Genomic DNA, 57,171 nt, shown 5'->3' on the forward strand with positions numbered 1-57,171 from the left:
TCACGCCCACGGGCGTGAAGCGGCCCGACCAGGTGACCCGCGCGCCCGCGCTGCCGGCAAGTGGTTCCACTTGCAGGGTCGACAGGTAGTCGGTGGCGGGAAATGGCGCCTGCAGGATGGAATAGCTGTAGCTGCGCGCCGTGTTGTCGTACGCTTCCAGTTGCTCGACGATGACGTCGCCGGCCGGATTGGCCAGGTGGCGGATGCGGCCCCCTGCGCTCAAGGTGCTGCTGGGAATATAGGGCAGCCAGTCGGGCAGGGCATTGAAGCCGCCGATCAGTTGCCATACTTGCGCCGGCGTGGCGGCGATGTCGATCGAGGTGGTGGTGTGTGCCATATGCTTTCCTTATCTATTAGTTGGCGCCAGTTGGCAGCGGGGCGAATGGCGACACGAGTTGCTCGGCGCGCATGTCGTGCCAGAAGGCGGCGGGGATGACGCTGTGCAATGCCTGCTGGTCTTCGGCCAGGCGTTCCGGACGGCTGGCGCCGGGGATCACGGCAGCCACGGCCGGATTGGCCAAGGAAAATTGCAGGGCGGCAGCCTTGACGCTGACGCCGTGGCGCGCGGCAATCGCCTTGATGCGTTCTACTTTGGCAATGATTTCGGGCGAAGCCTTCTGGTATTCGAAGTGCGCGCCGCCGGCCAGGATGCCCGAGCTGTAGGGGCCGCCCACGACGATGTCGACGTTCTGTTTTGCCGCGCCCGGCATCAGGCGCTGCAGCGCCCGTTCATGGTCGAGCAGGGTGTAGCGGCCGGCCAGCAAGAAGGCGTCCGGCTGGGCTTCCGCCAGGTCCAGGGTCAGTTCCAGCGGTTCCACCTTGTTTACGCCCACGCCCCAGGCCTTGATGACGCCTTCTTCGCGCAAGCGGGTCAGCACGCGGAAGGCGCCCGTGCGGGCAATCTCGAATTGCGCCAGCCAGTTGTCGCCGTGGAAATCCTGGGCGATGTCGTGCACCCAGACGATATCGAGGCGGTCCGTATCCAGACGTTTCAGACTGTCTTCGATCGAACGCAGGGTGGCGTCGGCCGAGTAGTCATCGACGATCTTGTTCTTGCGGCCAAATTCGAACAAGCCCCCTTTTTCGCCCAGTTCGCGGGCGGCGGGGTCTTCCAGTTCGTCGAGGATGAGCCGGCCGACCTTGGTGCTCAGCACGTAATCGTCGCGGCGGCGCTGCTTCAGGGCGGCGCCCAGGCGCAGCTCGGCCAGGCCGGCGCCGTAGAACGGGGCCGTGTCGAAGTAGCGGATGCCCGATTCCCAGGCCGCGTCGACGGTCGCCAGCGCTTCCTGTTCCGGAATGTTGCGGAACATATTGCCCAGCGGCGCCGTGCCGAAACCCAGTTTGCCTGTCAGTAAGTGTTTGATTGTCATGGTGTTTTCCTTCAATGAGTGAGTCAGTGCAGACAGAATAGCTGGACAAGTTAAGCCTGTCCAAGACATAATTGGCGCAACTTGAGTCCTGAAAGGTCTGATATGCTGGACATACGCCAATTGCAATACTTCATCGCCGTTGCCGAGGAAGAACACGTGGGGCGGGCCGCCGAGCGCCTGCATATTTCCCAGTCGCCGCTGAGCCGGCAGATCGCCCAACTCGAAGACCGGCTGGGCCTGACCCTGTTCGAGCGCAGCGCCCAGCGCATCCGCCTGACGCGCGACGGCCACACCTTCCTGGCCGAAGCGCGCGCGTTCATTACCCACGGGAACCGCCTGGAAGCGCTGGCGAAACGCCTGGGGCGCGGCGACGAGGGCGGCCTGTGCATAGGCTACATCGAAAACGCCATGCATGCGGGCGTCTTGCCGGAGGGGCTGCGCGCCTTGCGCGCCACGCGGCCGCAAGTGCACGTGGCCCTGTACAACCTGCATTCGGCCGAGCAGATCGAGGGCTTGCGCCAGCGCAGCCTCGATATCGCGCTGCTGTGCGAGCCGCCGCTGCCGAATGATCCAGACCTCGATTGCGCGCAAGTGCTGAGCGACCCCATGCTGCTGGCCTTGCCCGCGACGCATCCGCTGGCGGACAAGGCCCAGCTGACCCCGGACGACCTGGCGGGCCAGGAGTGGATTGCCGTGCTGCACAAGGAAAGCGTGCTGAAGCACGATAACTTCATCGCCGCCTGCGCGCGCGCCGGTTTTACGCCCGACATCCGCATGGAAGCAACAGAGCCGCTGACGGCGCTGGGCCTGGTGGCGGCCGGGCTGGGCATGGCCATGATCCAGCACAGCTTGCGCCAGCACGCGCCGGCCGGCGTCGTCGTGAGGGAATTGCCGTGGTTCAGCTACCGCACGCCCCTGTGGCTGGCCTGGCACAAGGTCAATCTGCGTCCGCTGGTGGGCATCTTCCGGGAAACCTTGCTGCAGCAGGCGGGCGCAGCCGCTTAGCAACACCTAACAAAACCGTAGCGAGCGGGATGAGTTGTGGCTGAGAAGCGGAGCTGTGCTTGAGCACAGTGAGCATCGGAGGCCGCAAATCGCGACGCGCAGCAGGTTTGGTTAGGTGTTCTAGATTTTCCTGGCGCGCTTCAGGTGCAGGGGCAGCCACCACCACATGCAGACGATGAGCGAGCCCATCAGTACGCAGGCGACGATGCCGGCGACGTGGCCGAACACTTCCGACATCACCAGATTGGTGCCGAGGATGAACGCCAGCGCCAGCGAAAAGGCGCCGCACATCATGATGCGGTCGGCCACGCGCTTGAAACGTTCGCGGTCTTGCAGGGGGCGCATCACGCGGTGCTGGATGGCTGGCGCGCTGAGCAGCACCAGGCTGGTCATGGACAGGAAGAATGTCAGCAGGAAGACGATTTTTTCCGCCTGCACGATCTTCGAGAAGCCGCCGTTGAAGGGCAGGATGATGAGGAAGGCCGTCAGCATCTGCGCGCCCGGCAAGAGGATGCGCAATTCGCTGAGCAGGTCGGACAAGTCGCCTTCCTCGCCTGCTTGATTATTGTCGTCATGTGGCGGGGTGTGCGGCATGGCGCTATTCCTGTTGGTGGCGATGGGGCCAGTCTACGCACAGGCGGGCAGGCCGACTGTGGGCGGGCGCACCTTCGGAAGCATTGCGTCAGAACCAGTGCGGGTAGCGTTGGCGCAGCCGCCACAAGGGCGTCGAGACGATGGCCGTGGCGCTGTGCGAGGCGTCGTGGCCGCAATGGCCGCAACTGTGGCGCCGGTGCGGCGCCAGGGCGAAGTCGCCCAGGTCCAGGTGCGGGTGGCCGCAGCGGGCGCAGTCGCTGCAGCCCAGCGGCGCGCCAGCCTGCAAGGCGGCGGCGAACGTCTGCGCGGCGGGCGGTGTGATATTCAGTTGCACTATGTCGGGAGGAAACAGGCCGGGCAGGGCGCGGCAGTCGATGGTCAGGGCTGGCAGGTCGCGGCTGAACAGGGCGCCGCCGTCATTGGCCCGGGCGCGCAGTTGCAGCAGGCCATCATTGCCCAGGCGCAGGGTGCTGGTGTGGAATTGCGTGGGGTCGAACAATTCCGGATACAGCACATAGCCCATGGGGCTGGCGTGCTGGCGGCATTGCATGGGTTGCGCGGATGGGCAGGCGGCCAGGTCGGCTTGCGTGCCCCAGTAGCACTGGTGCGTGCGGCACCAGTGTCGCGCCGCGCCATTGCGAAATTTTCCAGCGGGCAGCAGATCGCACACGATGACGGCGTCCAGTCCCGCACCGGCGCGAAAGTGGCCCGTGATGTGGGACGTGGTGACGGCAAGACGGCCCGTGCTCGCGTGCAGGGGCCAGCAAATGCCCGGCAGGGTCAGCGGCGTGGCCAATGGCGCCTCCGCGCGGCTATCGGCTTGCCAGCCGCTCGCTGGCCTGAAGCAAAAAACCCGCCGGTTGGGGCGGGCTGTGCTGACGGGGATGCCTGAGGCATGGCCCGGTCTATTCTTCCGTATCGGCCAGGGTGACGATGGCGCGCGCCCACTTCGAGTATTTCAGGTTTGCCAGGTCGCGCACGGTCTTGATATTGAATGCCTGCTTGAGCAGCTCCGCATCCTTCTCGCTCACGCCTTGCAACGCATCGACGGGTGCATCAGCGATTTCCTTGAACGTCTTTTTTTCGTAAGCCTTGTCTACCGCTTTATTGATGTTCATGTGTTGATACTCCTCAGTAAGTGGGAAAATTAATTCTACACGTTTTTGAGAACCGTCAATTTACGCTTGCAAGTTGTGCCGAACTAAATATGATGGAGGTGGGCGCCTCGACAGTGAGGCCGTCTGTGCGTTCGCCTTGAGATTGTAATTATGTCACTGTTATTATTCATAGTATAATGATTTCCATGGCGGAGAATGGTCTGCGCCATGCCGGACACCGCGGTCACGCGGCACCAATCGATAGCGTTCAGGAGAATACGATGAGTTTGCTAGATCAACTTGCAGGACAGGCGATGAGCGCTTTGGGCAATAAAAGTGCTGACGGGGAAGCCCCATCGGGATTGATGGCCAGCGTGATGGACCTGGTCAACCAGCATGGCGGCTTGCCCGGCCTGCTGCAGAAATTCCAGGAAAGCGGCCTGGGCGACCAGGTGGCCAGCTGGATCGGCACGGGCGCCAATGCGCCCGTCTCCGGCGAACAGATCAAGGATGCGCTGGGCAGCGACACGATCACCCAGATCGCTGAAAAAGCGGGCGTCGCCCCGGACGCGGCCTCGGGCGGCCTGGCAGCCTTGCTGCCCCAGCTGATCGACAAGCTGACCCCGGACGGTCAGGTGCCGGAAGGCAACGACCTTGTCAGCCAGGGCTTGAATATGCTCAAGGGCAAGATCTTCGGTTGATTCCCTGGTCTTGCAAGTGAAAAACCTCGCAGCGATGCGAGGTTTTTTTATGTGCAAGGTTTCTGGGGGATCAGAGTTAACGTCGGAAAAACGCCTGTGGCTAGGCGCCGCCCCGAAGACAGTACGCGGGTACGGCGAAGGACAAGAGTAACCCCCGCAACAACGCCACGGGCGTTTTTCAGGCGGCGGCCATTATTCCCAGGCGCTGCGCCATATACGCCGGTTCGCTGGTCAGTCTGGCCGTACTCCCTTCCACCAGATACGAGCAATACCGTCTCCGCTCGGCGCTGCCGCCGCGCCGTTCCATCAGCTCGCCCAGCATGGCGACGGCATCGGCGGCCATCTTTTGCACGGGCTGGCGCAGGGTGGTGATGTCGTAGCTCAGCCAACCGGACGCTTCCAGCGCGTCGAAGCCGGCCACCGACATTTGCAGCGGCACCTGGATGCCCATCTGGTGGCGCGCCGTGTCCAGGCAGCCGATGGCCATGATGTCGTTGCCGCAAATGACGGCGTCCGGCACGCGGCCCAGGCGGTCGATGACCTTGCGCAAGCCCCGTCCGCCGCTGGCGTAGTCGTAGTTGCCGCTGACGACGATGGGCGCGGGCAAGCCCAGGGTCAGCAAGCGATCCAGCATGCCGGCCTTACGCTCCTGCGCGACGGCCGAATCGCCGGGGCCGTCGATGATGGCGAACTGGCGGTGGCCCGCTTCGGCCAGGCGCGAGACGAGCAGGCGCGCCGCTTCGCCCTGGTCGCACAGCACGGCATGCACGGCGTGTTCGCGCGGGCTGCGGTTGAACAGCACCAGGGGCACGTCGCGCCGGCCGAATTCGGCCATCTGCTCGTCCGACAGGCAGGCGGCCACGACGGCGCCGTCGACCTGGTATTGCCACACATCGCTGAGGACCTTGCCGATGTCCGCTTCGCGCTCCAGGGTAAACAATAGCAGGCGCTTGCCCTGGCGGGCGATGTGCTGGCTCAGGTCGGACAATACTTGCGGATAGTACAGATTGGCCAGGTTGGAAATGATGACGGCCACCAGGTTCGAGCGGCGCGTGATCAGGCTGCGCGCGGCCGCGTTGGGGATGTAGTCGAGGCTGATGGCCGCCTGCATGACCTTGGCGTGGGTGGCTTGCGAGATGCTGGCGCCGGGCTTGAAGCAGCGCGACACGGCCGATTGCGACACGCCGGCCAGCAAGGCCACGTCATACGAGGTCACGCGCCGTCCGGCGCCGGGTACGGCGCGGCTGGCGGTGCTGGGTGTCCGGGCTACAGTATTCTTTTTTCGCATATTGGTCTGGCAAGCAACCTGTCTCAAAGTATTCCTGCAGGCCCGGCCGCTTGTGGCGGCCTGGGCGGGCAGAATGAGCATAGCGTAAAAGATTGCCGCATGGCAAGACTGTTTTCTTGTTCATGTTGCAAAAAATATGACTGAATGGCAAGTGGTATGCTTGCTCCTCAATCGGCGCTGTCGCAGGGCCCGCTGCCATAGGGGCTGAGGCGTCCCGGCGGGTCCACGCGGCGCGCGCTGAAATCGCTGGCCAGCGTGGGTAATGGCCATTCCGCCGTGGCGCTCGCTTCCGTGCCGCTGACGGTGCCGCGCACGGTCAGGGCCACGTGCACCCAGGAACCATAATTGCGCGGATAGCTGACGGTGACGGTGGCCATGCCCAGCGCGTCGCTCTGGCCGCTGGCGCTGACGGTCAGGGGGATGCCCGGATCGAGCACGCCATTGCCGTTGCGGTCGTAGGCGGCGTCAAAGATGCCGTTGCGCAAGACGTCTTCATTGGCGCAGCTGTAGAGGGGCAGGGCCGGGCGCCAGACGCCCGTGTCGGGGAACTCGGGCTTGTCCGCCTGCCATACATAAGATCCCTTGGCATAGCGGCTGGGCCAGGCGGCGGCCGTGATGGCGACGCCCTGCACGGCATTGCCGGCGCTGTCGGACACGAACACGGCAAAGTCCTTCTGCAGCACGCTGGGTGAATATTCGCGCAGCAGGCTGCCCGTGCCCAGCTTGATCGACAGCGCTTGCCGCGCCACCGTCAGGCGCACGAGGGCCGTGGCCGCCGCTTGTGGCGCGCCTTCGATGCGGGCCTGGATCAGCACGCCGTCGCGGCCGCTGTCGGCCGGCCCCGCCACATACACGGCGCGCGCTAGGCCATCGCTGCCCGTCAGCACCCGGCCCGCCTGCCGCAGGTAGCCGCCGCTGGGGTCGCTCAAGATGGAAAACAGCACGGGCGCGTTCTTGATCAGGTTGTTGGCCGCGCCATCGCGCACCACGGCGCTGATTGTGCTGATACTTGTGCTGACGTTGTCGGCCGATGCCGCCGAAGTGGTCGTATTCGCGCGCAGCACTGCCGGGTCCGCTTGCACGGCCAGCTTGCTGGCGCCGCTCAGGGGCGCGACGAATTCCAGCCGCGTCTGCGCCGAGGGGCCGCCCGCCACGGCGGCCGTGAGGGTGGCCACGCCCGCGTTGGCCGATTGCACATAGCTGCGCGGCAAGTTGCCATTGCTAAAAATCAAACTGGCAGGCAAGGCCTGGCTGCAGGCGCTGTCGCTGAACAGGCTGCCGCGCGAGGTCGACAGGCTGGCGCTGCCCGCTTGCGGCACGCCCGCCTTGTCATAGCGCGCGTCGATGGGCTGGCACGCCAGGGTCGCCACTTCCGGCAGCACGTCCGCGCCGCTGGCGTCCTGGCCCACGGCCGGACTCAGGCGCAGGTCGCTGCCGGCCACGGCATACGCTTGCGTGGCGGCGGCGCCCAGCGCGCTGACGGACACGGCATCCTTGCCCAGGCTGCCAGCGGTCAGGCGCAGCACCAGCTGGCCTTGCGCATTGCTGAGCGCCGCGCCCCCATCCTTGACGCGCACGCCGTTGCCGGCGCCCGTGCTGTAGGCGATGGCGGCGCCGGCCACGGGTTTGCGCGCCGAGTCGCGCACGGTGACGGTGAGGTCGGCGCCCTGGCCCAGCATCAGGGCGGCCGGCCCCAGCACTTCCACGCTGCTGCCCGTCACGGCCACCGTGCCCTTGCCGCTGCGCGCGCCGACAGTCGCCGTCACGGTGATGCTGCGGTTGCTGTTGGCGCCGCCGGTCCCCAGCAGGGCGCGCGCCTGGCCGTTCTTGTCCGTCACGGCGTCGACGCTGCCGAGGATGCCGGAATCGGCGGCAAAGGAAATCTTTGCGTTTGGCAAGGCGAGGTTGGCGCCATCCTTGACGAGGGCGGTGACGGCCACTTCGCTGCCGGCCAATCCCGCCGAGGCCAGTTCCGTGCTGGAAAAGACCAGGTTGACGGCGCTGGCCAGGCTGGCCGGCTCGGGCGGCGTGACGGGAGGAATCACGGGGGGCGTCACGGGCGGGGTGACCGGCGGCTTCACGGGCGGCACGGTGGGCGGCGGGCTGCCGCCGCAGCCTGCCGTGCTGTGCAGCGAGCAGCCGGCGCCGGCCTGGGCATCGGCGGAACCGCCGCCGCAGCCGGCCAGGGAAACGAGGAAGGTCGCCAGCACGGTAGCAGGCAGCAAAGCGGCGGGCAGGTGGCGCGGGTGGCGCAGGCGGGCGAGGGGCACGATGGGTCTCCGGGAGCTGGCCGAGTTGCTCGGCATTCATTTCCCAAGAGTAGCTTTTGCGCGCGGCCGCTACTTGATGCAAAGCAAGTTTATGCTGTTGACCCCGTCGAATGGGTTTTTCTGGTGCAATAGCCTGCCTTCTGATAACATAACGCCCCTTTATTCAGGGAAGGGTCGACATGGCCAATGCTTGCGGCGTCGATTTCGGCACGTCAAATTCCACGGTAGGCTGGGCACGTCCCGGGCAGAGCACCATGCTCGGCCTGGAAGATGGCAAGACGACCTTACCGTCCGTCGTCTTCTTCAATGCGGAAGACGAGGAAGTCAGTTTTGGCCGCGCGGCGCTGGCCGGCTATCTGGCCGGTTACGAGGGGCGCTTGATGCGCTCGCTGAAAAGCTTGCTGGGCACGAGCCTCATCGATGGCCAGACGGAAGTGGGTGGCCGCGCCTTGCCATTTCGCATGTTGCTGGCACAATTCATTGGCGAAGTGAAACGTCGCGCCGAGCAGTCCGCCGGCCGCGAATTCTCGTCCGCCGTGTTCGGCCGTCCCGTCTTCTTTATCGATGACAATGCACAAGCCGACCAGCTGGCGCAAGACACGCTGGCCGAAGTGGCGCGCTCCGTCGGTTTCAAGGACGTCGCGTTCCAGTTCGAGCCGATTGCCGCCGCGTTCGACTACGAGTCGCAGATCGACAAGGAAGAACTGGTACTGATCGCCGATATCGGCGGCGGTACGTCCGACTTTTCGCTGGTGCGCCTGTCGCCGGAACGGGCGAAGAAAACCGAGCGGCGCGACGACATCCTCGCCACCGGCGGCGTGCACATCGGCGGCACGGATTTCGATAAATACCTGAGCCTGTCGTCCGTCATGCCTCTGCTGGGCTATGGCAGCCGCCTGCATAACAATAGCGAAGTGCCGTCCAGCTATTATTTCAACCTGGCGACCTGGCACACGATCAACCTGGCCTACACGAAGAAGATCTGGGTGCAACTGGCCGACGTGTGCCGCGATGCACGTGAGCAAGACAAGATGGGGCGCCTGCAAAAGCTGATCGACGAGCGCGCCGGCCACTGGCTGGCCATGAAAGTTGAAGAAGGCAAGATTGCCCTGTCCGATGCGGCCGAAGTGCAGCTGGAACTGGACCGCTTGTCGCCCGCGCAAAGTCTGTTGCTCAAACGCACGCAGTTCGACGAGGCCATCGGCCACTTGTGCGGTTCCGTGGAAGAAACCGTGCTGCGTCTGCTGCGCGACGCGGGCGTGGCGCCGGAAGCCGTCGACACCGTGTTCTTCACGGGCGGTTCGAGCGGTGTGCGCTTGCTGCGCGAAAAGATCGCAGCCCTGGTGCCGGCCGCGCGCAAGGTCGAAGGCGATCTGTTCGGCAGTATCGGTGCGGGTTTGGCGCTGGACGCCGTGCGTAAATTTGGTTGATAAAATGTGCATGGCGGCGTTGCCGCGTCTTGCCGTACTGGTGTACTGTCTGCGACGCGGCGCCTTGCCCTGCGCATTTTATCGATACCCCCACTGTTGCACCCACGAAAGAGCGCCCCATGAATGTGTTTGACAAACCGATCGTCATGATCGACTTCGAGACGACCGGTTTATCTCCCGACATGGGCGACCGCATCACGGAAGTGGCGGCGCTGCGCATCGAGGGCGGGCAGATCACGGACCGTTATGTGACCCTGATCAACTGCAATGCGCGCATCCCCTCGTTCATCACGGGCTTGACGGGCATCACGCAAGCGATGGTGGACAAGGCGCCGCCCGTGGCCGAGGTGGTGCCGCAGCTGCTCGACTTCATCGGCAGCGATGCCTTGTCGGCGCACAATGCCAGCTTCGATGAAAAATTCCTGCGCGCGGAAAGCGCCAGGCTGAACCTGACACCTGCGCACCAGTCGCTCGTGTGTTCATTGAAACTGTCGCGCCGCGTGTTTCCCGGCATGGCCAGCTACAAGCTGGGCTTGCTGTCCAGCCAGCTGGGCATCGCCTTCAAGAGCGCAGCCCACAGGGCCGAGTCCGATGCGGAAGTGGCGGCGCAGGTGCTGATCCATATCGGCCGCCATTTGCGCAGCAGCTATGGCATCGCCGACGTCGACGCGGACTTGCTCGTGTCGCTGAACAAGCTGGCCGCCGCCAAGGTGCCGCAATTCCTGCAAAAACACCCATCACGCCGCTGAGCGCCATGCCTGCCTAAGCGGGCTCATCAAAACGATATAATTTTGTTATTTCGTTTGAGCCTGCTCAAGTCCTTCCCCCGCATCGAATTTAAAATTTAAGCAACACATGATTTCGCCGCCCTGGGCCGCCGTTTTGCGCGTGCTGCCAGCAAGCGCAATGTGGATGGGGGCGCACATGGACAAGCACCATACTGCCAGAGATAGCCACGAGGCGTATATCTGGTTCCGCACGGCTGCCGAGCAGGGCAATGCCTACGCCCAGTTCAATCTGGGATTGATGTACAAGAAGGGCGAAGGTGTGGCGCAGGACGATGCGCGCGCCTTTGTCTGGCTACGGCTGGCCGCGCTGCAAGGGCTGGCGTTCGCGCAAAACCACCTGGGCGCCCTGTATTACCACGGCCGCGGCGTGGCGCAGAGCGACGAGGACGCCGTGCTGTGGTTCCGCCGCGCGGCCGCGCAGGGCGACGCCTCGGCCCAGCAAAACCTGGGACAGATGTACCGCAAGGGGCGGGGCGTGCTGCAGAGCGACGAACTGGCCCTGGCGTGGTTTTACCGTGCCTCCGAACAGGGCGTGGCCAGCGCGCAATCCTTGCTGGGCGAGGCGTATGCGCAAGGGCTGGGCGCGAAAAAGAACGATGCGCTGGCCCTGGCGTGGTTCCGCAAGGCAGCCTTGCAGGGCGATGCGCAGGCACAGCTGAACCTGGGGCTCGTCTACAAGCGGGGCCAGGGCGTGGCGCAAAGCGATACGCAGGCGCTGGCCTGGTTCCGCCAGGCCGCTGCCCAGGGCTTGGCTGTGGCGCAGCGGCAACTTGGCGTGGCGTATGCGGAAGGCCTGGGCGTGGCGCCCGATCAGCTGCGCGCCTACGCCTGGCTGCAGCGGGCGGCCGAGCAGGATGACGCCGACGCCCAGTTCAACCTGGGCCTGATGCTGGCGCGGGGGCAGGGCGTGGACAAGGACGAGGCGCGCGCCGTCGTCTGGTACCGGCGTGCCGCCCTGCAAGGTCACTGCATGGCGCAATACAATCTGGGCGGAATGTTTGCGGGCGGGCGGGGCGTCGCGCACGACCTGCGCCAGGCGCTGGACTGGTATGCCAGGGCGGCGGCCCAGGGCGCGTCGAATGCGCAGTTCAACCTGGGCGTGATGTATGCCAATGGCCAGGGCGTGGAGCGCGACGAGGTGTGCGCCGTGCGCTGGTACCGCACGGCGGCCGAGCAGGGCGATGCCAGCGCGCAAAACAACCTGGGCGTCATGTATGCAAGCGGTCACGGCGTGCCGCAAGACGATGGCCTGGCCGTGCAATGGTATGCGCGCGCGGCCGGCCAGGGCCATGCGCTGGCGCAGTACAACCTGGGCGGCATGTACAACAGCGGGCGCGGCGTAGAGAAGGATCCCGTTTGCGGCTATATGTGGCTGGCGCTGGCGGCCGAGGGCGGCGATAGCGGAGCGGCCAGGGCGCGGGAAGCGGCTGCCGCCAGGCTGGAGCCGGCACAGCTGCAAGAGGCGCAGCAGCGCATGCGGCAATGGCACCAGGTGCGTTCCCCGCCACGGCCGCCACGCCCACAGCGCGACTGAAGCGTGGGCGCGGACGCGGGCTGCGTGCGATAATTGCCGGCAGGAATGTCGCGAAGGCGGCGTGGTTTTTGGCACAGCGAAAGGCGGAACATGGTAAGGCAGGCAGGCGAGGATGCATCCGAACAAAAAGTCATCGACGACATCGCCACGCATGGCTGGCATGGCGTGCATATCAGTGCCGATGAAGAGGGGCCCGGCTACGCCTTCACGATAGGCGCTTGCCACAGCTTTGGCCAGCCTGAATTTCTCATCATGGGCTTGCCGCGGGCCGTGGCCCACCAGATACTCGACGTGGCGCTGGACGCCGCGCGCAGCGGCGCCATCACGGATTTCACGGCCACCACGGACGTCTTGCTGAAGGGCCATCAGTGCGCCTTCGTGCGCGTGCCCGTCGAGCAATACCGCAACTATGTCGGCTATGCGCGCTGGTATTACCAGGGCGACGAGTTTACCGTGTACCAGATCGTCTGGCCGTCGCGCGATGGCCATTTTCCATGGCAGGCGCAAGCCAGTGCGCAGTACGTGGAAAGCCAGCCGCTGCTGGGACCGGCGCCGCTGGCGGCATGACGAGAATCGTGACCGGCACGGCCACCCTGTGCGTGTTCGACCCGGCCCTCTTGCGCCACAAGCTGGAAGATGACTGCGATTGGTGGAGTATTCCCAGTGCGGAACTGGCGGCCGTGAACGCGGGGCAGGTAGCGTTTTTCAACGTCGGCGGCGACGGCGCGTATGACATCGCCTTGCACGCCGAACTTGCCGAGCCGCATGTGGTCGTGCATCTGGCCGTGGTCTCCGGCCGCGTCTTCATCGGCGCCGGGGAGGACGTCACCGGCGGCGGCCTGGAACCGGACACGGCATATGGCGGCCTGTTCGTCGACGTGCCTGCGGGCAGTTACCGCCTGCAGGCGCGCCGCGATGAGGCATGCATCAGCCTGGCATTCGTGCCCGATGCCCGCAGCGGCAATGCGTTTGTCGACCTCGTGCGTATTTGAGCGTGCCTGGCCTGTCCCTGTCCAGCTTTTGACTATTGCCCCTGGTTACGCATCCATGCGTGCCGCGCCCGCGCCTTGCCGCCGGTCCAGGAACAGGCTGTTGCCGTGGATTTTCTTGGCCTGCTTCTTCGCTTCCGCCGCCTGCGTGGCAATCTGGTGGTGCGTGTAATACTGGTGCGCTTCCACCTTGATGACGCCCAAGGATAGGCTGATCAGGGAATAAAACACTTTCTTGCCTTGCCGGTCTTCGCTGATGTAGCCGCCCCGTTCGCAATCGCTGGTGCTGTAATAGGCGAGGATGGCGGCCGCGAAGTCGTCCAGCATGGCCTGGCAGCGCGCTTCCCAGTCTTCGCTCTGGAACAGGATCATGAAATCGTCGCCGCCGATGTGGCCGATGAAGTCGCGGTTCGGGTCGCAATGGCTGCTGAGGATTTCTCCCGTCAGCTGGATCACGTCGTCGCCCTTGCGGTAGCCGTACACGTCGTTGAAGGGCTTGAAGTGGTCGAGGTCGCAATAGCAGACCCAGAAGCGGCTGCCGCTGTGCAGCAGGCGGTCGATATGCTCGTTGATGGGCACGTTGCCGGGCAGTTGCGTCAGCGGGTTGGCATAGCGGGCCGCGTTGATCTGCATCTGCGTGATTTCGCGCATCAGGTCGTGTCCCGTGCCCATGCCCAGGTAGCGGCCGTGTTCGGTAATGATGAAACCGTTGAACAGATGGTGGGCGCTCGATTGCACCATGGTGTAGCTGAGTTCCTGCAAGCTCGTCTCGTGGTCGGCGATCAGGGGCGTGGCATCCATGAACAGGCTGCATGATTTCTTGCCATACAGTTCGCGCTGGTAGGGACGGGCGAAGTGGTCGATCATCTCGAAGCGGCTGATCAGGCCCAGCGGCACGCCGTCATCGACGACGGGAATGATCATCAGTTTCGGGTCTTTCAGGAAAATATCGTACACCTCGTTATTGTTTTTCTCGGGCGAAACGGCCGCCACGCGGTGCAGCAGCTTGCGGATGCTGGCGCCGTTCTTTTCCAGGCTGCTGCGCTGCGGATACACGGCCACGCCGTTGCGTCCCAGCGCCTGCACCACTTCGGCCGGCAGGGCGCGCGCCGGCACCGCGTTGGGCCGGCCCAGGTGATAGCCTTGTCCGAACGCCACGCCCAGGTCGCGCAAGACGAGCAATTCCGTTTGCGCCTCGATGCCTTCGGCAATCACCAGGGTGCCCGATTTTTCCGCGATTTCCTGGATCGAGCGCACGAACTGCAGTTTCACGGGGTCATTATTGATGCCCTGGATGAAATGCATGTCGATTTTCACGTATTCCGGGCGCAGTTCCGACCACAGGCGCAGGCTGGAAAAGCCCTCGCCCAGGTCGTCGATGGCGATCTGGAAACCCATGTTGCGGTAATGCAGCACCGCTTCGCGCATCAGCTCGTAGTCATACGTGGGCTGGTTTTCCGTCAGCTCGATGATGACGCGGTCCGGATTGATGCCGATGTGCTCGATGTATTCCAGGGTCTCGCCATGGCGGGCATTGCGCAGCAACAGGCATTCGGGGCTGACATTGAGAAACAGCTTGCCCGGCAGTTGCAGTTCGGCGAAGCGTTCGAGCACCACTTGCCGGCACAGGTGCTCCACTTCCAGGGTCAGGTCATGCGCGCGCGCCACCTTGAACAGATTCATCGGCGCGTGCAATGGGCTGTCGGACGGCCCCCGTATCAAGCCTTCGTAGCCGATGATGTCGCCGCTGTGCATGTGGATGATGGGCTGGAACAGCGCGCTGAGCTTGCGGCCCGCAATGATCTCGTGCAAGGCATCCGTCCCTTCGATGCTCATGGATACCGATGGCGGCTTCAGGTAAGCCACATTCGATGGCACCGCGCCGGGCGGCGCGGCGGTGGCGGTGGGGAGGGCGAGAGTGTGCATAGGCGGATGTGGCGGCACGGCCTCTGGACGGGCCATGAACATGTTGCCGATAGTAAAGAAGATTTATGACGGCTTGATGAAACGACTTTGTTTTTGATAATGTTTCTTGCATGAACGTCAGTTTGCCGATTCCGGCGAAAGCGAGATTTATCATGGTCATTCACGTAAATTCCCCAAACAAAAGATGGTAAATCCACTGGATAACTGTGCTTTAAAAGTGGCAATCCGCGCTATGATTTCTCTTGGCGAAAGTCAACATGGGCAGCCGCCGCGTATGCCGGCGGCCTGCTTTCCTCGACATCCAACAATGAGACAACAACCCATGCAATTACGTAGTGCAACCCTCATATTCAGCTTGATGGCCGCCTTCGGTGGCAATGCCCTGGCGCAAAGCGCCGCGATGCCATCGTGCCCGGCCGGCGATGGCGCACCCGTGACGTATCCGGTCAGCAAAAAAGTCGACCAGCAAGACAGCTATTTCGGCACCACCATCGCCGACCCGTACCGCTGGCTGGAAGATGCCAACAGCGCCGAGACAGGCGAATGGGTTGCGGCGCAAAACAAGCTGACGCAATCGTACCTGGGCACCATCCCGGAGCGCGCCGCGATCAAGCAGCGCCTGACCAAGCTGTGGAACTATGAGCGTTTCTCTACGCCAACGAAGCAGGGCGGCCGTTACTTCTACAGCCGCAACGACGGCTTGCAGAACCAGGCCGTGCTGTACACGGTGAAAAAACTGACGGACGAGCCGCGCCTGCTGCTGGACCCGAACACCCTGTCCACGGATGGCACGGTGGCGCTGGCCGGCACTTCGATCAGCCCGAACGGCAAGTACCTGGCGTATGCCACGTCCGCTTCCGGTTCCGACTGGAACGAGTGGAAGGTGCGCGACATCGAATCGGGCAAGGATTTGACGGACCACATCAAGTGGGCCAAGTTCTCCGGCGCTTCCTGGACCAAGGACAACACCGGTTTCTTCTACAGCCGCTATGATGCGCCGAACGAAGCGACCAAGCTGGCCGATATCAATTACTTCCAGAAATTGTATTTCCATAAGATCGGCACGCCGCAAAGCGACGACGTGCTCGTCTTCGACCGTCCCGACCAGAAGGAATGGGCGTTTGGCGGCAGCACCGTCAGCGACGACGGCAATTACCTGATCATCACGGCCACGCAAGGCACGGAACGCAAGAACCGCATTTTCTACAAGGACTTGCGCCAAAAGAACGCCAAGGTGGTGGGCTTGCTGGAAGCATTCGATGCGTCGTACTCGTTCATCGACAATGACGGCCCCGTGTTCTTCTTCAAGACGGATAACAAGGCGCCGAAATCGCGCGTGATCGCCATCGATACGCGTAAACCGCTGCCCTCCGACTGGAAGGAAATCGTGCCGCAAAGCGCGGAAACCCTCGTTGCCGTCAACCTGATCAACAACCAGTTGGTGCTCGATTACTTGAAAGATGCGCAAACGCAAATCAAGATCGTCGACCTGAACGGCAAGCTGGTGCGCGAAGTGGCCTTGCCGGGCATCGGTTCGGCCGGCGGCTTTGCCGGCAAGCGTGGCGACACGGAAACGTTCTACTCGTTTACCAGTTTCACGACGCCGGCGACCATCTACCGCTACGACATGAAATCGGGCAAGAGCAGCGTGTACCGCCAGCCGAAGGTCGATTTCGACCCGAACGCCTTTGAAACGCGCCAGCAATTCTTCACCAGCCGCGACGGCACCAAGGTGCCGATGTTCATCGTCTCGAAAAAAGGCATGAAGCTCGACGGTTCCAACCCGACTTATCTGTACGGCTATGGCGGCTTCAATATTTCGCTGACACCGAGCTTCTCCGTGGCAAATCTTGCCTGGGTGGAAATGGGCGGCGTCTACGTGATGGCCAACCTGCGCGGCGGCGGCGAATACGGCGAAGCCTGGCACCAGGCTGGCACCAAGCTGAACAAGCAAAACGTGTTCGACGACTTTATTGGCGCGGCGCAATGGCTGGTCGACAACAAGGTCACTTCGCCATCGAAGCTGGCCATCGGCGGCGGCAGCAATGGCGGCCTGCTGGTGGGCGCGGCCATGACGCAGCGTCCCGACCTGTTCGCCGCGGCGATCCCGCAAGTGGGCGTGCTCGACATGTTGCGTTTCCACAAGTTCACCGTGGGCTGGGGCTGGGTGCCCGACTACGGTTCGTCGGACGATGCCGAACAGTTCAAGGCGCTGGTGAAGTACTCGCCGCTGCATAACCTGAAGGCGGGCGGCTGCTATCCAGCCACCATGATCACGACGGCCGACCACGACGACCGCGTCGTGCCTGCCCACAGCTTCAAGTTCGCCGCCGCTGCCCAGGCAGCGCAAGGCGGCGCGGCGCCCGTGCTGATCCGCATCGACAGCAAGGCCGGCCATGGCGCCGGCAAGCCGACGACGAAGCAGATCGAAGAAGTGGCCGACCGCTGGGGCTTCCTCAGCCGTTCGCTGAAGATGACGCCAGTAGTGGCGGAGCCGGCCAAGGTGGCGGCGCAGTAATCAGGTAGTGTTCAGGTAAAAAGCGCGGGTGCCGTTGGCCCGCGCTTTTTTACGTCCGGTGCAAAGGCGCGATGCGCGCCAGCACGCCGTTGCCAAACGTGGACTGGAACGGCAAATCCTTGCGCTGCGCATAGCCGATATAGCAATCGCACTTGAAGCGGGGGCAGGATTTCTCTTGCAGCATGTCCGCCAGGTCGTCCGTGTACAGGTTGCCCAGGCGCTCGGGCACGAAATGGCAGCGCGCCAGTTCGCCGTCGCCATCGACGGACAGCGACGCCTCGCCCGCCAGGCACGGTTTATTGCGCGAGGGCGAAGGGCGCCGGTTTTGCGCGAACCACGGGTCGACGGCGTCCAGCCAGGCCAGGTCTTCCACCGCGTAGTAGCCGGGACCACGCCGGTCATAGGCGTTCAGCCACAGGTAGACATGCGCGGGCAGGGCCGCGCGCAGGGCGCGGATGGCGTCCAGGTGTTCATTCATCGCCACGACGCCGACGGAATAGCGCACGCCCATGGCGTCCAGGCGCGCGCAGCGTTCGAGAAAGCGGGCCAATGTCGTCTGATCCGGGTGGTAGGTGCACCACAGGCCGATCTTTTCCAGTCCATCCATCCCCTGCAGCCAGTTCAGGGGGCCGGACAGATTCGTTTGCAGCGCCACCTGGCGCACGTGCGGCAGTGCGGCCAGGGTTTGCATGGCCGCGCGGTAGTGGCGCCGCACCAGCGCTTCGCCCCAGGGGGTGAACAGCACGCCGATGGGGCGCGTTTGCCGCGCCACCCAGTCCGTGAAGCGGACAAGCTCGCGCGCATCGCGGGCCAGCGCGGCGCGGCTGTCGCGCTTCTTGGCAAACGGGCAGTAGCCGCAGGCGTAATTGCAGCTCGCCAGCGTGCCCCGGTACAGCAGGGACAAAGTGCCAGGCGGCGTTGTCAGCACGCCTGGCCCTCTTGCGCCATCAGCGCGCGCACCGTCTCGGAGGCCAGCCACGGCCCGATGGTGTCGGCATAGCTGTAGCCGCGGTCGTTGAGGCGCAGCAGCGGACCATCCTCCTGCACCAGCTCCAGCGCGTGCAGTTCGGCCAGCTGCGGCAGATCCATCTCGCAGCGCGTGCCGAAGCGCGCCGTGTAGGCGTCGCGGTCCAGGCCCGGTTCCGTCAGCAGCGACTGGATCACGTAGCGCCGGCGCTGTTCTTCCTCGCCCAGCACGTAGCCGTGTTCGGCCTGCGCGAAGCTTACTTCGTCCAGCGCCAGGTAGTTGTCGATGATGCCGATGGTTTCAGTTCTCGCCACCGCGTATTCGCTCGAATAATGCAGGCTGGCCGTGTATGAGCGCGCGCCCGCGCCCAGGCCCACCATGCCGTCATTCTGGCAGCAGTACGAGGGGCCGTTTTGTTCCGGCGCATGAGGAGCGCGGAACATGCGCATCGATACCTGCTCGTAGCCTTGCGCGCGCAAATGGTCGCGCGCGGCCGCGTACAGTGCCAGCCGGCTGTCGCCGTCCTGCGCCAGCATGATGGGGTTCAGCGTATCGGCGCCTTTGCGCCGCGCGATCTTGCCAAGGCCCGTCTGCTCGCGCACGTACAGCGGATACAGATAGATTTCCTCGGGCCGGAAGGCCAGCGCGCTGTCGATGGACGCCAGCAGGCTGGCGACGGTTTGCCCCGCGATGCCGTAGATCAGGTCCAGGTTCAGGGTGGGAAAGCCGGCCGCGCGTATCAGGCCGATGGCGTGATGGACGGTGGCGTTTTGCTGGGGACGCGCCAGCGCGCGCATCTCGCCGGCGGCAAAGCTCTGGATGCCCAGGCTGACGCGGTCGATGCCGTGCGCGCGGCAGACGGCCAGGCGGTCGGCCGTGATGGTTTCGGGCGACGCTTCGATGCCGGCCGGCGTGGCCTGCAAATCGATGCCGAGGATGTCGCGCGCGCCGGACAGCAAGGTGTCCAGCTGCGCCGGCGACAGATAGGTGGGCGTGCCGCCGCCCAGCGCGAAGCGGGCGAAGCGCCGTTCGCCCAGCGCGCCGGCCAGTGCGCGCATCTGCACCAGCACTTGCCGCACGTAGCGTTCGACCATGTCGGCGCCGGGGCGGGCCATGGCGAACAGGTTGCAAAAGCCGCAGCGCATCTCGCAAAACGGAATATGGATGTACGCGAACAGGGCGGAGCGGTCTTGCCGCGCCCACAGGGGCGCCAGCGGCGCCGCCTGCGCCAAGGCGCGGTAGGCGGCCTTGTGCGGATACGAATACGAATACGCCTGATAGGGCGTGTGGCGCATGCGCTGCGCCAGGGTGCCAGGTTGTTCGGCTGGGTTCACGGTGGGGACTCCTTGGGAGGTGTATCGGGGGCGATGAAGAAGTGCGCATATGGCACGTTCCACACGCTGTCGTGGGCGATGCGGTGGCCGCGGTAGCCATCTTCGCCATAGGCGCTGCCGTGATCCGAGCAGACGATGGCGAACGTGGGCGCGCGCGCGGCGCAGGCGGCCAACAGCGGCGCCAGCGCGCCATCCACATAGCGCAGCGCTGCCGCGTGGCTGTCCAGGCAATCGGCGCGGCAGCCGGGCAGGTAGGCGCGGTTCGGCGTGTGCAGGGCGGCCACGTTGATGAACAAAAAAGTGCGCTGATCGCCATCCGCCAGGCGGGCTATGGCCAGCGCCACCTGCTTTTGCGTCGAATGGCGGCTGGCCACGCCCATGCCCGCGCTCCAGTGGCTTTCCTGGAACAGCGACGGCAGTACCGTGCCCAGCGCCGTTTGCTTGTTGAAGAAGCCCACGCCGCCGATGCAGATGGTGCGGTAGCCGCGCGCGGCCAGCGCGGCGGGAAGGTCTGCTTCCGCGAAGGCGAACGTGTGCTTAGACGTCGTTTCGCTGCCCGCAAACGCGCTGGCGAACAGGCGCGGATGGCGGCCCGGCGCGGCCGGCGTGGGCAAAAAGCCCGCGAAGAAGGCCTGGTGCGCCGCATAGGTGAACGTGGCGGGCGAGTGGCGCCGTTCCCAGCCGCCCGGCGGTAAAAAACGTCCCAGCACGGGCAACTCGCCTGCCTCGTACAGGGCTTGCGCCACGTCAAAGCGCAGGGTGTCGAGCGTGAGGAAGACGATATCGTGGCTGCCGACGATGGCGTGCATGTCGGGGATGGCCGGTGTGTCCGGTGTATCTTTAAGCATGTGTCAGTTGCGTCAGTTGCGCGGCATAGGTGTCCGCGCCCTGCCACAGCAGGCCTGGCAGCAGGTCGCCGAAGGCGTTCGCTTCCAGCACGTGGGCCTGGCCCTGGCGCACGACGAGGTCGTAGCCCGTCACGTGGCTGGCGGGGAAGGCGCGCGCGGCCTGGGTGGCAGCCGCTTCCAGCGCCGCCAGGTCGGCTGCGTTCAAGAGGCCGGATGCCTCGCCGCGCCGGTTGTCGAGGTGCAGATTCGTCATCATGTACTGTCCGATGCGCGCCACCCGGTGCGCGGGCTGGCCCGCCAGGGTCACGACGCGCAGGTCGTAGTGGCTGTCGCCGCAGCGCGGCTTGTTCAGCCACGTTTCCGCATACAGCTCCTGGGCGGCCAGCGCGTCGACGAGGGCGGCGATGTCGTGCTGCGTGTCATAGCGCGCCATGCGCTTGACATTGAACAGGCGCGCCGCGCCATCCCCATGCTGCAGGGCGGCTGAGGTGGTGGCTTGCTGGCGTCCCGCCTTGTTCCGGCGGTAGGCGACGACGCCGGACGCGGACGAGCCGTAGCGCGGCTTCAGATACACGCGGTCGAGGTCATGCTGGCGCAGCAGCGCTTGCAGATGCTCGTAGCCATGCACGGGGCCGAGCAGGGCGGGAATGGCGATGCCGTGCGCGGCCAGGTGGCGCTGGCAGGCCAGCTTGTCCGTCATGCGGACAATCTCGGCTGGCGCATTGAAGACGCGTATGTGCGGCAAGGCCGCCAGTTGCCCCGCCAGGTCTTGCATGGCGCTGGAAAAGCCCGCAAACCACGCATCCATGGCCAGCAGCTCGCCATGTTCGGGCGCACGCGCGGGCGCGCGGTCCTGCAGCCGGCAGCCCGCCTGCAGCAAGAGAAAATGGGCGGCGGGATCGTCGCCAGGCGGCTCGATCTTCAACAGGCCGGGCTGGCGCAAGGCGTCTGCCAACAGCGCCGGCCGCGCCAGCCAGTCGCGCCATTCCAGCACCTGCGCGGGCGGCAGGCGCAGTTGCGCGCGCGCCGCCTGCATCAGGCGCACGCGCTTGCTGCCGGCGCTGGCCAGCAGGGTGAGGGGTGTAGCCAAAGGAAAAGACTCCGCTTATTCGCCCACGGCCACGTAGCGGTAGCTTTCGCCGTCGTCTTCGTCCGCTTCCTGCGGGTCGTCCAGCACCACCTCGAAGGGCAGCGCCTTCAGCTTGGCCTGGTTTTCTTCCGAGATGTAGTGGTGCGACAGGTCCAGGCGTTTCAGCTTGCCCAGCTGCGTGTGATTGAGCACGGCCACGGCGCCCAGGTCGCCGATGGTGCCCAGCGACAGGTCGAGCGTGTCGAGCTGCGCCACCAGCGGCTCTTCCGCCAGCCAGACGGCCAGGTCGTCGGCGATTTCCGCGTCGCGCAAGCCCAGGTAGCGCAGGGTCGGCACGGTCAGCTGCGCCAGCACCTTGCGATACAGGTCGACGTCGCCCGAGAAGCCGTATTCCTCGGTGCCCAGCCACAGTTCCAGGTGTTCCAGCCGCGGCATGCTCGATTGCGCCAGCGCTTCGGCGATCTTTTGATCGAGGCCGCCCGTTTCGATGGTGAAGCGGCGCAGGTGCTGGTGCGCGAACGGTTCGATGACGAGCTCATTGCCGCCGCGGATGCGCAATTCTTCCAACTGCGGGAAGGCGTCCAGCAGGGGCTTGTAGCTGCCTTGCACGATCCACGAGATTTCGCATTCCTCGTACGTCATGTCGCCGATGAACAGGGCGCGCACATTGGGCAGTTGCGGCGCGTGAGCGATCAGCGCGGCGATCACTTCGTCGGCGCCCGATTCGTACGGATCGCCCCACATGCCGATGATCAGCGCCTCAAGCGCATTCTTGTCGCTTTTTTCCAGGAAGCCGGCGATCAGGTCTGGCATCTTGCGCTTGTCGTCGTATTCGAGCGACAAACGGTAGACGATGTCGGGCGAGGCGTCGAAGGGCAGGTCAGGGTCGTACTGGACGACTTTCTTGTTGTGGAAGGTGGTGGTGCTGTCGGAAATCGTCATCGGTAAGGCTCCATGAAGGGCAGTGGAAATCTTGTCTAGTCCGAAATCTTAGCATGGGCATAAGGGCTTATTGCACACTGCTGGCCCCTGCAAGGGGAGCCATCAATGCCTATTTTGCATCAAAGTTATCAAAAAGGTTTACCTTTTTCATATTGTCGATTATCTTATTAATTTTATTGGAAAATTGACAATGAAACCGATGCATAAAACCCTGTGTTTCTTGCTGTTGAGCGCTGCGACAACGACGGCGTTTGCACAAATCCTGCCTGCACCTGCACCGATTTTCTCTTCGACAACATTTGCGCTCCCCTCGACTGGCCGTTTGCAGTGGGGCGGCATCACGGCGCTGGGCGAACTGTATGGCTATGTTCAGCTGAATGGCGTGGACATGTGGTACGGCACCTCAGGCTCGGCAGTGACGGCCGTGCCTGCGGCTCAGGCAACGAATATGCTGCGTGGCGGCAATATTGCAGGAGACTTGCTGCTGCGCTCCACCGCCGCCGATGGCACCTTGCACATGCAACTGCAGTCGGGCAACACCCTGACGTCGCTGGATATTCCCGGCCAGGTGTCGTGGACCGGTCAAGTTAATGCGTCGGGGAAAGTTGCGTTTGGCGCCACCGTGGTCGACAGCCAGACCAAGGTCAGCAGCACCAACGCCTATCTGTACGATTCCGCATCGGGCATTACTCCCCTCGGTACGCTGGGCGGCGCCTGGAGTAGTGTTTCAGCAATCAATGATCATGGGGTTATCGTCGGCAACTCCTCGACGGCCGGCGGCAAGCAGCACGGTTATATCTATGAAAATGGTGTGATGAGAGACATCACGCCCACGATCAGAGACGCCGAGGTGAAGATGCGAGGGATTAACAATGCAGGGGAAATCGTGTTCAACCAGTACTTCCCCAATGCCCCCTGGCCGGTTCCCTACCGCGCCTTCAAGATGGTGGACGGCAGCTGGAGCGGGATCAACTCCATGTCGGAAGCGCTCGGGATCGATGGCAAAGGGAACGTGGTGGGCATCAGCCTTTCAGGTGCGGAATCCATTATCAATATGAATGGCAACACCTATATGCTGGCCGACCTGGTCGATGGCATGGAAGGCTGGCGCAATCTGCAAGTCAATGGCATAAACGAGGCTGGCCAGATCGCCGCCAGCCGCTGCAACGACCGCTTTTGTGAAGTGATCCGCCTCGACCCGCTCAGCGCCGTGCCGGAGCCTGAAACCTATGGCATGTTGCTGGGCGGCCTGGCATTGCTCGGCTTTGTCAGCAGGAAGCGCCGGCAGCGCCAGGTCTGACGCCGGAGCCGTACGCCGCGTTGCTGGTGGCCACTAGCGGTGGATCACCACCAGCAGCGCTTTTCCTTCCGTCTTGCCCAGGTTGCGTATCGTATGCGGCAAGTCCGCCGGATACCTGGCCGTGCCGCCATTCTTGACCTTTTTCTTCGCCGTCCCCACTTCCAGTTCCAGGTTGCCGTGGATCACCGTCAAATGTTCGGTGGTACCCGGATCGTGCGGCTGCGACGCCAGCTCGCCGCCCGGCGCCAGGGTCACCTCATACCATTCATATTTGCCGGCCAGTTCCATCGGTCCGAGGATGCGCAGCACGTAGCCCGCGTGGTCGCCGGGCAGGGTGGGGGTTTCGTGGGCGTCCGTGATGCGGATGGTTTCCACGGCTTTTTCCGCGCTCGACAGCAATTCGCCAATCTGCACGCCCAGGGCGTTGGCCAGGCGCCACGTGATGGCGATGGTGGGATTGGCTTTTTCGCGCTCGATTTGCGACAGCATGGACTTCGAGACGCCCGCGATGCGCGACAAATCCTCCAGTGTCAGGCCGCGCGCAAGGCGCAGCCGTTGCAGGGTGGCGCCCACTTCGGGCGGAGAATTGGTCGAAACGCTGGTTTTCATCGGCAGGTGGCTTGCAAAGTTCAAAAGGCTTGGGTAATATCCACTATATTGAATTTCAGTTCGAAATAGTGGATTTTGAGGAAAAACACGGAAACGTGTAGACTTCAAACAGCGCTTCACGGTACAGCATTGTGCGCGCACCGGTCAAGCGGACGCTTTTCCCTATGGCAACTGAGCTCACCCGGATAGCACACATACAACAGGGACACACAAGGATCATCATGAGCGAGCAAGCGAAGAACACCTTTTTCAGCGGTCTGCAACAGAATCTCGATCAACTGCGCCAACAGGGCTTGTACAAGCCCGAGCGCGTGATCGCCTCGCGCCAGGGCGCCGAAGTGGTGTGCGACGATGGCCGTACCCTGATCAATATGTGTGCGAACAACTACCTGGGCCTGTCCGGCGACGTGCAGACGCAGGAAGCGTCTATTGCCGCCACGCAAAAATATGGCTACGGCCTGTCGTCCGTGCGTTTTATTTGCGGCACGCAAACCGTGCATAAAGAACTGGAACAGGCGATTTCCGCTTTTCTGGGCACGGAAGACACGATTCTGTATGCGGCCGCATTCGACGCCAACGGCGGCGTGTTCGAGCCCCTGTTCGATGAAAATGACGCCATCATCTCGGATGCGCTGAATCACGCTTCCATCATCGACGGCATCCGCCTGTGCAAGGCTGGCCGCTACCGCTACGCCCACAACGACATGGCCGACCTGGAAGTGCAGCTGAAAGCGGCGATTGCCGCCGGCAAGCGCCATAAAGTCATCGTCACGGACGGCGTATTCTCGATGGATGGCACGATCGCGCAACTCGACAAGATCTGCGACCTGGCCGACCAGTACGGTGCGCTGGTGATGATCGACGAATGCCACGCTTCCGGCTTCATGGGCGCGACGGGCCGCGGCACGCACGAACACCACAATGTGATGGGCCGCATCGACATCATCACGGGCACCCTGGGCAAGGCCCTGGGCGGCGCCATGGGCGGTTTCACGTCGGCACGCAAGGAAGTCATCGACACCCTGCGCCAGAAATCGCGCCCTTATCTGTTCTCGAACACCCTGGCGCCATCGATCGCCGGCGCTTCGCTGTCGGTGCTGGAGCGCCTGGCCAAGTCGACGGAACTGCGCGACCGCCTGCATGAAAACACGGCCTTCTTCCGCAGCGAAATCGAACGCATCGGCTTCACCATCAAGCCGGGTACCCATCCTGTCGTTCCCGTGATGCTGTTCGACGCTCCCGTGGCGCAGAAATTCGCCGCCCGCCTGTATGAACTGGGCGTGCTGGTGACGGGCTTCTTCTACCCGGTTGTGCCGATGGGCCAGGCCCGGGTGCGCGTGCAGCTGTCGGCCGCCCACACCCGCGAACAGCTGGTGCAAGTGCTGGCCGCCTTCGAGCAGGCTGGCAAGGAACTCGGTTTGCTGACCGCCACGACCACTACCAACTAACAAGAATTCAGGAAAATAGCATGGAACGCATCTTAGTCATTGGCGCAAACGGCCAAATCGGTAGTGAACTGGTGGGCGCACTGGCGCAGCAGCACGGCGCGGACAACGTCATCGCCAGCGACATCGGCACGAATAATCTGTACCAGGCCAAGCGCTATGCGCAATTGAATGTGCTGGACAAGGACGGCCTGGCGAAAATCATCGCCGACGAAGGCATCACCCAGGTGTACCAGCTGGCGGCCATGCTGTCGGCCACGGGCGAAGCGGCGCCTTTGAAGGCGTGGAGCCTGAACATGGACGGCTTGCTCAATATCCTGGAACTGGCGCGCGAGCGGGGCGAAGCGGGCAAGCCGCTGCGCATCTTCTGGCCGTCGTCGATCGCCGCCTTCGGCCCGAACACGCCGCAAGTGAACACGCCGCAAATGACGGTGATGGACCCGACCTCGATGTACGGCATCAGCAAGCTGGCCGGCGAGCGCCTGTGCGAGTACTACTTCAACAAGTACGGCGTGGACGTGCGCAGCATCCGCTACCCGGGCATCATCAGCTACAAATCGCCTCCGGGCGGCGGCACCACCGATTACGCCATCGCCATCTTCCATGCGGCCTTGCGCGGCGAGCGCTATGACTGCTTCCTCGATGCGAACACCACCTTGCCGATGATTTACATGCCCGACGCCATCCGCGCCACCATCGAACTGATGGACGCGCCTGTGGCCCAAATCAAGATCCGCTCCTCGTACAACGTGGCCGGCGTGTCGTTCAACCCCGAGCAGCTGGCCAAGGCCATCGTGCGCATGGTCCCGGACTTCAAGATCAGCTACAAGCCGGACAGCCGCCAGGCCATCGCCGACAGCTGGCCGCAAAGCCTGGACGACAGCAAGGCCAGCGCCGACTGGGGCTGGAAGGCGCAGATCGGCGTCGAGCAGATGGTCACGGACATGCTGGCCAATGTCGATGTTGGGCATGCCGCCAAGGCTGCCTGAATCCAGCACCGGCATTCATAAAAACATACTAATATAAAGAGACACTACATGGACATGAGCGTATTTGACCTGTTTAAGATCGGCATCGGGCCGTCGAGTTCCCACACGGTGGGGCCGATGGTGGCGGCGCGGCGTTTTCTGGTCGAATACGGTCCGCTGGACCAGGTAGTGGGCGTCGAGGCGGCCCTGTATGGCTCGCTGGCGCTGACGGGCGTGGGCCATGCCACGGACAAGGCCGTCATTCTGGGCTTGATGGGCGAGACGCCGCAAGACGTGGCGCCCGATGCCGTCGACAGCAAGCTGGCCGCCATCGAGGCGGCCGGTGAAATCGCCTTGCTGGGCACGCACGTGGTGCCGTTTACGGCCGCCACGGGCTTGATCTGGCACAAGAGCGAATCCCTGCCTGAACATCCGAACGGCATGCGCTTTACCCTGAAACTGGCGGATGGCAGCCGCGTAGACAAAGTGTATTACTCGATCGGCGGCGGCTTTATCCGCGAAGCCGGCGAGGCCCAGGCCGAGGCGGCCGTGGAGTCGGCCGCCAGCGCGCGGGTCGTCTTCCCCTTCGATACCATGGAGCAGTTGCTGGCGCACGGCGTGGAAAGCGGCTTGTCGATTCCGGAAATGCTGCGCGCGAACGAATGCGTCAAGCGCAGCGACGATGAATTGAACGAGGGCCTGGACCGTATCTGGCACGTCATGCGCGACTGCATCGCGCACGGCCTGGAAACGACGGGCAACCTGCCGGGCGGCTTGAACGTGAAGCGCCGCGCCGCAAAATTGTGGCGATTGGCGCAGGAAGCGAAAGCATCCGACAACCGCGCCAACGACTTGCCGCACGACGCCGTGCACCTGGTCAGCCTGTACGCGATGGCCGTCAACGAGGAAAACGCGGCGGGCGGCCGCGTGGTGACGGCGCCGACCAACGGCGCCGCCGGCATCATCCCGGCCGTGCTGCGCTACTACGCGCAGGATTGCCGCCCCAGCGACCCGGTCGGCGGCGTGCGCCGCTTCATGCTGACGGCCGCCGCCATCGGCATGTTGTGCAAACGCAATGCCTCGATCTCGGGCGCCGAAGTGGGTTGCCAGGGCGAAGTGGGCGTGGCCTGCGCCATGGCGGCGGCCGGCCTGGTGGCGGCACTGGGCGGCACCAATGAGCAAATCGAGAATGCGGCCGAAATCGGCATCGAGCACCACCTGGGCATGACGTGCGACCCGATCGGCGGCCTGGTGCAGATTCCCTGCATCGAGCGCAATGGCATGGGCGCCGTGAAAGCCATCACGGCTGCCTCGCTGGCGCTGAAGGGCGACGGCACGCACTTCGTCAGCCTCGACGAAGTCATCGAGACCATGCGCCAGACGGGCGCGGACATGCAGGACAAGTACAAGGAAACGTCCTTGGGCGGGCTGGCCGTGCACGTCATCACGGTGAACCACGCCGCTTGTTGACGGCGACGTCCCGTACGATTCCCTAACATCGTGTATGTCGGCCTGCCGCAGTGCGCAAGCCGGCAGCTTTACTCCTCCTCAAACAACTGCTCCAGCCTTCTCGGGTAGTTATTCAGGAAATCGCGCGTCACGGCGTAGTGTTCCGTGTCTTCATACGCCACTTCGTGGATGCCGCCGCCCGTAAAACTGAGGATTTTCGCATTCGGATAGGCCAGCAGGATGGGCGAATGGGTGGCGATGATCAATTGCGAGTCGTCCTGCACCAACTGGTGGATCACGGACAATGCCGCCATCTGGCGGCTGGGCGACAGGGCCGCCTCGGGTTCGTCCAGCAGGTACAAGCCTTTTCCCCGCAGCTTGTTGATCAGGGTGGCCATGAACGCTTCGCCGTGCGATTGCGCGTGCAGCGACTTGCCGCCATAGCTGGCCAGGTATTCCGGCATGTCGTCCATGTAGGTGGCGACGTTGAAAAAGCTTTCGGCGCGCAGGAAATAGCTGTCCTCTGGTTTTTTATAACTCTTGCTCAGGCGCAAGTGCGCGTGCAAGCCCGATTCCTCGTCCGACGGCAGGGCGATGCGCACGTTGCGCGTGCCGCCATCCTTGCCGAAACCGAGGGCCACGGCCAGCGCTTCGAGCATGGTCGACTTGCCGCTGCCATTCTCGCCCACGAAAAACGTCACGTCGCGATGAAAGTCCATGTGCACGAAGTCGCGGATGGCGGGAATGGTGAACGGATAGTGGTCAAGGTCGACGACGGCGTCAGGGCGCAGCGCGGCGCTTTGCAAATACGGTTTTTTACTCAGCGACATGGCCGGTTCCATGAATGACCCGGAGGCGGGCCGACGGGTACCAGTGTGGCGCAAATCCGGCGCACGCGCCAGCACGCGCGCCGGATTTTTTGATATTACAGGTCGTTCAGGCAGTTGCCGAAGTAGTCGTTATAAAATGCTGTGGGTGCACCATTCTTGTCGAGCAAGCCAAAATGTCTACCGACATTGAGGCCTACACGATACAAAGTGTCGGCCGAGTTTTCTGTTCCGGCATAGCCTCGCTCCATCAATAATGCTTCGCGGGCATTATCCGTTAGGTGGGCAACTCGTCCTGCAAGCAGTGCGTCAAAAAGACAAATGTGTTCGCGTTCGTCACTTTCCTTGTACGCATCTTTACTGCCGACAGCCATGTATAGGCCAGCTTCGCCACCAGCGCTGATGCACTCCAGGTCAGCAACTGATCGTTCATGGAGGCCGAATTCGCCCTTTGCCAAAGGAAAACAATAGCTGTTTGCACTACTTTCCTTCAGCGTCTTTGTTTTATAGTTGTTCGTAAGCCATTTGGAAAACGCGGAAGAGCTTGGCTGGCCACCCTGGCGACGATAGGCGGTATAGTAAGTGAGTACGGTCGAAAAAGGGTGGCCGCTAGGTACGGCTCCGAATGTTCCTGATTTGGCTACCGCCGGCATCGTGGCTGCAACCGTATCTGCTGGACCAAAACACCGCAAGTCATACCCCAGCATGAACAAACTCGCTTCGAAGGCATGGCAGCGGGCGGCCATGTCGGCGCTGTCCGCCTTGAACCAGTCGCACTTTTCCAGCACGGCGCGCAGGATCCAGCCCAGCTTGACCTGCCACTGCGCCCAGTCCTGGCACGACACGGCCTTGCCAAAGAATTGCGGTGCGCCGGCAAAGCCGCTGTCGATACCCTTGGGATTGCGGATCTGCTTGCCGCGCGCGGCGCCCGAGGGGAAGGCCAGCCAGTGTTTCTTTGCCAGTTTGGCGCCTGCCTGGCTGCGGTACTGCGCATACAGCATGGCCATGGCCGCGCCCACGCGGCTGTCGTAGATGGGCGAGCCGCTGTCATCAAACAGGGCGTGGATCTTGGTCAGACCCGCGTCGAAGCGCTCCACGCTGTCCGTATCGAGCGCATCGAGCGGCGCATCCGAGTCGAGCGACATGAATGGCGCCAGGCGCGTGAAGTAGGCGGCCAGGCGGCCTTGCGCATGCAGGCGCTTCAGGAAGACGATGGCGCCGCGCACGCCGCCCCATTCGAGGATGGCCAGGCAGGCCGCCAGCACCTGGTCTTCATCCTGCCGCGCGATGGCGTCCTTCAGCCAGCCGCGCAGCAGGCCCAGCGAGGCGGTCGTCTCGCGCCAGTTGCCCGAGACGACCGCCTTGCCGCGCGCATCGGTCCAGCGGGTGTTCCACACATAGTGCCCCAGCACCGCTTCCAGGCCCGTCGCCTGCACGTCCAGGCCGCCCGGCACGAAGCGGCTGCGCGCCATCTTCAGCTGAAAGCGTTTGACCGGCAGTTCGGCCGCCAGCCAGTCGATAAAACCGCGTACATCGTCCTGCTTGAGAAAATCGTCACGCTTCGTGTGGGATGGCTGTGGCATGGTCGTCATGGGCAGGGTTGGCGCCCGCTTGGTCTGGAAAGCGGCCATGATACAGTTGCCGTGCGACAAGGTGTGTCGTTTGGCAACAGTCGCCGCTCGTATCAGGACGGCGGCGCCCGGGCAAACGCCACGCGATTCGCCTTGGACGGCGGCTGGCACTATAATATCCGCTGCCATTCATGATCAACCGCACTCAGCTCAACTGGACTCTTCAAATCTATGCACTACGTGTCTACCCGCGCTGATAAAGCGCCAATGAATCCGCAGCAATTCTCCGACATCCTCCTGGGCGGCCTGGCCCCCGATGGCGGACTGTATCTCCCTGAACACTACCCGCAAGTCACTGGTGCCGAGCTGAACGCCTGGCGCACATTGTCGTATGCCGACCTGGCCTACGAAATCCTGAAGAAGTTCGCCACCGATATCCCGGCCGCGGACCTGAAGGCGCTGACGGCGAAAACCTATACCAAGGCAGTCTACAAGAACGCCCGCGCCGGCGAAAACGCGGCCGACATCACGCCGCTGCGCGTGCTGGAAGAAAACGTCGTCAAGGGCGGATCGACCACCCTGATGCTGCAGGCGCTGTCGAACGGCCCGACCCTGGCCTTCAAGGACATGGCCATGCAGCTGCTGGGCAACCTGTTCGAATACACGCTCACCAAGCACGACGCCGAACTCAATATCTTCGGCGCCACGTCGGGCGACACGGGCAGCGCGGCCGAATACGCGATGCGCGGCAAGAAGGGCATCCGCGTCTTCATGTTGTCGCCGCACAAGAAAATGAGCGCCTTCCAGACGGCGCAGATGTTCAGCCTGCAAGACCCGAACATCTACAACATCGCCGTCGAAGGCGTGTTCGACGATTGCCAGGACATGGTCAAGGCAGTGTCGAACGACTTGCCGTTCAAGGCAAAACAGAAGATCGGCACCGTCAACTCCATCAACTGGGCGCGCGTCGTGGCGCAGGTGGTGTATTACTTCCGCGGCTACCTGGCGGCCACCACCAGCAACGAACAGAAAGTGTCGTTCACGGTGCCGTCTGGCAACTTCGGCAATATCTGCGCCGGCCACATCGCCCGCATGATGGGGCTGCCCATCTCGAAACTGGTGGCGGCGACGAATGAAAACGACGTGCTCGACGAATTCTTCCGCACGGGCGTCTACCGCGTGCGCAAGTCCGCCGAAACGTACCACACGAGCAGCCCGTCGATGGATATCTCGAAAGCGTCGAATTTCGAGCGCTTCGTCTACGACCTGGTGGGCCGCGACAGCGGGCGCGTACGCGCGCTGTTTACGAAAGTGGAAACGCACGGCGGCTTCGACTTGTCCGGCAAGCCGGGCAGCGATGGCGACGAGTTCAAGCTGGTGGCCAAATATGGCTTCAAGTCGGGCAAGTCCACGCACCAGGACCGCCTCGACACCATCCGCGACGTGGCCGACGACTACGGTATCACCATCGACACGCACACGGCCGACGGCATCAAGGTGGCGCGCGAGCACCTGGAGCCGAACGTGCCGATGATCGTGCTGGAAACGGCGCTGGCGGCCAAGTTCAACGAAACCATCCTCGAAGCGCTGGGCGTGGATGCGGAACGCCCGGCCGGCTTCGAGAACATCGAAGACTTGCCGCAAAAGTTCGTCGTGATGGATGCGGACGTGGAAAAAATGAAGGCGTACATCGCCTCGAACACGGGACTGTGATGACAGACGCGAGCACTGTACGTAAACCCATGCTGTCGGTGGCCGAGGCGCAAGCCTTCATGCTGGGCGCGGCGCGCCCGGTGGCCGACGTGGAGCTGGTCGACACCATGCGCGCCAACGGCCGCGTGCTGGCGGCCGCGCAAACGTCGACCCTGAACGTGCCCGAGCGCGACAACACGCAGATGGATGGCTACGCCGTGCGCGCGCAGGATTGCGCCAGCGGCGCGGCCAGCCTGCCCGTGTCGCAGCGCATCGCGGCCGGCCACGTGGGCCAGCCTTTGCAGCCGGGGACGGCGGCGCGCATCTTCACGGGCGCCCTGATCCCGGACGGCGCCGATTGCGTCGTGATGCAGGAGCAGTGCACCTTGCTTGATGGCGTGGTGACGGTCAATCACGTGCCGCACGCGGGCGAATGGGTGCGCCGCCAGGGCGAGGATATCCGCGCCGGCGGCGAGATCCTCGGCGCCGGCCGGCGCCTGCGCAGCCAGGAAATGGGCCTGGCCGCCTCGGTGGGGCTGGCGCAAGTGCCCGTGCTGCGCAAGCTGCGCGTGGCCGTGTTCTTCACGGGCGACGAGCTGGCCATGCCCGGCGAACCTTTGGCGCCGGGCGCCGTCTACAACTCGAACCGTTTTACCTTGCGCGGCTTGCTGGAAAATCTCGGCTGCGAGATCACGGACCTGGGCATCGTGCCCGACAGCCTGGACGCGACGCGCGCCGTGCTGCGCCAGGCGGCCCAGGGCAATGATTTGATCATCACTTCGGGCGGCGTGTCCGTGGGCGAGGAAGACCATATCAAGCCGGCCGTGGAAGCGGAAGGGCGCCTGAACATGTGGCAGATCGCCGTCAAGCCGGGCAAGCCGCTGGCGTTTGGCGAAGTGCAGGACGCGTTCTTTGTCGGCTTGCCCGGCAATCCCGTCTCCAGCTTCGTCACCTTTCTGCTGTTCGTGCGTCCGTTCATCCTGCGCCTGCAGGGCGTGGCGGGGAGCCTTGCGCCGCGCAGCTACAAGCTGCCGGCCGCGTTTGAACGGCTGAAGGCGGACAAGCGCAACGAATTCCTGCGCGCCAAGGTCAATGACGAGGGCGAGCTGGAACTGTTCGCCAACCAGAGTTCGGGCGTGCTGACGTCCACCGTGTGGGGCGACGGCTTGATCGATTGCCCGCCGGGGCTGTCGATCGCGCGCGGCGACATGCTGCGGTTTATCCCGTTTAACGAATTGCTGTACTAAGGAAGTCTTGATGAAGATCAATCTGCGATTTTTTGCCAGCGTGCGCGAGCTGGTGGGCACGGGCCAGGAAGCGCTGGAAGTGGCCGGGCCGCTGACGGTGGGCGAGGTGCGAACCCTGCTGATCGCCCGCGGCGGCAACTGGGAATATGCGCTGGCGCAGGGACGCGCGCTGCGCATGGCGCATAATCAGGTGATGTGCGATGCCGATACCGTGACAGGCGACGGCGACGAAGTGGCGTTCTTCCCGCCCGTGACGGGCGGCTGATCCCGCGCGCCAAATGAAACGGCCACTTCATCGAAGTGGCCGTTTTTTCATGGCGTCTTGGTTTTCGGCTTGCTGGCCGTGGTATCGCCGCAGGTGGCGCAGGCGATGGCTTTCTTGTAGCGCCAGTATTTCGAGCCGATGAAGATGGCTGACGCCACCAGCGACCAGGCCAGCGCGCTGAGGATGTCGGCGCGGCTGGTGGTGCCCTTGCTGTACTCGACCACCGTCAGGATGATGAATAAAATCGAACTGGCCAGCAAATAACGGGAAATCCAGAATCCTGCGCCCATGTGTTTCTCCTCTTGTCGTCGCGTTGTCTCGTGAAGTCGAAGTGCCGATCGCTGCAGCATGTCCGCGCAGTATGCATCATTTTTCGGCCTTCTTGCCATCCGCCGGCCTTATCTCGACTAAAATGCCGGGGTTTTCACCGTCTTTCCAGCTCGCCATGACCCAAACCAGTTCCCCTCCGTTTCACATCGCCGTCATCGGCGGCGGCCCCGCCGGCCTGATGGCCGCCCAGGCGGCCACCGACCAGGGAGCCAGGGTGGAGCTGTTCGACGCCATGCCGTCCGTCGGCCGCAAATTCCTGCTGGCGGGGCGGGGCGGCATGAATATCACGCATGCGGAAGGCTACCAGGCCTTTGTCTCGCGCTACGCCAGGCAAGCGCACCGGGTGAAACCGGCGCTGGACCAGTTCGGCCCGCAAAAGGTGCGCGACTGGGTGCACGGTCTGGGCGTGGAAACCTTCGTCGGCTCCTCGAACCGCGTCTTCCCGACCGACATGAAGGCGGCGCCCTTGCTGCGCGCCTGGCTGCACCGCCTGCGCGAAGCAGGCGTGCAATTTCACATGCGCCACCGCTGGACGGGCTGGCAAGACGGCCGGCTGGCCTTCGCCACGCCGGACGGCGAACGGCTATTCGCTTTCGACGCCGTGATCCTGGCGCTGGGCGGCGGCAGCTGGGCGCGGCTGGGATCGGATGGCGCCTGGGTGCCGCTGCTGCAAGGGCGCGGCGTGGCCGTGACGCCCCTGGCGCCGGCCAATTGCGGCTTCGACGTGGACTGGAGCGAGTATTTCCGCAGCCGTCATGCGGGCGAGCCGCTGACCACCGTGGCCATCACGGCGCGCGACATCGATGGCTTGACGATCAAGCGCCAGGGCCAGTTCGTCATCACGGCGGGCGGCGTCGAGGGTAGCCTGATCTACGCGCTGTCGGCCGCGCTGCGCGAGCAGATCGCCGCCGAGGGCAGCACCACCATCTGGCTCGACCTGGCGCCCGACCACAGTCATGAACGCGTGTTCGAAGAAGTGACGCGCCCGCGCGGCGCCCGCTCCATGTCCAGCCACCTGAACAGCCGCCTGGGCATCAAGGGCGTGAAATCGGGCTTGCTGCGCGAATGCCTGAGCGCGGCCGACTTTGCCGACGAAGCCAAGCTGGCCGCCGCCATCAAGCTGCTGCCAGTCACCTTGCAGCGTCCGCGCCCCATCGATGAAGCCATCAGCAGCGCCGGCGGCGTGGACTTCGAAGGCATCGATGGCAGCATGCTGTGTGCCATGCCGGGCGTGTTCCTGGCGGGGGAAATGCTGGACTGGGAAGCGCCGACGGGCGGCTACCTGCTGACGGCCTGCCTGGCGCAAGGCAAGGCGGCCGGCGAGCAGGCCGTGGCATGGCTGGAAGAGAATTCTTGAAATCACAACGGCATTGAATCGTTGGCGCCACGACGCCGCTCACCATCGTAGCGAGCAGCGCCAGCTGCAAATCGCGCCGCGCAGTCGATTGTGAGCGGTTGTCCTCATCAGTGCCAGATGATGTCGCCCGAGCCGCTCTTCTGCGTCTCGCGCTGGCGCGGGTTGCCGTGGACGTGGATGTCGCCACTGCCGCGCACGGTCAGGTTGGCGGCGTCGCGCACGAAGACGGTGCTCGTGCCCGAGCCTTGCAGGCTGACGCTGGCCTTGTCGGCGGCCAGGTGCTCGGCATCGATGTCGCCTGAACCGCTGAGGTCGGCGCGCAGGAATTTCGTGTTGCCGCTGGCGGCGATGCGCCCGGAGCCCACCATTTCCAGCACCACGCTGTCGCTGTTGCCGGCATTGATGTCGAGGTCGCCACTGCCGTTGACGGTGGCTTGTACCTGCTTGTAGCGTCCCGTGAAACTGACGTCGCCGGAACCTGTTAATTCCAGGATGAAACTGTCGCCGGAAAAGCCCGTGATCTTGCTGTCGCCATTGCCGTGGACTTCGACGCGCACGAGGGCTGGCAGCACCAGTTCCACCTGCAGCGGCTGGCGATGGTGGAACAGCATGCCTTTCGGGCCGATATGCATGGTCGTGCCATCCTGCGTGGTGTCGACGTTCGACAGCAAACGCTGTTCGCCGCTGACCTTCAGCGATGGCGTGGCGCCGCGGCGCAGCACCAGGTCGATGGGGCCGGCCAGGTCGATGCTGGTGATATCGGCGGAAATCGGGCGCGTTTCGCTGCGCACGGCGCGGCCGGCAGCGCTGCTGGGATTGCTGATTCCCTTGGCGCGCAGCGCCGCATACGACATGGCGATCAGGACCAGTGCCAGCAAGAGCATGGACAGGCCAACTTTGAGCAAGCGTTTCATGGCAGCCTTTCTAGTGACCTTTGAGCAGGGAAACATTCATGGCAACGTAGCGCTTGATGCCGATCAAGGTATAGCGCGTTACGACCAGACTGAGCAGGAAGATGGCGATGCCGCCGAGCAGCATGCCCACGCCAAACACGGTTTGCGTGGTGCGCGCATCGCGGTCCATGTCGGTGGAGATGCGGATGCCGCCGCCGGCCAGCGCTTCGGCCCGCTCCATCATGCGCGATGAGGCGCCCGGTGCCTCGGGTGTGGACTCGGCCTTGACGGGACCGGGCACGTGGTCGACTTCGATGCCCGTGTCGCCGATGGTGATGCGCGTTTCGCGCCGTTCGCCGCCTTCGCCGCCGTCATCGTCATGGATGAAGACGTGGCGCAGGGGGCCGTCGAGCACCAGTTCGTTGGCGCCGGACAAGCCGCTGGCCGTGATGGCGATGCCGGCCAGGTAAAAGCTCAGGCCGACGGCGTACAGGGTGGCCAGCAGGGCCGCGTAGACGGCGGCTGGCACGACCATGAACAGGTTGAAGATGGCCAGTCCCACCAGCGAGACGAGCAGGCGCAGCAGGTTGACGGGCGTTTTCTTTTGCTCGAAAGCCTGGCGATGGGTGCTGCTGCGCAAGGTGAGGGCGATTTTTTTCGGGTCGCCCAGGTCGTCGGCGATTTCGTGCTCGCTGCGGCCGGCCGCAGCGCCTTCGATGAAGGTCTGTTCGTAATAATCGAGGGTCTTGGCCACCAGATCCGGTGGCAAGCCCGCCAGTGCGCGCCGCAGCGCGTCGAGATAATCTTGCTTGTTCATCATATTCTTCCTGTCCGCCGCTTCAGCCCACTGCCGGCAGCAACATGCTTGCCTGGCTCAGCAGCAACGGTGCCTGTGGCCCCTGCTGTACCTGCATGACGATCAAGGTGGCCAGCGCCACACCCGCCAGCAGCGCCAGGGCTTTCAAGCTGTTTTTCAAGTGCAAGGTGGTGTGCATGGTATTCCCCGTGGCATGGCCGTTGTCGATGATCAGACTGTACCCAAGCGCACGCGAGCACACCAGCGCGGTGCGACAGAATGCAATTTCGCGGGGGCGAGCGACGCCAGGGGAGGATGCACCGTCAAGTCTACTTTGCCGCTTTGCCCGTGGTGACGACCTTGGCGGCCGCCACGCCGCTGCGCACGGCCGCCTCGATGGTGGCCGGATAGTCTTGCGTGCGGTCGTCATTCGCCGTGTAGTCGCCGGCCAGCAGCAGGCCCGGCACGCCGCTGGCGTTGCCGGGACGCGCCAGGTCCGGCGTGCAGGCAAACGTGGCGCGCTTTTCCGTGATCAGCTGGGTCCACAGGGGCTGGGCCAGGGCAGGGCGCTGCAAGACCTGCGCCAGCTGGGCCGCGATGGCTTGCGCCAGCGGCCCGTGGCCTTGCTCGGCGGCAGGGCCGGAAGCGCTGATGACGACGGCCAGCAAGCCGGCCTGTTTGCTGTCGAGTTGGCCCCGGTCGAAGACGAACTGGCCCCAGTGCCGGTTCGCCGGCGTATCGACGAGGGCGTAGAACGGCAAGTCCAGGCGCACCGAGGCGTCGTATTGCAGGTAGCAGGTGCTGATCGCTTCCGGCGTGAAGGCTTGCATTTTGGTAATAACGTCATCGAGGCGCGCGTCCTGCAAGCCTTGCAGCAGGCCGGCCGCTTGCACGGACGAAGTGGCGACGATGACGCCGTCAAAGATATCTCCATCGTCGACGCCGTCATCGAGTCGCCAGCGGCCGTCGGGCAGCGCCTGCAGGGCGGCCACCTTGGCGCCCGTGCGCACTGCGCCGCCATGTTGTTCCACATAGCGGGCGGCCGCGTCGGGCAAGACACTGCTCAGGTCCGCCTTCGGGACCAGCATGTCGGAGGCGCGGCGGCGGCTGGCGCCCAGGCTGTCGCGCAGCACGTTGAGGAAGACGCGGGCCGAGGCGCGCTCGGGCGGGGTATTCAGGGCGGCCAGGCACAGCGGGTGCCACATCAGCCGGTTCAGGCGGTCCGTCTGGTCGAAGCGCTGCAGCAATTCGTTGACCGTGCAATCGTTGTACAGTTGCCAGCCCATCGTCCGCATGGCGGTGGAAAAGCGCATCAGGGACAGTTTGTCGGCGCGCAATAATCCCGTGGCGCGCAGCAGGGCCCAGACCAGGTGCAGCGGCGCGGGCAGGCGGGGGGCGATGAAATCCATGCCCCCGGAGCCGGCCGGATAGCGCATCTGCAGGGGCAGCGTAAGGATCAGTTCGTCCGGGTCTTGGCCCGCCAGTTTGATCAGGCGCAAGGTTTCCGTGTAGGCACCCAGCAAGATATGCTGGCCGTTGTCGAGCACGGTGTTTTCTCTCTCGACGCGGCGCGCGCGCCCGCCCAGGGTGCGCGCCGCCTCGAAGACGGTCACCGGGTGACCGGCGCGCGCCAGCTCCATGGCCGCCGCGCAGCCAGCCCAGCCGGCGCCGATGACGGCGTAGCGTTGCTTCACGATAGGCTTAGCCACGAACCCAGGTCTTCCAGGCCAGCCACAGTTTGCGGATCGGCGTGAGCGAGATGCGCTGTTTCAGCACGTGGTAGCCGTCGCGCTCGACTTCGTTGAGCAGGGTGCGGTAGATGGCGGCCATGATCAGGCCCGGACGCTGGGCGCGGCGATCCTCGGCCGGCAACAGCGCGAAGGCTTCGTCATACGCCTTTTGCGCGCGCGCCACCTGGAAACGCATGAGGTTTTCAAAGTTTTCGCTGTGGCGCGCGTTCAGCAAGTCGGCCGCCGTCACATTGAATTGCTGCAATTCGCTGATCGGCAGGTAGATGCGCCCCTTGCGCGCATCTTCGCCCACGTCGCGGATGATGTTGGTCAGCTGGAAGGCATGGCCCAGTTTTTCCGCGTATAGCAGGGTTTCCGGGCGGGTCGCGCCAAAGATGCTGGCTGACAAGATACCCACCACGCTGGCCACATGCCAGCAATAGCGGCTCATGGCCTGGTAATCGAGGTAGCGGGTCTGGTTCAAGTCCATTTCCATGCCGTCGATGATGGCCTGCAAATGCTTTTCTTCCAGTTGATACACGGCCAGATGCGGTTCCAGCGCGCGCATCACGGGATGCGTGGGGATGCCCTCGTACATGGCCTTGACTTCCTTGCGCCACCAGACCAGCTTGGTGCGTGCCACGGCTTCGTCCGTGCATTCATCGACCGTGTCATCGACTTCGCGGCAGAAGGCGTACAGGGCCGTGATGGCCTTGCGGCGCTCGGCGGGCAGGAACAGGAAGCTGTAGTAGAAGCTGGAGCCGCTCTGGGCGGCCTTTTGTTGGCAGTATTCGTCGGGGGACATAGTCAAAAGAGCAAGGGTTGCAGATCGAAGCCGCTATTCTATCGTCTTACAGAGTGGGCGACGGGGGAAAAGCCGTTTTTACTTGTGTCTCTTGATGCAAGCTTTTGCGCGACATGCGCAGGGCGCGCCAGAAAATGATCAGCCAGTCGCGTTTCTCCAGCTTGGGACGGCGCCGGAACACGTCGTAATTGACGGCTTCGATGCATTCGAGGATGCGCAAGCCGCCTTGCACCACCAGGCGCAATTCCCAGCCGATGCGCCCGCGCAAGCGCAGGGCCAGCGGCGCGCCGGACAGCATCAGGGCGCGCGTGCGGGCCACTTCGAAGCGCATCAGGGCGCTCCACTTGCCGTGTGCTTCGGGCCGCTCGAAGGCGGCGGCGGAGACGGCAAAGCGGCTCAAGTCTTCCATCGGCAGGTAGATGCGCTCTTTTTGCTGGTCGATGGCAACGTCTTGCAAGAAATTAATTAGTTGCAAAGCTGAACATATCGCATTGGAATCGCGTACATTCTGTTCATCGGCCGCGCCATACAGGTGCAGCATCAGCAGCCCCACGGGGTTGGCCGAGCGGGCGCAGTAATCGAGCACATCGTCATAACTGGCGTAGCGCGTCGTTTCCACATCCTGTTTAAATGCCGACAGCAGATCGTAGAACGGCTTCAGCGGCAGCTGGTGTTTGGCGATGACGGCGGCCAGGCGCTCGAACATGGCGGCGTTCTCGCCGGCATGGCCTTCGTGGCGGTCCATGCGGCCCAGTGCTTCTTCATAGGCGTGCAGGGCCGCCAGGCGCTCGGCCGGCGTGGCGTCGCCCTCATCGGCCAGGTCGTCGGCGCTGCGGGCGAAGGCATAGATGGCTTCGACGGCGGGCACCAGGCGGCGCGGCAGTAAAAATGATGCAACAGGAAAATTTTCGTAATGGTCTACAGGCATGAACACACTTCTCTAGTCTTGCGTTTGTCCGGCACCCTCACACGCTGGAATGGGGCCGGACGTTGTACGTCTCAAGATTAATGACGCAAAAGTCACTAAAAACTTTTACGCACGATTATAATTAATAACCAGAAAGTCATTAGGGGAAAATCGCTCCCCGCGATGACCAAGCTGATATTGTCACAAATTTAAGGATATCGCGTGCGAAAAAGTTTGGCTTGGCCCACAGGACAAGCAAAAAGTTTCTCCGCATAAAAATATTGCAGCCCGCATAGTAAAGGAAAATACCTTGTTTGCCCTGAAAACCCTGCGCCGCGAGACCGGCGCTCCCGCACTTCCCGCCCTGCGGCTGATTGCCGCCGCCGCCCTGGCGCTGACCCTGGCGGCTTGTTCCAAGCCTGCCGTCAAAGTGGAAGACGTGCGCCCCGTGCGCGCGATCGTATTGTCTAGCAGTAATGTTGACGTGAGTGCCGAGCTGTCGGGCGAGGTCGTGCCCCGTGTCGTATCGCAGCTGGGCTTCCGCGTGGGTGGCAAGATCGTCGCGCGCAAGGTGGACGTGGGCGCCAGCGTCAGGAAGGGGCAAGTGCTGATGCAGCTCGACCCTGCCGACTTGCAGCTGTCGCAGGCGCAGGCCAAGGCGTCGCTCGTCAGCGCGGAAACGAGCCGCGACCTGGCGCGCGCGGAATTGAAGCGCTACCAGGATTTGCGCGAGAAAAATTTCGTCAGCCAGGCCGTGCTTGACGGCAAGGACGCCACCTACAAGGCGGCGCAGGCGAACGTGGAAGCGGCCCTGGCCCTGTACCGAGGCCAGGCGAACCAGTCCGGCTATGCCAGCTTGCTGGCCGACGTCGATGGCGTCGTCACGCGCATCGAGGCCGAAGTGGGGCAGGTGGTGGCGCCCGGCGCGCCCGTCGTGCAAGTGGCGAAGAGCGGCGAGAAGGAAGTCGTGATCGGCATTCCTGAAGACAAGGTCGAGACCTTGCGCGGCGTCAAGGATGTGGTGGTGCGCCTGTGGGCCGACCCGAAGCAGGGCTTGCCGGGCAAGATACGCGAAGTGTCGCCCGTGGCCGATGCCGCCACGCGCACCTATATCGCCAAGGTCAGCATCCCGGACGCGCCGCAGGCGCGCCTGGGCATGACGGCCGTGGTGCAGTTCGCCTCGCAGACGGCCACGCCGCAGATCAAGGTGCCGCTGACGGCCCTGTTCAATGAGAAATCGCAAAGTTCCGTGTGGGTGGTGGAAAACGGCGCCGTGAAGCTGGTGCCGGTGACGGTGGGCGGCGTGGCGGGCAATGAGCTGCTGCTGACCTCGGGCGTGAAAGCGGGCCAGACCGTGGTCACGGCCGGCGTCAACCTGCTCAAGCCGGGCCAGAAAGTGACCATCCTCGGCGCCGAACTGGCCAGCAAGCCAGCCGCCGGTGCCGCCGCCGTCAGCGTGGGTGCGGCCAAATGAAGGGCGGCTTCAATCTGTCGCGCTGGGCGCTCGAACACATCCCGCTGACGCGTTACTTGATGGCCGTGCTGCTGATCGGCGGCATGCTCAGCTACGCCAGCCTGGGCCAGGATGAAGATCCTCCGTTTACTTTCCGCGCCATGGTGCTGCAAGCGTACTGGCCCGGCGCCACGGCCTTGCAGATGGCCGAGCAGGTGACGGACAAGCTGGAAAAGAAGCTGCAGGAAACGCCGTACATCGACGAAATCACCAGCTATTCGAAGCCGGGCGAAACCCTGATCCTGCTGGAACTGCGCGAATCGGCGCCGCCCAAGGAAACGGCCGCCGCCTGGTACCAGGTGCGCAAGAAGATCGGCGACATCCAGGGCACCTTGCCGGCCGGCGTCGTGGGCCCGTTCTTCAATGACGAGTTCGGCGACACGTATGGCTCCATCTTCGCCCTGTCCGGCGACGGTTTTACGTACGCGGAAATGAAGGATTACGCGGACAAGGTACGCCAGGAATTGCTGGCCGTGGGGCAGGTATCGAAGGTGGAACTGTTCGGCGTGCAGGATGAAAAGATCAATATTGTCTTTTCTCACAAGAAATTTGCCCAGCTGGGCATTCCTTTCGACGCCATCGTGCAGCAACTGTCCGCGCAGAACAGCATCAACGCCACGGGCGTGCTGGTGACGCCGACGGACAATCTGCAAGTGCGCGTGACGGGCGCCATGCTGACCGTCAAGGACCTGGAAAACCTGGAACTGCGCGCCAACGGCACCACCTTCCGCCTCGGTGATTTTGCTACCGTGAAACGTGAACTCATCGATCCGCCGAAGGACAAGATGCGTTTCAACGGCAAGGAAGTGATCGGCCTGGGCGTGTCGATGGAAAAGGGCGGCAATATCATCGACATGGGCAAGGCCTTGCAGGCAACGGTCGCGCGCATGAAGAGCGAATTGCCGGTCGGCATAGAGCTGCAGCGCGTGTCGAACCAGCCGGAAGCCGTGTCCGCCTCCGTGGGCGAGTTCGTGCACACCCTGGTCGAAGCGATTCTGATCGTGCTGGCCGTCAGCTTTGTCGCGCTGGGCTTGCACACGAAACCGCTGCGCATCGACGTGCGTCCCGGCCTGGTGGTGGCGCTGACCATCCCGCTGGTGCTGGCCGTCACCTTCCTGTTCATGCGCCTGCTCGACATCGACTTGCACAAGATTTCGCTGGGCGCCCTGATCATCGCGCTGGGCTTGCTGGTCGATGACGCCATCATCGCCGTCGAGATGATGGTGCGCAAGATGGAAGAGGGTATGTCGCGTTTCGACGCGGCCACCTTCGCCTATACGTCGACGGCCATGCCCATGCTGACGGGCACCCTGATCACGGTGGCGGGCTTTTTGCCCATCGGCCTGGCCAAGTCGGCCGCCGGCGAATACACGTTCTCCTTGTTCTCCGTCAATGCGCTGGCCCTGATCATTTCGTGGGTGGTGGCCGTCGTCTTCACGCCCTACATCGGCTATGTCTTGCTGAAAGTCAAACCGCACGCGCACAACGACCATGAATTGTTCGATACGCCGAACTTCCGCCGCTTCCGCCGCGCCGTCACCTGGTGCGTGGAATGGCGCAAGACGACGATTGCCGCCACCCTGGCCATCTTTGCGCTGGGCATCTACGGCTTTAACTTTATTGAAAAGCAATTCTTCCCCGATTCCAGCCGTCCCGAACTGATGGTGGAACTGTGGTCGCCCGAAGGCACGACGTTTGCCGCGAATGAAAAGCAGGTGAAGAAATTTGAAGCCTTCGTGGGCAAGCTCGACGGCGTGGAAAGCGTCACCAGCTATGTCGGCACGGGCAGCCCCCGTTTCTACTTGCCGCTGGATCAGATCTTCCCGCAGACCAACGTGTCGCAGGTGGTGGTCTTGCCGAAGAGCCTGGCCGACCGCGAACGCTTGCGCCAGCAAATCGTCGATGTCTTCAAGAAAGATTTCCCGGAAGTGCGGGGCCGCGTCAAACTGTTGCCGAACGGACCGCCCGTGCCGTATCCCGTGCAATTTCGCGTCACGGGACCGGAAGTGGCCGGTGTGCGCGCCATCGCCGACCAGGTCAAGGACATCATGCGCGCCAATCCGAACACCTTGGGCGTCAATGACAACTGGAATGAATCGGTGAAAGTGCTGCGCCTGGACCTGGACCAGGACAAGATGAGGGCGCTGGGCGTCACGTCGAAAACGGTGATGCAGGCGGCCAATACGATCCTGTCGGGCACGGTCATCGGCCAGTTCCGCGAAGACAATAAGCTGATCGATATCCAGGTGCGCCAGCCACTGGAAGAGCGGGCGACGATTTCCGTGTTGAATGACACGAATATTCCGACGGCGACGGGCAAGTCCGTGCCCATCTCGCAGCTGGCCCGCGCGCATTTCGTGTGGGAACCGGGTGTCGTCTGGCGCGACAAGCGTGAATGGGCCATTACGGTGCAGTCGGACGTGATCGACGGCATCCAGGGCGCCACCGTGTCGACGCAGCTGGCGCCGCAGCTGGACGCCTTGCGGTCCAAGTTGCCGGCCGGCTACCGCATCAATGTGAAGGGTGTGGCGGCCGACAGCGGCGAAGCGGAAGCGTCGATTTCGGCGAACTTGCCGCTGGCCATCTTCATCATCTTCACCTTGCTGATGCTGCAACTGCACAGTTTCTCGCGTTCCCTGCTGGTCTTCCTGACGGGGCCGCTGGGCGTGGCGGGCGCCGCGTTTGCCTTGCTGCTGCTGCACCGTCCGCTGGGCTTCGTGGCCAACCTGGGCGTCATCGCGCTGTTCGGCATGATCATCCGCAACTCGGTGATCCTTGTCGACCAGATCGAGCAAGACATCCGCGATGGCTCGGCCCCATGGGACGCCATCATCGACTCGGCCGTGCGCCGCTGCCGTCCCATCGTGCTGACGGCCGCCGCCGCCGCGCTGGCCATGATTCCGTTGTCGCGCTCCGTGTTTTGGGGGCCGATGGCGGTCGCCATCATGGGTGGCCTGATCCTGGCGACGGCCTTGACCCTGCTGTTCCTGCCGGCCCTGTATGCGGCCTGGTTCCGGGTCAAGAAGCCGGCGCCAGCGACCGCAAAAGAAGGCTAGCCGCCAGCGCCAGGGCATAGGCAAAAAAAGGCGGCATTCCTCTGGGAAATCCAGTAGAATGCCGCCTTTGCTTTACCGAGGGCTTGCTCGTTGAGTCCGCGGTAGCCAGATCGCTCCCGAGTTGTTAAAATCAGGGAGGCGCAGACGACAGTCTGCGCGGCGGCAGCCTGTTGCTGGTAGTGAAAAAATGCGGATGTGGTGGAATTGGTAGACACGCTGGTCTTAGAAGCCAGTGCTTCGGCTTGGGAGTTCGAGTCTCCCCATCCGCACCAATCCGGGTTGTTCCAGCCCGGACGTGCAGCACCATCAAGTTGTTCTTCAGCCTCGTTCAGGCATCTTCCTGTTTTTTCTTCCCGTTCTTCCCGTGTTTTCGTCATGGGATGCGTCTTCCATCGCGCTATTTTTCGTCCGGCACGGCAGGATAGGGCGGGGTATGGGCGGCGATTTGCCTGAAAAATGGCCAAATTGAGATAAATCAAAGGTTTTTTGCCCGAAATCTTCGCTATGAGCGCATTTCTTTGTTTCGGACGGGGCGCCAGTTCGCATATACTAATGAACGAAGCAGGCTGGAAAGCCTGTCTCTGGCGAAACAAAGAATGCCGGGGCAAGAGTAAAGACAGGGCACCCCCAGGCTGTGGCGACTCGTTCGCCGCCGCTGGTATCCTCTGTGGCCGCGCTGCAAAGCCAGCCACTTTCCCGAAGTCCTTTGTTATAATGCCACGCTTTACCGAATGATGGCCGGCCCTGCATTTACTTAGAAGCAAGGCTGGCCGCTCGGAGCCCTGTCGCAGTACTGGAAGCGGCGGATTGTTTGGTGCCTGGTGCGGGTTTTCCCTCAGCCGGGTAGACCAGGTCCATTGTCCTGTTTGCAGTACTTTTACAGATGATATATGCGAGCGAGTGAAGCTGGACCCATGTCTTGCCGCCAGTGATGGCGCAAGGGGTCGGGTCTTCTTTTCTCGCACCAACAGTGTTTATTTTTTGGACGATTTTTTACATGGCAACTGCAGTCGAAACCTTGGGCAAACTCGAACGTCGTATCACGATCTCCTTCCCGCTGACGGACGTCCGCACGGAAGTTGAGAAGCGCCTGAAAGTGCAAGCCCGTACGGCTAAGGCACCGGGCTTCCGTCCGGGCAAAGTGCCGTTGAAAATGGTCGCAGCACAATACGGCTACCAAATTGAATCGGAAGTGCTGAATGACAAAGTCGGCCGCGCGTTCAACGACGCCGCCAACGAAAACAATCTGCGCGTGGCCGGTTTCCCGAACATCGTGCCGAAAGAAGAAGCAGCCGAAGGCCAGCTGGCTTTCGACGCAACGTTCGAAGTGTATCCGGAAGTCGCCATCGGCGACCTGACGGCCGTTGAAATCGAAACCGTGCAAGCCGACGTGTCGGAAGCCGAAATCGACAAGACCATCGACATCCTGCGCAAGCAGCGCGTGCACTTCCACACCAAGGGCGAAGCCGGCGAACACGGCGACGGCGGTGAGCCGATCGCTGCCAACGGCGACCGCGTGACCGTCGACTTCGTCGGCTCGATCGACGGCGTTGAATTCCCAGGCGGCAAAGCTGAAGGCTACGCTTTCGTGCTGGGCGAAGGCCGCATGCTGCCAGAATTCGAAGCAGCGACCCTGGGCCTGAAAGTGGGCGAGTCGAAGACTTTCCCATTGTCGTTCCCTGAGGACTACCACGGCAAGGACGTAGCCGGCAAAACCGCTTCGTTCACCATCACCCTGCAAAAGCTGGAATGGGCGCACCTGCCGGAAGTCGATGCCGAATTCGCCAAATCGCTGGGCGTTGCCGATGGCGACCTGGCCAAAATGCGCGAAGACATCAAAGTCAACCTGCAACGCGAAGTCGCTGGCCGCGTGAAAGCACGCAACAAGGAAGCCGTCATGGACGCGCTGATCAAAGTTGCTGAGCTGGAAGTGCCAAAAACGCTGATCGCTCAGGATTCCGAGCGCCTGGCCGAAATGACCCGCCAGGACATGGCGCAGCGCGGCATGAACGTCAAGGACGTGCCTTTCCCAGCAGAACTGTTCGCAGACAAAGCCGAGCGTCGCGTACGCCTGGGCCTGATCCTGTCGCAACTGGTGGGCGACAACAAGCTGCAGGCTACGCCTGAGCAAGTCAAGGCGCAAATCGAAGATTTCGCCCAAAGCTACGAAGATCCACGCGAAGTGCTGAAGTACTACTACAGCGACCGTCGTCGTCTGGGTGAGATCGAAGCCCTTGTATTGGAAGAAAACGTCGTCACTTACGTGTTGGGCCTGTCGAAAGTCACGACGAAAGCAGTTGCTTTCGACGAACTGATGGGAAGCAACGCACAAGCGTAAACCAGTTGGTATTGGGATGCCGCCTCTTGCCGCAAGGGAAGGGGCGTATCCCCTAACTGCTTCACAAGGAAATGAAATGACAGGTATGAACCGTAATCCAGCGCTGGACACAGAGATGCTCGGCCTGGTGCCGATGGTGGTGGAACAAAGCGGTCGCGGCGAGCGCTCGTATGATATTTACTCGCGCCTGCTGAAGGAACGCTTGATTTTCATGGTCGGCCCGGTCAATGACCAGATGGCCAACCTGGTTGTCGCCCAGCTGCTGTTCCTGGAAAGCGAAAATCCGGAAAAGGAAATCTCGCTCTACATCAACTCGCCAGGTGGTTCGGTCTCGGCCGGCATGGCCATCTACGACACCATGCAGTTCATCAAGCCGGACGTCTCGACCCTGTGTACGGGCATGGCTGCTTCGATGGGCGCTTTCCTGCTGGCCGCTGGCGCCAAGGGCAAGCGTTTCTCGCTGCCGAACTCGCGCATCATGATTCACCAGCCGTCCGGTGGTTCGCAAGGCATGGCGTCCGACATCGAGATCCAGGCAAAGGAAATCCTTTACCTGCGCACCCGCTTGAACGGCATCATGGCCGAGCGCACGGGCCAGACGATCGAACAGATCGCCAAGGACACCGACCGCGACCGTTTCATGTCCGCCGACGAGGCCGTTGAGTATGGTTTGATCGACAAAGTGTTGACCAGCCGCGCTTGATGAGCCCCTACCGGTATTGCTAAGTACGTAAGTAAACGCCCGGGCGCTCAAACGTTCGGGCGTTTCGCTTTTATTTCGGGTAGCATGGAGCTTGTGCACGTTGTTGACTTGCGCCATGGGGAGTTGCCTTAACGGGCGGCAACCATCATCCGGCTTGCGATTTTGCAATATTGTTAATGCAGTTCCAACCAAAATGCCTTATGTCAGACAAAAAATCCTCTAGCGGCGAAAAATTACTGTATTGCTCGTTCTGCGGCAAAAGCCAGCACGAGGTGAAGAAACTCATCGCCGGCCCGTCCGTATTCATTTGCGACGAGTGCATCGACCTGTGCAACGACATCATCCGTGATGAAACGTCGAGCATCGAGACGGTGACCGGTACCAAATCCGACCTGCCGACGCCGCAAGAAATTGCTGCCTTGCTCGATCAGTACGTGATCGGCCAGCAGACTGCCAAGCGCATCCTGTCGGTGGCGGTGTACAACCATTACAAGCGCCTCAAGCACCTGGGCAAGAAAGACGACATCGAACTGGCCAAGAGCAACATCTTGCTGGTCGGTCCTACCGGCTCGGGCAAGACCCTGCTGGCACAGACCCTGGCGCGCATGCTCAACGTGCCGTTCGTGATCGCCGACGCCACCACCTTGACCGAAGCCGGTTACGTGGGTGAAGACGTGGAAAACATCATCCAGAAGCTGCTGCAAAGCTGCAACTATGACGTCGAGAAAGCCCAGCGCGGCATCGTCTATATCGATGAAATCGACAAGATTTCGCGCAAGTCCGACAATCCATCCATCACGCGCGACGTGTCGGGCGAGGGCGTGCAGCAAGCCTTGCTGAAACTCATCGAAGGCACGATGGCTTCCGTACCGCCACAAGGCGGCCGCAAGCATCCAAACCAGGATTTCGTGCAGATCGACACGACCAACATCATGTTCATCTGCGGCGGCGCCTTCGACGGCCTGTCGAAAGTGATCGCCAACCGTTCCGAAAAGAGCGGCATCGGCTTCTCGGCTACGGTGCGCAGCAAGTCGCAAAGCTCGGCCAGCGAACTGATGCTGCAAGCGGAGCCGGAAGACCTGGTGAAATTCGGCCTGATCCCGGAACTGGTGGGCCGTCTGCCCGTCATCGCCACCCTGGCGGAATTGACGGAAGAGGCGCTGATCCAGATCCTCGTCGAGCCGAAGAATGCGCTGATCAAGCAGTATTCGAAGCTGCTCGAGATGGAAGGCGCGGAACTGGAGATTCGTCCCGCCGCCCTGCATGCGATCGCCAAGAAAGCGCTGGCGCGCAAGACCGGTGCCCGTGGCCTGCGTTCCATCCTGGAACATGCTTTGCTGGACGTCATGTACGAACTGCCGAGCGAACAAAATGTGGTGAAGGTCGTCATCGACGAAAATACCATCACCAGCGGCGCCAAACCTTTGTTGATTTATCAAGAGACTGCCAAAGCCTCCGGAGAAAATTGAAAACTGCCGAGACAAATGCATAAAAAGGGTTTTGATTCCTTAATGCATGGCAGTACAATTTAAATCAATGAGTGCAGGCTTCAATCGGAAAGCCACTCGCGGCGCTTAGCTGCGCGTGGCTTTTTTACTGTGAAAACTGCATTTATTACCGTCATGCGGGTGTGTTTTGCGAAATAAACAGAAAAATGTTTGTTTCACAGAATTATTTATTCTCGCCGGTCTTGTGTTTTGGCAGCGAGCGCCAACATCGTAAACACGCTTTCTATAAGGTACGCCATGACAACTTCCAAATTAACTGAGCAAACTCAACTGCCGTTATTGCCGTTGCGGGATGTCGTCGTTTTCCCGCATATGGTGATACCGCTGTTCGTTGGCCGTCCAAAGTCGATCAAGGCGCTGGAAGCTGCGATGGAGCAGGGCAAGAGCATCATGCTTGCCGCTCAAAAAGCAGCCGCGAAGGACGAGCCGTCTCCTTCGGATATCTATGAAATTGGCTGCGTTGCCAATATTCTGCAAATGCTGAAGCTGCCCGATGGCACCGTCAAGGTGCTGGTCGAAGGCGCGCAGCGTGCCCGTATCAACCACATCAGCGATGCCCCGACGCACTTCATCGCCGACCTGACGCCGCTCGAGTCCGAGCCGGGCGACGAGTCGGAAGTCGAAGCCATGCGCCGCGCGATCGTGCAGCAGTTCGACCAGTACGTCAAACTCAACAAAAAAATCCCGCCGGAAATCCTCGCTTCCCTGTCGGGCATCGACGATGCCGGCCGCCTGGCCGACACGGTGGCCGCGCACCTGCCGCTGAAACTTGAGCAAAAACAAGTCATCCTGGAAATTTTCAGCGTGGCCAAGCGCCTCGAGCACCTGCTGGGCCAGCTCGAAGGCGAACTCGACATCCTGCAGGTGGAAAAGCGCATCCGCGGCCGCGTGAAGCGCCAGATGGAAAAATCGCAGCGCGAGTACTACCTGAACGAGCAAGTCAAGGCGATCCAGAAAGAACTGGGCGAGGGCGAAGATGGTGCCGACCTCGACGAGCTGGAGAAAAAAGTCGCTTCGGCCAAAATGCCGAAGGAAGCGCTCGACAAGGCCACCAACGAGTTGAAAAAACTCAAGCTGATGTCGCCGATGTCGGCCGAAGCCACCGTGGTGCGCAACTACATCGACACCCTGGTCAACTTGCCTTGGAAAAAGAAATCCAAGGTCAATAACGACCTGGCGAACGCGGAAAAAGTGCTCGAAGGCGACCACTACGGCCTCGACAAGGTCAAGGAACGCATCCTGGAATACCTCGCGGTGCAACAGCGCGTCGACAAGCTCAAGGCGCCTATCCTGTGCTTCGTCGGTCCTCCGGGCGTGGGCAAGACCTCGCTGGGCCAGTCCATCGCCCGCGCAACGAACCGCAAGTTCGTGCGCATGGCCCTGGGCGGCGTGCGCGACGAAGCGGAAATCCGCGGCCACCGCCGCACCTACATCGGCTCGATGCCGGGCAAGATATTGCAATCGCTGTCGAAAGTCGGCGTGCGCAATCCCTTGTTCCTGCTCGATGAAGTCGACAAGATGGGCGCCGATTTCCGTGGCGACCCGTCGTCGGCCCTGCTGGAAGTGCTCGACCCGGAACAGAACCACACGTTCTCCGACCATTACATCGAAGTCGATTTCGACTTGTCCGACGTGATGTTCGTGGCGACGTCGAACTCGTACAACATTCCGCCAGCCTTGCTCGACCGCATGGAAGTGATCCGTCTGTCCGGTTACACGGAAGATGAAAAGACCAGCATCGCGCAGCGTTACCTGCTGCCGAAGCAGATCAAGAACAATGGCTTGAAGGAAGAGGAAATCTCGGTGGCCGAGTCGGCGCTGCGCGACATCATCCGCTACTACACGCGGGAAGCCGGTGTGCGTTCGCTCGAGCGGGAAGTGTCGAAGATCTGCCGCAAGGTGGTCAAGATGCTGCTGCTGAAGAAATCCGACAAGAAAGTCATCGTCAACTCGAAGAACCTGGATAAATTCCTCGGCGTGCGCCGCTATGATTTCGGTGTCGCAGAGAAAGAAAACCAGGTAGGCCAGGTGGTCGGTCTGGCATGGACGGAAGTGGGCGGCGATCTGCTGACCATCGAAGCCGTGTCGATGCCGGGCAAGGGCGGCATCATCCGCACGGGTACCCTGGGCGACGTCATGAAAGAGTCGATCGAGGCAGCCCGCACGGTGGTGCGCAGCCGGGCACAGCGCCTGGGCATCAAGGCGGACGTGTTCGAGAAGAGCGACATCCACATCCACGTGCCGGAAGGCGCGACACCGAAGGACGGTCCTTCGGCTGGCGCGGCCATGACGGTGGCGATGGTGTCGGTCTTCACGGGCATTCCCGTGCGCGCCGACGTGGCGATGACGGGCGAAATCACCTTGCGCGGCGAAGTATTGCCGATCGGCGGCTTGAAGGAAAAGCTGCTGGCGGCCCATCGCGGCGGCATCAAGACGGTCCTGATTCCAGAGCAAAACGTGAAAGACCTGGCCGATATTCCGGACAACGTCAAGAACAAACTGGAGATCGTACCGGTGCGCTGGATCGACAAAGTGCTGGAAATCGCCCTCGAACGCATGCCTGAAGCGTTGGCGGACGTCGCTGCGGTGGAGGCTGTCACGGCCGCCGCGGCCAAGCCTGATGCGGCCGGTGAGGTAGTAAAACACTAACGTTTTACCCCTGTTTTCCCCAAACAAGCGCTTTTAGAGCGCTTGTTTTATATTGAAACGTGAATTGCGCCCCCAAAGCGCTTGACACATATACAGTGTGGCTTGTTTAATACGCCTGCACATTTTTTTCGCCGGACAGCTGTGGTGCCAAAAGTGCCGCAACGATACGGTAAACGTTTTATACCTTTGTAATTGGGGATGCTAGTGAACAAGACTGAATTGATCGACCACATTGCTGAAAAAGCTGACATTTCCAAAGCCGCCGCTGCGCGCGCACTCGACGCTGTTATCGGCGGCGTGACGGAAACTTTGAAAAACAACGACAGCGTGACGCTGGTTGGTTTTGGCACTTTCTCGGTCAGCGAACGCGCTGAGCGTACCGGCCGCAATCCGCGTACCAAAGAAGCGATCACGATCGAAGCAGCAAAAGTTCCAAAATTTAAAGCTGGTAAAGCTTTGAAGGATGCTGTAAACTAACGGACTTCGGTGAGGTGACAATCACCGGAAACATTTGGCGGCGCCTCCGGGTGACGCGATTTCAGGATCGACGTTCTTGAATGGCGATCCTGGATACAAATGCAAGTAGTACTGTGTATTTTTCGGAGTGGTAGTTCAGTTGGTTAGAATGCCGGCCTGTCACGTCGGAGGTCGCGGGTTCGAGTCCCGTCCGCTCCGCCAAAAAAATACGCTCTCAAGGAGTGGTAGTTCAGTTGGTTAGAATACCGGCCTGTCACGTCGGGGGTCGCGGGTTCGAGTCCCGTCCGCTCCGCCAGAATATAGAAGCCCGCGCTGCTGAATAAGTAGCGCGGGTTTTTCTTTTTCAGCGCCAGATTATCTCGGCGCGCCTGCTTTTTAAAATTCCCGCCTGCCGTGTTGAATAAAAACGCCGGCGTTTAAATCCCCTTTAAGCTGCATCGGGTTAAATGCCCGAGTCCGGCGCCTTGCCATCCAGGCGGCGCCAGGGCAGGGCGCGCGCCCTGATTTACTCTTGCTATAGCGCTATGGGCATTGTAGAATCAGGAGATAATGGCTTGGGCGTCAGAATCCTGCTTTAGTTCCAGCGCCAAGTTGTTGAATCTAAAGGGGAAGTGGACATCTGTCCCGTCCATTCCGCCGAAGAAATCAAGGCGAACGCATGTTCGCCTTTTTTTATAGTGATCCACTCATCCCGAATTGGCTGACCATGTTTGAATTTATTCGTACCCATCGACGCTTGATGCAGTTTCTCCTGATGCTGGTCATCGTCCCGTCTTTTGCACTGGTCGGTATCAGCGGCTACCAAAGCTTCGGCGATGGCGCGAACACCATCGCCAAGGTCGGCGACCAGGTCGTTACGCAGCAGCAATATGAAGAAGCGCAACGCCAGCAGATCGACCGCTACCGCCAGATGATGGGCGAGCAGTTCGACCAAAAAATGTTTGACACGCCGGAAGCGCGCCAGAGCATCCTCGACAACCTGATCGCCGAGCGCGCCGTGGCCGCCGAAGTGGGCCGTAGCCACCTCGTCATCAGCGATGCCGTGCTGCAAAAGGAAGTGCTGGAAATCCCAGGCTTGACCTTGCCGGACGGTAAATTCGACCTGGAACGCTACAAGGCCATGCTGGCTGCCCAGGGCATGACGCCGCAGATGTACGATGCGCGCCGCCGCAGCGACCTGGCCCTGCAGCAACTGGCCGGCGCCGTGCAAGGCACCGCCTTCGCGCCGAACACCGTGTCCAAGCGCCTGTCCGACATCACCTCGGAAGAGCGTGAAGTGCAGGAACTGCTGTTGCCGATCGCCCAGTACGTGTCGGAAGTCAAAGTGACGGACGCCATGATCAAGGCTTTCTATGACAAGAACAGCAAGTTCTTCGAAATCCCGGAACAAGCCAAGATCGAATACGTCGTGCTGGACGACAGCGCCGCCGGCGAGCAAGTCGACGTCAGCGACGCCGACGTGACCGGCTACTACGCGAAGAACCAGAAAGCCTACACGACGGAAGAAGCGCGTCAGGCCAGCCACATCCTCGTAGCCGTCAAGAAAGACGCCTCGGCCGCCGACAAGGCAGCCGCCAAGGCCAAGGCTGAAGCGATCCTGGCTGACGTGCGCAAGGCGCCTGCCAGCTTTGCCGCCGTGGCGAAAGCCAAGTCGGAAGACCCGGCCTCCGCGGAACAGGGCGGCGACCTGGGCGTGATCGGCAAGGATGGCTTGCCGGCACCGTTGCTGAGCGCTGTTTCGAAACTCAAGCAAGGCGAAATCAGCGATGTCGTCGCTTCCGATTTCGGTTTCCACATCCTGACCGTCACCTCGCTCAAGCCGCAGCACGTGCGTGCGCTCGATGAAGTACGCGGCGAAATCACGGCCGACCTGCGCAAGCAATTTGCTGCCAAGAAATACTCGGAAATGGCGGAAACGTTCACCAACACGGTCTACGAGCAATCGGACAGCCTGAAGCCGGTGGCCGACAAGCTGAAGCTGAAAGTGGAAAGCGTCGCCAACCTGTCGCGCACGCCGTCGCCGGCACTGGGCAAGGCGCCGTTCAACAACGCCAAGTTCCTGGCCGCCATCTTCTCGAACGATTCGCTGAAAGACAAGCGCAACACGGAAGCCGTGACCGTCGCACCTAACGTGCTGATCGCTGGCCGCGTGGTGGAATTCAAGCCGGCAACGAAGCGTCCGCTGGCCGAAGTCGAAGCGATGATCCGTCAACGCGTGACCCTGGAAGAAGCGGAAAAGCTGGCCAAGAAGGCGGGCGAGACCAAGCTGGCCGCCTTGAAGGCGTCGGGCGATGCGACGGGCTTCGGCGCGGCGCAATGGGTATCGCGCAGCAAGCTGGACGGCATCAACCGTGCCGCCATCGCGCAAGTCATGAAGGCCGACACGAGCAAGCTGCCAGCCTATGTGGGCGTGGAGCTGCCAGCCCTGGGCTACGGCATCTACCGCATCGGCAAGGTGCAGCAGCCGGCGCAAGTGGACGCGGCGCGCCGCCAGCAAGAGAAAGACCAGATCGGCGGCATCCTGGCGCAACAGGAAATGTTCGATTACGTCGAGTACCTGAAAGCCAAGGCCAAGGTGAAGATCGTCAAACCGCTCACCGCCCCAGCCGTAGCAGCGCCGGAAGCGCCGTAAGATTTAGTTTCCACGCATAAAAATAGCCGCTTTCGAGCGGCTATTTTTTTGTCTGCGGAATCGACGGACTTACTTGGCTTTCAGCAAAGGCGCCAGTTGCGGCCAGATGTTTTTCAGAATCGTCGGATGCGCCTTGGCATTCGGATGCATGCGGTCGGCCTGGAACAGCTGCGGCTGGTCGGCGATGCCTTCGAACATGAAGGGGACCAAAGGCGCCTTCCATTCCTTTGCCAGCTTGCCGTACACGCCATAGAACTGCTCGCCGTAGGCGCGGCCATAGTTGGGCGGCATGCGCATGCCCACGAGCACCACCTGCGCACCCGATTTTTTGGCCGCCTCGCCCATGGCGCGCAGATTCGCTTCGGCGGCCGCCACGGGCAAGCCGCGCAAGCCGTCGTTGGCGCCCAGTTCGATCAGCACGACGTCGGGCTGGTGCTTCGCCAGCAGGGCGGGCAGGCGCGCGCGGCCGCCGCTGGTGGTCTCGCCGCTGATGCTGGCGTTGACGATGCGCGTGTCGTTCTTTTGCGCTTGCAGCCGCTGTTCCAGCAGCGCCACCCAGCCCGTGCCCCGCGCCAGCCCGTACTCGGCCGACAGGCTATCGCCGAGCACCAGCAGCGTTTTTGGTGCAGAATAGGCGTTCGTCATGCCTGACACCAGGAGCAGGGCTGCCGCAGGAAGCAAGGACAGGGTGCGCCGCCGCATGCGGTTGCCGCCCTCGACACTTATTTGTTCACGAAATTTTTTAAGATAGATCAGCATGCCCGAATTCCCTAAAGCGACTTCCACCAGTTTTCTCCCGTCCGACGCTGCCGCCCAGCGGCCTGCCGCACCTAACAGTCAAAACAGCCAAAATGCCCGGCCGGCCATCGAAGTGGTCCAGCTGGCCAAGCGCGTACCCGATGCCGATGGTGAGTTGACCATCCTGCATCAAGTCGATTTTACCGTGCAAACGGCCGAGACGCTGGCCATCGTCGGCGCCTCCGGTTCCGGCAAGTCTACCTTGCTGGGCTTGCTGGCCGGCCTGGACACGCCCAGCGAGGGCAAGGTCATGCTCGACGGTACCGATATCTTCGCCCTCGACGAAGACGGCCGCGCCGGTTTTCGCAAGGAAAAGCTCGGCTTCGTGTTCCAGTCCTTCCAGCTGCTGGCCCATCTGACGGCGCTGGAAAACGTCATGCTGCCGCTGGAATTGCGCGGCGACCCGGACGCGAAAGAGAAGGCGCAAGCCATGCTGGGAAGGGTGAACCTGGGCAGCCGCCTGAAGCACTATCCGAAATACCTGTCCGGCGGCGAGCAGCAGCGCGTGGCGCTGGCCCGTGCCTTCGTCACGGAGCCGCCGCTGCTGTTCGCCGACGAGCCGACGGGCAGCCTGGACGCTGCCACGGGCGAAGCCGTGATCCAGCTGATGTTCGA

General features: G+C 62.5%; 49 protein-coding genes and 3 tRNA genes (2 of these 52 cut by a window edge). 28 read left to right on the top strand and 24 right to left on the bottom strand.

Annotated features, from left to right (window positions below):
• Both O0881_RS01085 and O0881_RS01090 read right to left on the bottom strand, forming a co-directional pair.
• Positions 1–337 carry the 5' portion of an SRPBCC family protein gene (locus O0881_RS01085; RefSeq protein ID WP_289909695.1) on the bottom strand. It extends 80 nt beyond the left edge of the window, so 337 of the gene's 417 nt are visible here — the first part of the coding sequence; it begins with the start codon at positions 335–337; its stop codon lies beyond the left edge, outside the window.
• A gap of 16 nt (positions 338–353) precedes the next feature.
• Entirely contained in the window at positions 354–1,370 is a 1,017-nt protein-coding gene (locus O0881_RS01090; RefSeq protein ID WP_289909697.1) for an aldo/keto reductase, read from the bottom strand.
• A gap of 102 nt (positions 1,371–1,472) precedes the next feature.
• On the opposite strand from O0881_RS01090, the gene O0881_RS01095 reads away from it, so the two are divergent.
• Positions 1,473–2,375 (top strand): LysR family transcriptional regulator, encoded by a 903-nt coding sequence (locus tag O0881_RS01095; protein WP_289905165.1) that lies wholly within the window; start codon positions 1,473–1,475, stop codon positions 2,373–2,375.
• A gap of 120 nt (positions 2,376–2,495) precedes the next feature.
• On the opposite strand, the gene O0881_RS01100 is transcribed toward O0881_RS01095, so the two are convergent.
• The 3 genes from O0881_RS01100 to O0881_RS01110 form a co-directional block, all read right to left on the bottom strand.
• Positions 2,496–2,969, bottom strand: coding sequence for a DUF6328 family protein (locus O0881_RS01100; protein ID WP_289909699.1), 474 nt, complete (start codon positions 2,967–2,969; stop codon positions 2,496–2,498).
• An 88-nt stretch (positions 2,970–3,057) separates the two neighbouring features.
• Positions 3,058–3,765 (bottom strand): hypothetical protein, encoded by a 708-nt coding sequence (locus O0881_RS01105; RefSeq protein WP_289909701.1) that lies wholly within the window; start codon positions 3,763–3,765, stop codon positions 3,058–3,060.
• Between the two features lie 109 nt (positions 3,766–3,874).
• Positions 3,875–4,087 (bottom strand): hypothetical protein, encoded by a 213-nt coding sequence (locus O0881_RS01110; RefSeq protein WP_034751103.1) that lies wholly within the window; start codon positions 4,085–4,087, stop codon positions 3,875–3,877.
• A 260-nt stretch (positions 4,088–4,347) separates the two neighbouring features.
• Between O0881_RS01110 and O0881_RS01115 the strand changes: the two genes are divergently transcribed.
• On the top strand, positions 4,348–4,767 hold the full coding sequence (locus O0881_RS01115; protein WP_034751100.1) for a YidB family protein: 420 nt from the start codon (positions 4,348–4,350) through the stop codon (positions 4,765–4,767).
• Positions 4,768–4,945: 178 nt separating this feature from the next.
• Here the strand turns inward: O0881_RS01115 and O0881_RS01120 are convergent, their stop codons facing one another.
• Positions 4,946–5,983 carry a LacI family DNA-binding transcriptional regulator gene (locus O0881_RS01120; protein ID WP_251348933.1) on the bottom strand — a complete coding sequence of 346 codons (1,038 nt, stop codon included), beginning with the start codon at positions 5,981–5,983 and terminating at the stop codon, positions 4,946–4,948.
• Between the two features lie 239 nt (positions 5,984–6,222).
• The gene (locus O0881_RS01125) at positions 6,223–8,325 is read right to left on the bottom strand and encodes an Ig-like domain-containing protein (protein ID WP_289909702.1); all 2,103 of its coding nucleotides are present in this window, start codon (positions 8,323–8,325) and stop codon (positions 6,223–6,225) included.
• Between the two features lie 179 nt (positions 8,326–8,504).
• Between O0881_RS01125 and O0881_RS01130 the strand changes: the two genes are divergently transcribed.
• The 5 genes from O0881_RS01130 to O0881_RS01150 all read left to right on the top strand — a co-directional run bounded on the left by O0881_RS01130 (position 8,505) and on the right by O0881_RS01150 (position 13,069).
• Positions 8,505–9,755 carry an Hsp70 family protein gene (locus tag O0881_RS01130; RefSeq protein WP_034781446.1) on the top strand — a complete coding sequence of 417 codons (1,251 nt, stop codon included), beginning with the start codon at positions 8,505–8,507 and terminating at the stop codon, positions 9,753–9,755.
• A 119-nt stretch (positions 9,756–9,874) separates the two neighbouring features.
• On the top strand, positions 9,875–10,504 hold the full coding sequence (locus O0881_RS01135; RefSeq protein ID WP_171985014.1) for a 3'-5' exonuclease: 630 nt from the start codon (positions 9,875–9,877) through the stop codon (positions 10,502–10,504).
• Positions 10,505–10,679: 175 nt separating this feature from the next.
• Positions 10,680–12,077 (top strand): SEL1-like repeat protein, encoded by a 1,398-nt coding sequence (locus O0881_RS01140; RefSeq protein ID WP_289909703.1) that lies wholly within the window; start codon positions 10,680–10,682, stop codon positions 12,075–12,077.
• Between the two features lie 90 nt (positions 12,078–12,167).
• Positions 12,168–12,644: a DUF4262 domain-containing protein gene (locus O0881_RS01145; protein ID WP_251348931.1), complete on the top strand. Its 477-nt coding sequence runs from the start codon at positions 12,168–12,170 to the stop codon at positions 12,642–12,644.
• Positions 12,641–13,069 (top strand): DUF6386 family protein, encoded by a 429-nt coding sequence (locus tag O0881_RS01150; RefSeq protein WP_289909704.1) that lies wholly within the window; start codon positions 12,641–12,643, stop codon positions 13,067–13,069. The genes O0881_RS01145 and O0881_RS01150 overlap by 4 nt, the downstream gene beginning before the upstream one ends.
• Before the next feature lie 45 nt (positions 13,070–13,114).
• Here O0881_RS01150 and O0881_RS01155 read toward each other — a convergent pair whose 3' ends face one another.
• Positions 13,115–14,902 carry a GGDEF domain-containing protein gene (locus O0881_RS01155; protein ID WP_289911435.1) on the bottom strand — a complete coding sequence of 596 codons (1,788 nt, stop codon included), beginning with the start codon at positions 14,900–14,902 and terminating at the stop codon, positions 13,115–13,117.
• 412 nt (positions 14,903–15,314) lie between these two features.
• Between O0881_RS01155 and O0881_RS01160 the strand changes: the two genes are divergently transcribed.
• Positions 15,315–17,510, top strand: a complete 2,196-nt coding sequence (locus O0881_RS01160) for a prolyl oligopeptidase family serine peptidase (RefSeq protein ID WP_289909705.1) — start codon at positions 15,315–15,317, stop codon at positions 17,508–17,510.
• A gap of 49 nt (positions 17,511–17,559) precedes the next feature.
• Here the strand turns inward: O0881_RS01160 and O0881_RS01165 are convergent, their stop codons facing one another.
• Genes O0881_RS01165 through O0881_RS01185 form a run of 5 tightly spaced genes read right to left on the bottom strand, consistent with a single transcriptional unit; the run spans position 17,560 to position 22,691 of the window.
• Positions 17,560–18,438 (bottom strand): STM4011 family radical SAM protein, encoded by an 879-nt coding sequence (locus tag O0881_RS01165; RefSeq protein WP_289909707.1) that lies wholly within the window; start codon positions 18,436–18,438, stop codon positions 17,560–17,562.
• Entirely contained in the window at positions 18,432–19,811 is a 1,380-nt protein-coding gene (locus O0881_RS01170; RefSeq protein WP_289909709.1) for an STM4012 family radical SAM protein, read from the bottom strand. Before O0881_RS01170 ends, O0881_RS01165 begins: the two co-directional genes overlap by 7 nt.
• The gene (locus O0881_RS01175) at positions 19,808–20,659 is read right to left on the bottom strand and encodes an STM4013/SEN3800 family hydrolase (RefSeq protein WP_289909710.1); all 852 of its coding nucleotides are present in this window, start codon (positions 20,657–20,659) and stop codon (positions 19,808–19,810) included. The genes O0881_RS01170 and O0881_RS01175 overlap by 4 nt, the downstream gene beginning before the upstream one ends.
• Positions 20,652–21,749, bottom strand: coding sequence for an STM4014 family protein (locus O0881_RS01180; RefSeq protein ID WP_289909712.1), 1,098 nt, complete (start codon positions 21,747–21,749; stop codon positions 20,652–20,654). Before O0881_RS01180 ends, O0881_RS01175 begins: the two co-directional genes overlap by 8 nt.
• A gap of 15 nt (positions 21,750–21,764) precedes the next feature.
• Entirely contained in the window at positions 21,765–22,691 is a 927-nt protein-coding gene (locus O0881_RS01185) for an STM4015 family protein (protein WP_289909714.1), read from the bottom strand.
• Between the two features lie 199 nt (positions 22,692–22,890).
• Here O0881_RS01185 and O0881_RS01190 point away from each other — a divergent pair, with 199 nt between their 5' ends.
• Positions 22,891–23,991, top strand: coding sequence for a PEP-CTERM sorting domain-containing protein (locus O0881_RS01190; protein WP_289909716.1), 1,101 nt, complete (start codon positions 22,891–22,893; stop codon positions 23,989–23,991).
• Between the two features lie 33 nt (positions 23,992–24,024).
• Here the strand turns inward: O0881_RS01190 and O0881_RS01195 are convergent, their stop codons facing one another.
• The gene (locus tag O0881_RS01195; protein ID WP_077403922.1) at positions 24,025–24,600 is read right to left on the bottom strand and encodes an XRE family transcriptional regulator; all 576 of its coding nucleotides are present in this window, start codon (positions 24,598–24,600) and stop codon (positions 24,025–24,027) included.
• 221 nt (positions 24,601–24,821) lie between these two features.
• On the opposite strand from O0881_RS01195, the gene kbl reads away from it, so the two are divergent.
• The 3 genes from kbl to O0881_RS01210 are packed head-to-tail and all read left to right on the top strand — an operon-like array spanning position 24,822 to position 28,483.
• Complete coding sequence (gene kbl, locus O0881_RS01200) at positions 24,822–26,048, top strand: glycine C-acetyltransferase (protein WP_289909717.1); 1,227 nt, start codon at positions 24,822–24,824, stop codon at positions 26,046–26,048.
• 20 nt (positions 26,049–26,068) lie between these two features.
• The gene (locus O0881_RS01205) at positions 26,069–27,034 is read left to right on the top strand and encodes an NAD-dependent epimerase/dehydratase family protein (protein WP_099664155.1); all 966 of its coding nucleotides are present in this window, start codon (positions 26,069–26,071) and stop codon (positions 27,032–27,034) included.
• A 48-nt stretch (positions 27,035–27,082) separates the two neighbouring features.
• Entirely contained in the window at positions 27,083–28,483 is a 1,401-nt protein-coding gene (locus O0881_RS01210) for an L-serine ammonia-lyase (RefSeq protein ID WP_289905150.1), read from the top strand.
• A gap of 68 nt (positions 28,484–28,551) precedes the next feature.
• On the opposite strand, the gene O0881_RS01215 is transcribed toward O0881_RS01210, so the two are convergent.
• Positions 28,552–29,292 (bottom strand): AAA family ATPase, encoded by a 741-nt coding sequence (locus tag O0881_RS01215; RefSeq protein ID WP_099664153.1) that lies wholly within the window; start codon positions 29,290–29,292, stop codon positions 28,552–28,554.
• A gap of 95 nt (positions 29,293–29,387) precedes the next feature.
• Complete coding sequence (locus O0881_RS01220) at positions 29,388–30,920, bottom strand: hypothetical protein (RefSeq protein ID WP_289909718.1); 1,533 nt, start codon at positions 30,918–30,920, stop codon at positions 29,388–29,390.
• Between the two features lie 171 nt (positions 30,921–31,091).
• On the opposite strand from O0881_RS01220, the gene thrC reads away from it, so the two are divergent.
• Genes thrC through moaD form a run of 3 tightly spaced genes read left to right on the top strand, consistent with a single transcriptional unit; the run spans position 31,092 to position 34,064 of the window.
• On the top strand, positions 31,092–32,573 hold the full coding sequence (gene thrC / locus O0881_RS01225) for a threonine synthase (RefSeq protein WP_289909721.1): 1,482 nt from the start codon (positions 31,092–31,094) through the stop codon (positions 32,571–32,573).
• Positions 32,573–33,799, top strand: coding sequence for a gephyrin-like molybdotransferase Glp (gene glp / locus O0881_RS01230; protein WP_289909723.1), 1,227 nt, complete (start codon positions 32,573–32,575; stop codon positions 33,797–33,799). Before thrC ends, glp begins: the two co-directional genes overlap by 1 nt.
• 10 nt (positions 33,800–33,809) lie before the next feature.
• Positions 33,810–34,064 carry a molybdopterin converting factor subunit 1 gene (moaD, locus tag O0881_RS01235; RefSeq protein ID WP_289909725.1) on the top strand — a complete coding sequence of 85 codons (255 nt, stop codon included), beginning with the start codon at positions 33,810–33,812 and terminating at the stop codon, positions 34,062–34,064.
• A 47-nt stretch (positions 34,065–34,111) separates the two neighbouring features.
• On the opposite strand, the gene O0881_RS01240 is transcribed toward moaD, so the two are convergent.
• Positions 34,112–34,354, bottom strand: coding sequence for a hypothetical protein (locus O0881_RS01240; protein ID WP_289898082.1), 243 nt, complete (start codon positions 34,352–34,354; stop codon positions 34,112–34,114).
• 155 nt (positions 34,355–34,509) lie between these two features.
• On the opposite strand from O0881_RS01240, the gene O0881_RS01245 reads away from it, so the two are divergent.
• Positions 34,510–35,751: a TIGR03862 family flavoprotein gene (locus tag O0881_RS01245; protein WP_289909727.1), complete on the top strand. Its 1,242-nt coding sequence runs from the start codon at positions 34,510–34,512 to the stop codon at positions 35,749–35,751.
• 107 nt (positions 35,752–35,858) lie between these two features.
• Here O0881_RS01245 and O0881_RS01250 read toward each other — a convergent pair whose 3' ends face one another.
• From O0881_RS01250 to hpnC, 6 genes are all read right to left on the bottom strand, one after another.
• A complete protein-coding gene (locus tag O0881_RS01250) occupies positions 35,859–36,665 on the bottom strand; it encodes a head GIN domain-containing protein (RefSeq protein WP_289909729.1) in 807 nt (268 codons plus the stop codon).
• A gap of 10 nt (positions 36,666–36,675) precedes the next feature.
• Complete coding sequence (locus tag O0881_RS01255) at positions 36,676–37,464, bottom strand: DUF1700 domain-containing protein (protein WP_289898080.1); 789 nt, start codon at positions 37,462–37,464, stop codon at positions 36,676–36,678.
• 19 nt (positions 37,465–37,483) lie between these two features.
• The gene (locus O0881_RS01260; RefSeq protein ID WP_289909730.1) at positions 37,484–37,639 is read right to left on the bottom strand and encodes a hypothetical protein; all 156 of its coding nucleotides are present in this window, start codon (positions 37,637–37,639) and stop codon (positions 37,484–37,486) included.
• A 130-nt stretch (positions 37,640–37,769) separates the two neighbouring features.
• A complete protein-coding gene (gene hpnE / locus O0881_RS01265) occupies positions 37,770–39,149 on the bottom strand; it encodes a hydroxysqualene dehydroxylase HpnE (RefSeq protein ID WP_289909732.1) in 1,380 nt (459 codons plus the stop codon).
• Positions 39,142–39,975, bottom strand: coding sequence for a presqualene diphosphate synthase HpnD (hpnD, locus tag O0881_RS01270; protein ID WP_077403957.1), 834 nt, complete (start codon positions 39,973–39,975; stop codon positions 39,142–39,144). Before hpnD ends, hpnE begins: the two co-directional genes overlap by 8 nt.
• Before the next feature lie 46 nt (positions 39,976–40,021).
• Entirely contained in the window at positions 40,022–40,903 is an 882-nt protein-coding gene (hpnC, locus tag O0881_RS01275) for a squalene synthase HpnC (RefSeq protein ID WP_289909733.1), read from the bottom strand.
• 289 nt (positions 40,904–41,192) lie between these two features.
• Here hpnC and O0881_RS01280 point away from each other — a divergent pair, with 289 nt between their 5' ends.
• The 11 genes from O0881_RS01280 to O0881_RS01330 all read left to right on the top strand — a co-directional run bounded on the left by O0881_RS01280 (position 41,193) and on the right by O0881_RS01330 (position 55,758).
• Positions 41,193–42,356, top strand: coding sequence for an efflux RND transporter periplasmic adaptor subunit (locus O0881_RS01280; protein ID WP_289909736.1), 1,164 nt, complete (start codon positions 41,193–41,195; stop codon positions 42,354–42,356).
• Positions 42,353–45,451 (top strand): efflux RND transporter permease subunit, encoded by a 3,099-nt coding sequence (locus tag O0881_RS01285; RefSeq protein WP_289909737.1) that lies wholly within the window; start codon positions 42,353–42,355, stop codon positions 45,449–45,451. Before O0881_RS01280 ends, O0881_RS01285 begins: the two co-directional genes overlap by 4 nt.
• A gap of 189 nt (positions 45,452–45,640) precedes the next feature.
• A tRNA-Leu gene (locus O0881_RS01290) sits at positions 45,641–45,723 on the top strand.
• Between the two features lie 725 nt (positions 45,724–46,448).
• Positions 46,449–47,789 carry a trigger factor gene (gene tig, locus O0881_RS01295; RefSeq protein WP_077409110.1) on the top strand — a complete coding sequence of 447 codons (1,341 nt, stop codon included), beginning with the start codon at positions 46,449–46,451 and terminating at the stop codon, positions 47,787–47,789.
• Positions 47,790–47,865: 76 nt separating this feature from the next.
• Positions 47,866–48,492: an ATP-dependent Clp endopeptidase proteolytic subunit ClpP gene (gene clpP / locus O0881_RS01300; RefSeq protein ID WP_034787300.1), complete on the top strand. Its 627-nt coding sequence runs from the start codon at positions 47,866–47,868 to the stop codon at positions 48,490–48,492.
• A 200-nt stretch (positions 48,493–48,692) separates the two neighbouring features.
• The gene (gene clpX, locus O0881_RS01305; protein ID WP_010398446.1) at positions 48,693–49,961 is read left to right on the top strand and encodes an ATP-dependent Clp protease ATP-binding subunit ClpX; all 1,269 of its coding nucleotides are present in this window, start codon (positions 48,693–48,695) and stop codon (positions 49,959–49,961) included.
• 276 nt (positions 49,962–50,237) lie between these two features.
• A complete protein-coding gene (lon, locus tag O0881_RS01310) occupies positions 50,238–52,649 on the top strand; it encodes an endopeptidase La (RefSeq protein WP_034787304.1) in 2,412 nt (803 codons plus the stop codon).
• Between the two features lie 204 nt (positions 52,650–52,853).
• Complete coding sequence (locus O0881_RS01315) at positions 52,854–53,126, top strand: HU family DNA-binding protein (protein WP_010398442.1); 273 nt, start codon at positions 52,854–52,856, stop codon at positions 53,124–53,126.
• Between the two features lie 124 nt (positions 53,127–53,250).
• Positions 53,251–53,327: transfer RNA gene (locus O0881_RS01320), tRNA-Asp, on the top strand.
• 17 nt (positions 53,328–53,344) lie between these two features.
• A tRNA-Asp gene (locus tag O0881_RS01325) sits at positions 53,345–53,421 on the top strand.
• Positions 53,422–53,832: 411 nt separating this feature from the next.
• Positions 53,833–55,758: a SurA N-terminal domain-containing protein gene (locus tag O0881_RS01330; RefSeq protein ID WP_289909738.1), complete on the top strand. Its 1,926-nt coding sequence runs from the start codon at positions 53,833–53,835 to the stop codon at positions 55,756–55,758.
• 69 nt (positions 55,759–55,827) lie between these two features.
• On the opposite strand, the gene O0881_RS01335 is transcribed toward O0881_RS01330, so the two are convergent.
• Entirely contained in the window at positions 55,828–56,517 is a 690-nt protein-coding gene (locus tag O0881_RS01335) for an arylesterase (RefSeq protein ID WP_289909739.1), read from the bottom strand.
• Positions 56,518–56,629: 112 nt separating this feature from the next.
• Between O0881_RS01335 and O0881_RS01340 the strand changes: the two genes are divergently transcribed.
• Positions 56,630–57,171 carry the 5' portion of an ABC transporter ATP-binding protein gene (locus tag O0881_RS01340; protein WP_289898417.1) on the top strand. It continues 106 nt past the right edge of the window, so only the first 542 of its 648 coding nucleotides appear in the window; the start codon lies at positions 56,630–56,632; its stop codon lies off the right edge, out of view.

The organism is Janthinobacterium sp. SUN100 (assembly GCF_030397705.1).
Lineage (GTDB): Bacteria > Pseudomonadota > Gammaproteobacteria > Burkholderiales > Burkholderiaceae_D > Janthinobacterium > Janthinobacterium kumbetense.

Excerpts from the sequence above, each read along its gene's own strand:
- kbl (WP_289909717.1), top strand. The coding sequence starts at position 24,822 with ATGAGCGAGCAAGCGAAGAACACCTTTTTCAGCGGTCTGCAACAGAAT.
- clpP (WP_034787300.1), top strand. The coding sequence starts at position 47,866 with ATGACAGGTATGAACCGTAATCCAGCGCTGGACACAGAGATGCTCGGC.
- O0881_RS01250 (WP_289909729.1), bottom strand. The coding sequence starts at position 36,665 with ATGAAACGCTTGCTCAAAGTTGGCCTGTCCATGCTCTTGCTGGCACTG.
- O0881_RS01190 (WP_289909716.1), top strand. The coding sequence starts at position 22,891 with ATGCATAAAACCCTGTGTTTCTTGCTGTTGAGCGCTGCGACAACGACG.
- O0881_RS01210 (WP_289905150.1), top strand. The coding sequence starts at position 27,083 with ATGGACATGAGCGTATTTGACCTGTTTAAGATCGGCATCGGGCCGTCG.
- O0881_RS01160 (WP_289909705.1), top strand. The coding sequence starts at position 15,315 with ATGCAATTACGTAGTGCAACCCTCATATTCAGCTTGATGGCCGCCTTC.
- thrC (WP_289909721.1), top strand. The coding sequence starts at position 31,092 with ATGCACTACGTGTCTACCCGCGCTGATAAAGCGCCAATGAATCCGCAG.
- O0881_RS01155 (WP_289911435.1), bottom strand. The coding sequence starts at position 14,902 with ATGAGCATCGAAGGGACGGATGCCTTGCACGAGATCATTGCGGGCCGC.
- O0881_RS01185 (WP_289909714.1), bottom strand. The coding sequence starts at position 22,691 with ATGACGATTTCCGACAGCACCACCACCTTCCACAACAAGAAAGTCGTC.
- O0881_RS01145 (WP_251348931.1), top strand. The coding sequence starts at position 12,168 with ATGGTAAGGCAGGCAGGCGAGGATGCATCCGAACAAAAAGTCATCGAC.
- O0881_RS01260 (WP_289909730.1), bottom strand. The coding sequence starts at position 37,639 with ATGCACACCACCTTGCACTTGAAAAACAGCTTGAAAGCCCTGGCGCTG.
- clpX (WP_010398446.1), top strand. The coding sequence starts at position 48,693 with ATGTCAGACAAAAAATCCTCTAGCGGCGAAAAATTACTGTATTGCTCG.
- O0881_RS01150 (WP_289909704.1), top strand. The coding sequence starts at position 12,641 with ATGACGAGAATCGTGACCGGCACGGCCACCCTGTGCGTGTTCGACCCG.
- glp (WP_289909723.1), top strand. The coding sequence starts at position 32,573 with ATGACAGACGCGAGCACTGTACGTAAACCCATGCTGTCGGTGGCCGAG.
- tig (WP_077409110.1), top strand. The coding sequence starts at position 46,449 with ATGGCAACTGCAGTCGAAACCTTGGGCAAACTCGAACGTCGTATCACG.
- hpnC (WP_289909733.1), bottom strand. The coding sequence starts at position 40,903 with ATGCCTGTAGACCATTACGAAAATTTTCCTGTTGCATCATTTTTACTG.
- moaD (WP_289909725.1), top strand. The coding sequence starts at position 33,810 with ATGAAGATCAATCTGCGATTTTTTGCCAGCGTGCGCGAGCTGGTGGGC.
- O0881_RS01205 (WP_099664155.1), top strand. The coding sequence starts at position 26,069 with ATGGAACGCATCTTAGTCATTGGCGCAAACGGCCAAATCGGTAGTGAA.
- hpnD (WP_077403957.1), bottom strand. The coding sequence starts at position 39,975 with ATGTCCCCCGACGAATACTGCCAACAAAAGGCCGCCCAGAGCGGCTCC.
- O0881_RS01130 (WP_034781446.1), top strand. The coding sequence starts at position 8,505 with ATGGCCAATGCTTGCGGCGTCGATTTCGGCACGTCAAATTCCACGGTA.
- O0881_RS01140 (WP_289909703.1), top strand. The coding sequence starts at position 10,680 with ATGGACAAGCACCATACTGCCAGAGATAGCCACGAGGCGTATATCTGG.
- O0881_RS01090 (WP_289909697.1), bottom strand. The coding sequence starts at position 1,370 with ATGACAATCAAACACTTACTGACAGGCAAACTGGGTTTCGGCACGGCG.
- O0881_RS01335 (WP_289909739.1), bottom strand. The coding sequence starts at position 56,517 with ATGCTGATCTATCTTAAAAAATTTCGTGAACAAATAAGTGTCGAGGGC.
- O0881_RS01245 (WP_289909727.1), top strand. The coding sequence starts at position 34,510 with ATGACCCAAACCAGTTCCCCTCCGTTTCACATCGCCGTCATCGGCGGC.
- O0881_RS01240 (WP_289898082.1), bottom strand. The coding sequence starts at position 34,354 with ATGGGCGCAGGATTCTGGATTTCCCGTTATTTGCTGGCCAGTTCGATT.
- lon (WP_034787304.1), top strand. The coding sequence starts at position 50,238 with ATGACAACTTCCAAATTAACTGAGCAAACTCAACTGCCGTTATTGCCG.
- O0881_RS01330 (WP_289909738.1), top strand. The coding sequence starts at position 53,833 with ATGTTTGAATTTATTCGTACCCATCGACGCTTGATGCAGTTTCTCCTG.
- O0881_RS01100 (WP_289909699.1), bottom strand. The coding sequence starts at position 2,969 with ATGCCGCACACCCCGCCACATGACGACAATAATCAAGCAGGCGAGGAA.
- O0881_RS01195 (WP_077403922.1), bottom strand. The coding sequence starts at position 24,600 with ATGAAAACCAGCGTTTCGACCAATTCTCCGCCCGAAGTGGGCGCCACC.
- O0881_RS01175 (WP_289909710.1), bottom strand. The coding sequence starts at position 20,659 with ATGCTTAAAGATACACCGGACACACCGGCCATCCCCGACATGCACGCC.
- O0881_RS01110 (WP_034751103.1), bottom strand. The coding sequence starts at position 4,087 with ATGAACATCAATAAAGCGGTAGACAAGGCTTACGAAAAAAAGACGTTC.
- O0881_RS01215 (WP_099664153.1), bottom strand. The coding sequence starts at position 29,292 with ATGTCGCTGAGTAAAAAACCGTATTTGCAAAGCGCCGCGCTGCGCCCT.
- O0881_RS01095 (WP_289905165.1), top strand. The coding sequence starts at position 1,473 with ATGCTGGACATACGCCAATTGCAATACTTCATCGCCGTTGCCGAGGAA.
- O0881_RS01285 (WP_289909737.1), top strand. The coding sequence starts at position 42,353 with ATGAAGGGCGGCTTCAATCTGTCGCGCTGGGCGCTCGAACACATCCCG.
- O0881_RS01220 (WP_289909718.1), bottom strand. The coding sequence starts at position 30,920 with ATGGCCGCTTTCCAGACCAAGCGGGCGCCAACCCTGCCCATGACGACC.
- O0881_RS01135 (WP_171985014.1), top strand. The coding sequence starts at position 9,875 with ATGAATGTGTTTGACAAACCGATCGTCATGATCGACTTCGAGACGACC.
- O0881_RS01255 (WP_289898080.1), bottom strand. The coding sequence starts at position 37,464 with ATGATGAACAAGCAAGATTATCTCGACGCGCTGCGGCGCGCACTGGCG.
- O0881_RS01115 (WP_034751100.1), top strand. The coding sequence starts at position 4,348 with ATGAGTTTGCTAGATCAACTTGCAGGACAGGCGATGAGCGCTTTGGGC.